The organism is Pseudomonas sp. PS01297, assembly GCF_029959305.1.
GTDB classification, from domain to species: Bacteria; Pseudomonadota; Gammaproteobacteria; order Pseudomonadales; family Pseudomonadaceae; genus Aquipseudomonas; species Aquipseudomonas helleri.
In genome coordinates this window covers 56012-112104 of the sequence record NZ_JASCPQ010000003.1, presented here as the reverse complement: position 1 = coordinate 112104, position 56093 = coordinate 56012, and the positions used below count along the sequence as shown (strand labels likewise).

General features: G+C 57.4%; 58 protein-coding genes and 2 tRNA genes (2 of these 60 running past the window's edge). 39 read left to right on the top strand and 21 right to left on the bottom strand.

All coding sequences use genetic code 11. From position 1 onward, the window contains the following. From uvrC to QMX84_RS02395, 5 genes are all read left to right on the top strand, one after another. Window positions 1-1193, top strand: the 3' portion of a protein-coding gene (gene uvrC, locus QMX84_RS02415; protein WP_262123082.1) for an excinuclease ABC subunit UvrC. Its footprint begins 631 nt before the window's first position; only the last 1193 of its 1824 coding nucleotides appear in the window; the start codon falls outside the window, past its left edge; it ends in the stop codon at window positions 1191-1193. 32 nt (window positions 1194-1225) lie between these two features. After that, window positions 1226-1783 (top strand): CDP-diacylglycerol--glycerol-3-phosphate 3-phosphatidyltransferase, encoded by a 558-nt coding sequence (gene pgsA, locus QMX84_RS02410; RefSeq protein WP_048370021.1) that lies wholly within the window; start codon window positions 1226-1228, stop codon window positions 1781-1783. Window positions 1784-1849: 66 nt separating this feature from the next. Continuing rightward, window positions 1850-1925, top strand: a tRNA-Gly gene (locus QMX84_RS02405). A gap of 276 nt (window positions 1926-2201) precedes the next feature. Next, window positions 2202-2651, top strand: a complete 450-nt coding sequence (locus QMX84_RS02400; protein WP_153391659.1) for a nuclear transport factor 2 family protein — start codon at window positions 2202-2204, stop codon at window positions 2649-2651. A 66-nt stretch (window positions 2652-2717) separates the two neighbouring features. Beyond that, complete coding sequence (locus QMX84_RS02395; RefSeq protein WP_282363013.1) at window positions 2718-3656, top strand: LysR family transcriptional regulator; 939 nt, start codon at window positions 2718-2720, stop codon at window positions 3654-3656. Between the two features lie 46 nt (window positions 3657-3702). On the opposite strand, the gene QMX84_RS02390 is transcribed toward QMX84_RS02395, so the two are convergent. After that, a complete protein-coding gene (locus QMX84_RS02390; RefSeq protein ID WP_282363012.1) occupies window positions 3703-4806 on the bottom strand; it encodes an alkene reductase in 1104 nt (367 codons plus the stop codon). Between the two features lie 321 nt (window positions 4807-5127). On the opposite strand from QMX84_RS02390, the gene QMX84_RS02385 reads away from it, so the two are divergent. The 6 genes from QMX84_RS02385 to QMX84_RS02360 all read left to right on the top strand — a co-directional run bounded on the left by QMX84_RS02385 (window position 5128) and on the right by QMX84_RS02360 (window position 11116). Next, window positions 5128-7263, top strand: coding sequence for an ATP-binding cassette domain-containing protein (locus QMX84_RS02385; protein WP_282363011.1), 2136 nt, complete (start codon window positions 5128-5130; stop codon window positions 7261-7263). Window positions 7264-7277: 14 nt separating this feature from the next. Then, window positions 7278-8327, top strand: a complete 1050-nt coding sequence (locus QMX84_RS02380) for a glycine betaine ABC transporter substrate-binding protein (RefSeq protein ID WP_262123093.1) — start codon at window positions 7278-7280, stop codon at window positions 8325-8327. Next, window positions 8324-9244, top strand: a complete 921-nt coding sequence (locus QMX84_RS02375; RefSeq protein WP_282363010.1) for a homocysteine S-methyltransferase family protein — start codon at window positions 8324-8326, stop codon at window positions 9242-9244. The genes QMX84_RS02380 and QMX84_RS02375 overlap by 4 nt, the downstream gene beginning before the upstream one ends. Next, on the top strand, window positions 9241-9708 hold the full coding sequence (gene msrA / locus QMX84_RS02370; protein WP_262123095.1) for a peptide-methionine (S)-S-oxide reductase MsrA: 468 nt from the start codon (window positions 9241-9243) through the stop codon (window positions 9706-9708). Before QMX84_RS02375 ends, msrA begins: the two co-directional genes overlap by 4 nt. 98 nt (window positions 9709-9806) lie before the next feature. Continuing rightward, entirely contained in the window at window positions 9807-10442 is a 636-nt protein-coding gene (locus QMX84_RS02365; protein ID WP_153333139.1) for a TetR/AcrR family transcriptional regulator, read from the top strand. After that, window positions 10439-11116 carry a glutathione S-transferase N-terminal domain-containing protein gene (locus QMX84_RS02360; protein ID WP_262123098.1) on the top strand — a complete coding sequence of 226 codons (678 nt, stop codon included), beginning with the start codon at window positions 10439-10441 and terminating at the stop codon, window positions 11114-11116. Before QMX84_RS02365 ends, QMX84_RS02360 begins: the two co-directional genes overlap by 4 nt. 5 nt (window positions 11117-11121) lie before the next feature. On the opposite strand, the gene QMX84_RS02355 is transcribed toward QMX84_RS02360, so the two are convergent. The 4 genes from QMX84_RS02355 to QMX84_RS02340 all read right to left on the bottom strand — a co-directional run bounded on the left by QMX84_RS02355 (window position 11122) and on the right by QMX84_RS02340 (window position 15527). Next, the gene (locus QMX84_RS02355; protein ID WP_262123100.1) at window positions 11122-12183 is read right to left on the bottom strand and encodes a GGDEF domain-containing protein; all 1062 of its coding nucleotides are present in this window, start codon (window positions 12181-12183) and stop codon (window positions 11122-11124) included. Beyond that, window positions 12170-13000 (bottom strand): alpha/beta hydrolase, encoded by an 831-nt coding sequence (locus QMX84_RS02350; protein WP_262123102.1) that lies wholly within the window; start codon window positions 12998-13000, stop codon window positions 12170-12172. The genes QMX84_RS02355 and QMX84_RS02350 overlap by 14 nt, the downstream gene beginning before the upstream one ends. 193 nt (window positions 13001-13193) lie before the next feature. Continuing rightward, window positions 13194-14534, bottom strand: a complete 1341-nt coding sequence (locus QMX84_RS02345) for an MFS transporter (protein WP_282363009.1) — start codon at window positions 14532-14534, stop codon at window positions 13194-13196. An 84-nt stretch (window positions 14535-14618) separates the two neighbouring features. Next, window positions 14619-15527, bottom strand: a complete 909-nt coding sequence (locus QMX84_RS02340; RefSeq protein WP_262123106.1) for a LysR family transcriptional regulator — start codon at window positions 15525-15527, stop codon at window positions 14619-14621. A 142-nt stretch (window positions 15528-15669) separates the two neighbouring features. Between QMX84_RS02340 and QMX84_RS02335 the strand changes: the two genes are divergently transcribed. From QMX84_RS02335 to dctM, 8 genes are all read left to right on the top strand, one after another. Then, the gene (locus tag QMX84_RS02335; RefSeq protein WP_282363008.1) at window positions 15670-16497 is read left to right on the top strand and encodes a MaoC family dehydratase N-terminal domain-containing protein; all 828 of its coding nucleotides are present in this window, start codon (window positions 15670-15672) and stop codon (window positions 16495-16497) included. Window positions 16498-16536: 39 nt separating this feature from the next. Then, window positions 16537-17700 (top strand): acyl-CoA dehydrogenase family protein, encoded by a 1164-nt coding sequence (locus tag QMX84_RS02330; RefSeq protein WP_282363007.1) that lies wholly within the window; start codon window positions 16537-16539, stop codon window positions 17698-17700. Window positions 17701-17733: 33 nt separating this feature from the next. Then, complete coding sequence (locus QMX84_RS02325) at window positions 17734-19116, top strand: MmgE/PrpD family protein (protein ID WP_282363006.1); 1383 nt, start codon at window positions 17734-17736, stop codon at window positions 19114-19116. Further along, a complete protein-coding gene (locus QMX84_RS02320) occupies window positions 19113-20318 on the top strand; it encodes a CaiB/BaiF CoA-transferase family protein (RefSeq protein WP_278937715.1) in 1206 nt (401 codons plus the stop codon). Before QMX84_RS02325 ends, QMX84_RS02320 begins: the two co-directional genes overlap by 4 nt. A 35-nt stretch (window positions 20319-20353) precedes the next feature. After that, window positions 20354-21181: a CoA ester lyase gene (locus QMX84_RS02315; RefSeq protein ID WP_282363005.1), complete on the top strand. Its 828-nt coding sequence runs from the start codon at window positions 20354-20356 to the stop codon at window positions 21179-21181. 64 nt (window positions 21182-21245) lie between these two features. Next, a complete protein-coding gene (locus QMX84_RS02310; RefSeq protein WP_153372607.1) occupies window positions 21246-22238 on the top strand; it encodes a TRAP transporter substrate-binding protein in 993 nt (330 codons plus the stop codon). A gap of 145 nt (window positions 22239-22383) precedes the next feature. Beyond that, window positions 22384-23022, top strand: a complete 639-nt coding sequence (locus tag QMX84_RS02305) for a TRAP transporter small permease (RefSeq protein WP_282363004.1) — start codon at window positions 22384-22386, stop codon at window positions 23020-23022. Then, a complete protein-coding gene (gene dctM / locus QMX84_RS02300) occupies window positions 23019-24299 on the top strand; it encodes a C4-dicarboxylate TRAP transporter large permease protein DctM (RefSeq protein WP_048370056.1) in 1281 nt (426 codons plus the stop codon). Before QMX84_RS02305 ends, dctM begins: the two co-directional genes overlap by 4 nt. Window positions 24300-24377: 78 nt before the next feature. On the opposite strand, the gene QMX84_RS02295 is transcribed toward dctM, so the two are convergent. Further along, window positions 24378-25706, bottom strand: coding sequence for an OprD family outer membrane porin (locus tag QMX84_RS02295; protein WP_082148729.1), 1329 nt, complete (start codon window positions 25704-25706; stop codon window positions 24378-24380). A gap of 291 nt (window positions 25707-25997) precedes the next feature. On the opposite strand from QMX84_RS02295, the gene QMX84_RS02290 reads away from it, so the two are divergent. The 4 genes from QMX84_RS02290 (at window position 25998) to QMX84_RS02275 (ending at window position 28407) form a co-directional block, all read left to right on the top strand. Continuing rightward, complete coding sequence (locus QMX84_RS02290; RefSeq protein WP_282363003.1) at window positions 25998-26408, top strand: NUDIX domain-containing protein; 411 nt, start codon at window positions 25998-26000, stop codon at window positions 26406-26408. An 88-nt stretch (window positions 26409-26496) separates the two neighbouring features. Further along, window positions 26497-26697 carry a hypothetical protein gene (locus QMX84_RS02285; protein ID WP_282363002.1) on the top strand — a complete coding sequence of 67 codons (201 nt, stop codon included), beginning with the start codon at window positions 26497-26499 and terminating at the stop codon, window positions 26695-26697. Between the two features lie 730 nt (window positions 26698-27427). Further along, window positions 27428-27970 (top strand): hypothetical protein, encoded by a 543-nt coding sequence (locus QMX84_RS02280; protein ID WP_282363001.1) that lies wholly within the window; start codon window positions 27428-27430, stop codon window positions 27968-27970. Continuing rightward, on the top strand, window positions 27967-28407 hold the full coding sequence (locus QMX84_RS02275; protein ID WP_262123131.1) for a hypothetical protein: 441 nt from the start codon (window positions 27967-27969) through the stop codon (window positions 28405-28407). Before QMX84_RS02280 ends, QMX84_RS02275 begins: the two co-directional genes overlap by 4 nt. Window positions 28408-28669: 262 nt before the next feature. Here the strand turns inward: QMX84_RS02275 and QMX84_RS02270 are convergent, their stop codons facing one another. Then, entirely contained in the window at window positions 28670-28867 is a 198-nt protein-coding gene (locus QMX84_RS02270) for a hypothetical protein (protein WP_282363000.1), read from the bottom strand. A gap of 229 nt (window positions 28868-29096) precedes the next feature. Next, complete coding sequence (locus QMX84_RS02265; protein ID WP_282362999.1) at window positions 29097-29567, bottom strand: hypothetical protein; 471 nt, start codon at window positions 29565-29567, stop codon at window positions 29097-29099. Window positions 29568-29716: 149 nt separating this feature from the next. On the opposite strand from QMX84_RS02265, the gene QMX84_RS02260 reads away from it, so the two are divergent. Both QMX84_RS02260 and QMX84_RS02255 read left to right on the top strand, forming a co-directional pair. Then, entirely contained in the window at window positions 29717-30004 is a 288-nt protein-coding gene (locus QMX84_RS02260) for a type II toxin-antitoxin system Phd/YefM family antitoxin (RefSeq protein ID WP_123748888.1), read from the top strand. Further along, window positions 29994-30281: a type II toxin-antitoxin system RelE/ParE family toxin gene (locus QMX84_RS02255; protein ID WP_153333109.1), complete on the top strand. Its 288-nt coding sequence runs from the start codon at window positions 29994-29996 to the stop codon at window positions 30279-30281. The genes QMX84_RS02260 and QMX84_RS02255 overlap by 11 nt, the downstream gene beginning before the upstream one ends. Before the next feature lie 219 nt (window positions 30282-30500). Here QMX84_RS02255 and QMX84_RS02250 read toward each other — a convergent pair. Next, window positions 30501-30587: transfer RNA gene (locus QMX84_RS02250), tRNA-Leu, on the bottom strand. 555 nt (window positions 30588-31142) lie between these two features. On the opposite strand from QMX84_RS02250, the gene QMX84_RS02245 reads away from it, so the two are divergent. The 3 genes from QMX84_RS02245 to QMX84_RS02235 are packed head-to-tail and all read left to right on the top strand — an operon-like array spanning window position 31143 to window position 32445. Continuing rightward, window positions 31143-31355, top strand: a complete 213-nt coding sequence (locus QMX84_RS02245; RefSeq protein ID WP_282362998.1) for a hypothetical protein — start codon at window positions 31143-31145, stop codon at window positions 31353-31355. Between the two features lie 40 nt (window positions 31356-31395). After that, a complete protein-coding gene (locus QMX84_RS02240; protein ID WP_282362997.1) occupies window positions 31396-31995 on the top strand; it encodes a disulfide bond formation protein B in 600 nt (199 codons plus the stop codon). Window positions 31996-32028: 33 nt separating this feature from the next. Continuing rightward, complete coding sequence (locus QMX84_RS02235; protein WP_282362996.1) at window positions 32029-32445, top strand: Ivy family c-type lysozyme inhibitor; 417 nt, start codon at window positions 32029-32031, stop codon at window positions 32443-32445. Window positions 32446-32519: 74 nt separating this feature from the next. Here the strand turns inward: QMX84_RS02235 and QMX84_RS02230 are convergent, their stop codons facing one another. After that, the gene (locus tag QMX84_RS02230; protein WP_282362995.1) at window positions 32520-33740 is read right to left on the bottom strand and encodes an EAL domain-containing protein; all 1221 of its coding nucleotides are present in this window, start codon (window positions 33738-33740) and stop codon (window positions 32520-32522) included. A 226-nt stretch (window positions 33741-33966) separates the two neighbouring features. Between QMX84_RS02230 and QMX84_RS02225 the strand changes: the two genes are divergently transcribed. From QMX84_RS02225 to QMX84_RS02215, 3 genes are all read left to right on the top strand, one after another. After that, window positions 33967-35013, top strand: coding sequence for a DMT family transporter (locus tag QMX84_RS02225; protein ID WP_153433052.1), 1047 nt, complete (start codon window positions 33967-33969; stop codon window positions 35011-35013). A 61-nt stretch (window positions 35014-35074) separates the two neighbouring features. Continuing rightward, window positions 35075-35662, top strand: coding sequence for a DedA family protein (locus tag QMX84_RS02220; protein WP_048370076.1), 588 nt, complete (start codon window positions 35075-35077; stop codon window positions 35660-35662). Between the two features lie 169 nt (window positions 35663-35831). Next, window positions 35832-36368: a DUF4174 domain-containing protein gene (locus QMX84_RS02215; RefSeq protein WP_282362994.1), complete on the top strand. Its 537-nt coding sequence runs from the start codon at window positions 35832-35834 to the stop codon at window positions 36366-36368. Between the two features lie 132 nt (window positions 36369-36500). Here the strand turns inward: QMX84_RS02215 and punR are convergent, their stop codons facing one another. Then, window positions 36501-37451, bottom strand: a complete 951-nt coding sequence (gene punR / locus QMX84_RS02210) for a DNA-binding transcriptional activator PunR (RefSeq protein WP_282362993.1) — start codon at window positions 37449-37451, stop codon at window positions 36501-36503. A 117-nt stretch (window positions 37452-37568) separates the two neighbouring features. Here punR and punC point away from each other — a divergent pair, with 117 nt between their 5' ends. Continuing rightward, entirely contained in the window at window positions 37569-38753 is a 1185-nt protein-coding gene (gene punC, locus QMX84_RS02205; protein ID WP_282362992.1) for a purine nucleoside transporter PunC, read from the top strand. Between the two features lie 85 nt (window positions 38754-38838). On the opposite strand, the gene QMX84_RS02200 is transcribed toward punC, so the two are convergent. Then, the gene (locus QMX84_RS02200) at window positions 38839-39534 is read right to left on the bottom strand and encodes a pirin family protein (protein WP_282362991.1); all 696 of its coding nucleotides are present in this window, start codon (window positions 39532-39534) and stop codon (window positions 38839-38841) included. A gap of 269 nt (window positions 39535-39803) precedes the next feature. On the opposite strand from QMX84_RS02200, the gene QMX84_RS02195 reads away from it, so the two are divergent. Further along, complete coding sequence (locus tag QMX84_RS02195; RefSeq protein WP_282362990.1) at window positions 39804-42278, top strand: UvrD-helicase domain-containing protein; 2475 nt, start codon at window positions 39804-39806, stop codon at window positions 42276-42278. 70 nt (window positions 42279-42348) lie between these two features. Here the strand turns inward: QMX84_RS02195 and QMX84_RS02190 are convergent, their stop codons facing one another. Next, window positions 42349-42621, bottom strand: coding sequence for a DUF1652 domain-containing protein (locus QMX84_RS02190; RefSeq protein WP_153333092.1), 273 nt, complete (start codon window positions 42619-42621; stop codon window positions 42349-42351). A 246-nt stretch (window positions 42622-42867) separates the two neighbouring features. Here QMX84_RS02190 and QMX84_RS02185 point away from each other — a divergent pair, with 246 nt between their 5' ends. From QMX84_RS02185 to QMX84_RS02170, 4 genes are read left to right on the top strand one after another with little or no spacing between them, the layout of a single operon-like run. Then, entirely contained in the window at window positions 42868-43686 is an 819-nt protein-coding gene (locus tag QMX84_RS02185; RefSeq protein ID WP_282362989.1) for a helix-turn-helix domain-containing protein, read from the top strand. Between the two features lie 49 nt (window positions 43687-43735). Next, a complete protein-coding gene (locus QMX84_RS02180) occupies window positions 43736-45142 on the top strand; it encodes an FAD-binding oxidoreductase (RefSeq protein ID WP_282362988.1) in 1407 nt (468 codons plus the stop codon). 29 nt (window positions 45143-45171) lie between these two features. Then, window positions 45172-45513, top strand: a complete 342-nt coding sequence (locus tag QMX84_RS02175; RefSeq protein WP_048370089.1) for a cupin domain-containing protein — start codon at window positions 45172-45174, stop codon at window positions 45511-45513. A 60-nt stretch (window positions 45514-45573) separates the two neighbouring features. Then, the gene (locus QMX84_RS02170) at window positions 45574-46659 is read left to right on the top strand and encodes a polyamine ABC transporter substrate-binding protein (RefSeq protein WP_174479332.1); all 1086 of its coding nucleotides are present in this window, start codon (window positions 45574-45576) and stop codon (window positions 46657-46659) included. 86 nt (window positions 46660-46745) lie between these two features. On the opposite strand, the gene QMX84_RS02165 is transcribed toward QMX84_RS02170, so the two are convergent. From QMX84_RS02165 to QMX84_RS02140, 6 genes are all read right to left on the bottom strand, one after another. After that, the gene (locus QMX84_RS02165) at window positions 46746-47720 is read right to left on the bottom strand and encodes a D-glycerate dehydrogenase (protein WP_282362987.1); all 975 of its coding nucleotides are present in this window, start codon (window positions 47718-47720) and stop codon (window positions 46746-46748) included. 5 nt (window positions 47721-47725) lie between these two features. Beyond that, window positions 47726-49021: an MFS transporter gene (locus tag QMX84_RS02160; protein ID WP_262125713.1), complete on the bottom strand. Its 1296-nt coding sequence runs from the start codon at window positions 49019-49021 to the stop codon at window positions 47726-47728. A 57-nt stretch (window positions 49022-49078) separates the two neighbouring features. Then, the gene (locus QMX84_RS02155) at window positions 49079-50023 is read right to left on the bottom strand and encodes a sugar kinase (protein WP_282362986.1); all 945 of its coding nucleotides are present in this window, start codon (window positions 50021-50023) and stop codon (window positions 49079-49081) included. Further along, window positions 50016-50798: a TIM barrel protein gene (locus QMX84_RS02150; RefSeq protein WP_282362985.1), complete on the bottom strand. Its 783-nt coding sequence runs from the start codon at window positions 50796-50798 to the stop codon at window positions 50016-50018. The genes QMX84_RS02155 and QMX84_RS02150 overlap by 8 nt, the downstream gene beginning before the upstream one ends. Before the next feature lie 83 nt (window positions 50799-50881). Further along, window positions 50882-51907: a LacI family DNA-binding transcriptional regulator gene (locus QMX84_RS02145; RefSeq protein ID WP_282362984.1), complete on the bottom strand. Its 1026-nt coding sequence runs from the start codon at window positions 51905-51907 to the stop codon at window positions 50882-50884. Window positions 51908-52217: 310 nt separating this feature from the next. Next, complete coding sequence (locus tag QMX84_RS02140; protein ID WP_282362983.1) at window positions 52218-53852, bottom strand: methyl-accepting chemotaxis protein; 1635 nt, start codon at window positions 53850-53852, stop codon at window positions 52218-52220. Between the two features lie 241 nt (window positions 53853-54093). Here QMX84_RS02140 and QMX84_RS02135 point away from each other — a divergent pair, with 241 nt between their 5' ends. Further along, a complete protein-coding gene (locus QMX84_RS02135) occupies window positions 54094-54921 on the top strand; it encodes an undecaprenyl-diphosphate phosphatase (protein WP_048370100.1) in 828 nt (275 codons plus the stop codon). Between the two features lie 59 nt (window positions 54922-54980). Beyond that, the gene (locus QMX84_RS02130; RefSeq protein ID WP_185059549.1) at window positions 54981-55355 is read left to right on the top strand and encodes a DUF1294 domain-containing protein; all 375 of its coding nucleotides are present in this window, start codon (window positions 54981-54983) and stop codon (window positions 55353-55355) included. 16 nt (window positions 55356-55371) lie between these two features. Here QMX84_RS02130 and QMX84_RS02125 read toward each other — a convergent pair whose 3' ends face one another. Continuing rightward, the gene (locus QMX84_RS02125) at window positions 55372-55716 is read right to left on the bottom strand and encodes an MmcQ/YjbR family DNA-binding protein (RefSeq protein ID WP_048390862.1); all 345 of its coding nucleotides are present in this window, start codon (window positions 55714-55716) and stop codon (window positions 55372-55374) included. Window positions 55717-55742: 26 nt separating this feature from the next. Beyond that, window positions 55743-56093 carry the 3' portion of a LysR substrate-binding domain-containing protein gene (locus QMX84_RS02120; protein WP_262125719.1) on the bottom strand. It continues 558 nt past the right edge of the window, so the window shows 351 of its 909 coding nt (coding positions 559-909); the start codon falls outside the window, past its right edge; the stop codon is at window positions 55743-55745.

Genomic DNA, 56093 nt, shown 5'->3' with positions numbered 1-56093 from the left:
ACGAGATGGAGCTGGCCGCCAGCACTCTCGATTTTGAGCGGGCAGCCGAAATACGCGATCAAATCTCGTTATTACGTCGGGTTCAGGACCAGCAAAGCATGGAAGGTGGCACCGGCGATGTGGATATCGTCGCGGCTTTCGTCAACCCTGGCGGTGCCTGCGTGCATTTGATCAATGTGCGCGGTGGTCGCGTGCTGGGCAGCAAAAACTTCTTCCCGCAGGTGGGGATCGAGGAGGAGGTGGCCGAAGTCATGGCCGCGTTCCTCGGGCAGTACTACATCAGCAGCCCCGAGCGCGATTTGCCGAGCGAGTTGATCGTTAACGTCGAACACGAGAGCTTTGCGGCTATCAGCGAAGCGATTGAAGCCCTGCGCGGGCGCGAGATGGCCATCAGTTATCGTGTGCGCGGTACCCGTGCGCGCTGGCAGCAATTGGCTGTGACCAACGCTGAGCAGGCGTTGAGCGCACGCCTGGCCAACCGCCTGCATGTTGCCGCGCGCTTTGAAGCGCTGGCGCAAGTCTTGAAGCTCGATGAAATCCCCCAGCGGTTGGAATGCTACGACATCAGCCACTCCAGCGGTGAAGCCACCGTTGCCTCTTGCGTGGTGTTTGGCCCGGAAGGCCCGATCAAATCCGACTACCGGCGTTTTAATATCGAAGGTGTGACCCCGGGCGATGACTATGCCGCCATGCATCAGGCCTTGATGCGCCGTTTTAGTCGGCTTAAGGAAGGCGAGGGCAAGCTGCCCGATATCCTCCTGGTCGACGGGGGCAAGGGGCAGCTTTCGATGGCTCGTGACGTGCTCAATGAGCTGGCCGTACCGGACCTGATTTTGCTCGGCGTGGCTAAAGGCACGACGCGCAAGGCGGGCTTTGAAACCCTGTACCTGAACGATGCAGCCCATGAATTCACCTTGAAAGGTGATTCGCCGGCGCTACATTTGATCCAGCAGATCCGCGACGAGGCCCACCGTTTTGCCATTACCGGGCACCGTGCGCGACGTGGTAAAACCCGTAACACCTCTACCCTGGAAGGGATTGCGGGGGTGGGGCCAACCCGTCGCCGTGACCTGCTGAAACATTTTGGTGGATTACAAGAGCTGTCTCGTGCCAGCATCGAAGAAATTGCCAAAGCACCCGGTATCAGTAAAAAGCTCGCTGAGTTGATTTATGCAAACCTGCACAGCGAGTAGAATGCTCCCTCACCTCGTAGCCAGTTGTGCCGATGAATATCCCTAATTTGATCACCGTTCTACGCGTTCTTCTGATTCCGTTCTTTATTCTGTTGTTTTACCTCCCGTACAGCTGGAGTTATGCCGCTGCAAGCTCTGTGTTCGCTTTTGCCGCGGCAACGGACTGGCTGGATGGTTATCTGGCCCGCCGACTGGAACAAAGCACACCGTTCGGCGCCTTTCTGGACCCGGTTGCCGACAAATTGATGGTGGCGGTCGCGCTGGTGTTGCTGGTGCAAGAACATCACAACTTCTGGCTGACCTTGCCGGCAGCGGTGATCATAGGCCGTGAAATTGTCATCTCGGCCTTGCGCGAGTGGATGGCAGAGCTGGGCGCGCGCGCCCAGGTTGCCGTGTCGAACATGGGTAAATGGAAAACAGCGGCGCAAATGCTGGCGTTGGTCATCTTGCTGGCTAACCCGTCAGACTTCAGTTTCTGGGTCCTGATTGGCTATGGGTTACTGATGGTCGCGGCGGGGTTGACGCTGTGGTCGATGGTTCAATACTTGCGGGCTGCCTGGCCGCATTTGAAGACCACCTCGACAAAATAAATAAAACTTTTTGAATCAAGGGGTTGACGCATTCTTGGAAACCTATAGAATGCGCAACACCAAAACGCGGGAATAGCTCAGTTGGTAGAGCACGACCTTGCCAAGGTCGGGGTCGCGAGTTCGAGTCTCGTTTCCCGCTCCAAATAAAGATTTACAGAGTTCAACTGAAGTCTGTGAATCGTTGAAAAAAGGACCTTCGGGTCCTTTTTTCGTTTCTGCGCACCTACTAAAACCATCGTTGTCGGGTGTGCTCTATCCTCCCTGGCCTTTGCGCCAGTACTCTATTCCATCCTTAAATTCCATAATGTTTGGAATTTATCCCGCATTATCTTTCTCCTAATCTTGACTACAGTGACCGTTCTACTGATTGGGCGTTGGCATCCAATCCCTAGGCATGCATCTTTAAGAGGTCACTGGTATGGACATTAAACTCAAGGCACTGCTGGATCGCGAAGAGATTCGCGCACTCCGCACGCTTTACGCACACCATCTGGACAGCAACAATATCGCGGCACTGGACCAGGTTTTTTCGGCAGACGCCGTGGTGCAAGTCACGGTCGGCAACATGCATGGCATCGACGCCATACGGGCTGGCCTGGCTGAGGCTTTCACGCTGTTCGATCGGGACAAGCAAGGGAGTTATCCCTTTATGCATGCCATTGTGAACCACTGGATCCAGCTGACCGGGCCCGATACGGCGCAAGGTCGCTGCTACTTGATTGATTTTGAAACGGCTTCGAAACCCGATCCAAACCCGTTGCTGTTGCTTGGCCTGTATGCCGATCAGTATCAGCGAATCGACGGGGAGTGGCGCATCACCCATACCCGCCTTGAGGTGGTCTGGCCTGAGCGTAATGCCCGTGAATAAGCCACGATCAAGCTGACAGGCGAGCGATCCCTCTCTGAAAGCAACCCCAGGCCCTGGAGCCTCTAAATGTCTGCAAACCCTTTTGACGGTATTCGCGAGTTTGTGTCTGCCGCTCAGTCACTAAGCTTCACGGCTGCCGCGCTTGAGTTGGGTGTGACCAGTTCGGCGGTGGGCAAAAGTGTCACGCGCCTTGAGGCGCGTTTAGGGGTGAAGCTGCTGCATCGCACCACCCGGCGCCTGGTGCTGACCGCTGAAGGCGAGGCGTATCTGGCCAGTTGCCTGCGGGTGATGGATGAGCTGGCCGAAACGCAGGGCTTTTTGACCACTGGCCAGCAAGCGCCTGTTGGCCGGCTGCGCATCGATCTTCCTGCAGCCTTTGGCCGTCGACATATTTTGCCGACGCTGATCGACATGGCGGTGCGTTATCAGCAGCTCGATCTGTCCGTCAGCTTCAGTGAGCGGCTGGTAGATATCGTCAACGAGGGTGTCGACCTGGTGGTCAGAATCGGTGTGTTGAAAGATGACGCCGATATAGTTGCCCGCAAGTTGGGCAGCCAAAGCCTGCTGATTTGTGCGACCCCGGCCTATCTACAAGCGCATGGCACACCCCGGGCACCCGATGATCTGCTGCATCACGATTGCATTGTCGGCTGGCGTAATGGCACCCGCAAAACCTGGATGTTGAATGACGAAAAGGGGCAAACCCATGAACATGAGGTGCGGGTCAAGCATGAGGTCGGTGATGGGGAGATGTTATTAAACTTGACCCTTGCCGGGGGCGGCCTGGCACAACTGCCCACTTGGCTGGTGCAAACGCCTGTTGAACAGGGCCTGTTGGTCCCGGTGCTTGAGGCTTATGCCGGGGCTGAAATGCCGATAAACGTGATTTGGCCACGGACGCGTTACCTGCAACCCAAGGTCCGTATGGTCGTGGATGAACTGCTGGCACTGGCACAACGTGATGCGCTGATTTTTAGACCGGATTTGGGCCCTGCTGCTGTTTAAAACAGTGATCTGAAGCGCCCCGGTCGGGCGCTTCAAGTGAGTACGGTTACTGGACTGGCGTATAAAACGGGTAGTCGACGTAGCCTTTTTCGCCGCTGTTGCCGTAGAACGTTGAGCGATCAGGCAGCGCAATCGGCCAGTCGTTTTTCATCCGTTCAACCAGGTCCGGGTTTGCTATAAAGGGGCGGCCAAATGCGACCAGATCCAGCTCACCTGACGCCAGCGCCGCCTCGGCCGATTCGCGATCAAAGCCACCGGCGGCAATCAAGGTGCCTTGGTACGAATCGCGAAAGGTCTGGGCAAAACCTTCGGGCATGCGTTCGGCGCCAATGGTCAATTGATCGCTCAGGTGAACGTAGGCAATGCGCCGATTTTGCAGTTCGCGCGCGACGGCGACCCAGGTCTCGGCCTCATCATCAAAGGGCGCCATATCAAACAGCCGGCCAAAGGGAGAAACCCGCACCCCCACCTTGCTGCGACCGATTGCATCGGCGACCGCATCCAGGGTTTCCAGTAGCAGGCGAATGCGATTTTCAATGGAGCCGCCATAGCGGTCCGTACGGTCGTTGACCGTTGGATTGATAAATTGCTCAAACAGATAGCCATTGGCGCCATGGATCTCCACCCCGTCAAAACCCGCTTCAACCGCTCTGCGGGCAGCCAGGACAAAGTCGTGCTTGAGCGCTTCGACTTCTTCGGTCGACAACGCACGGGGAGGGCTGGCTTGAATCGGTCCGGGCTGACCGTCTTGGTCGTAGGCATAGGCCAGCGAATTGGCCGCCGACTTATTGCTGGAGGACACCGGGGCGCCGCCATCGGGTTGCAAGGTGGTGTGCGATACCCGGCCCACGTGCCAAAGTTGGGCGAAGATCTTGCCGCCGTCTTCATGCACGGCGCGGGTGACGTTTTTCCAGCCTTCAACTTGCTCTTGGGTGTAAAGGCCGGGGTTGAACAAATAGCCGCGGCCCTGCACGGAAACCGGAACCCCTTCGCTGATGATCAGCCCTGCACTTGCCCGCTGGCGGTAATAGAGCACCGTCAGCGCGTCAGGCACGGTGGTCAAGGCGCGTGCGCGAGTCATGGGCGCCATCACGACACGGTTCTTCAGTTCTATGCCCGACAGCGTGTAGGGAGAAAACAGAATGCTCATTAGGGGACCTCTGAAGTGGAGCGCTCCATGGCGCTGATCAAGGCCAATATACGGCGCCAAGCCCTTCAGATAATCGTCTGCACATTCCAAACATTCAGGCGCCGGGTTCCACAATCAACTGTGGCTGCGCGATTGTCACAAACCGAAATAATTAAGAAGCTTAAGCTAATAATTAAATAGTATTTATTTTTGTTTTTTAAGATCGTTTAGCTTTATGCCTCTCTACAGCGTCGGGCATTTAGTCCGGCGCTTTTTGCATCAGGCTAACTGTTCTCAGGTCATGCGCTGACGCTCAACTTTTGCAGCCTGTGGGCGAACCAGATGCCCGTTTTCAAGCAGCGTTTGTCAGGAGCACCTGTGACAGTCATTCACCTTCCATTGGCGGCGGAGCGAACTCCATCGCCACAAAGGCCTCTTCAAGTGCCCACCGAATTCGCCAGCAAGGGCGATGTGGTGCTTGAGTTTCGGAGCGTCACCAAAACCTACTCGGGGAAAAAAGCCGCCCCTGAATTACTGGCCGTCAGCGACGTCAGCTTGCAAGTTCGGCGCGGTGAAGTCTTGTGCCTGATGGGCACTTCAGGCAGCGGCAAGTCAACGTTGTTGCGCCATATCAACCGCCTGATCGAGCCCACCAGCGGTGACGTGTTGATTGACGGTCAAGCCATCAGCGGGCTGAACGACAAAGGCTTGCGGGATTTGCGCTCGCGCCGTATTGGCATGGTCTTTCAGCACTTTGGCCTGTTACCCCATCGTACGGTGCTGGATAACGTCGCGCTGCCGCTGGAGTTGCGTGGCGAACCCGAGCCGGTTCGTCATGCCGCTGCCACCTTGCAGTTACAGGCGGTGGGGTTGCAGGGGTGGGGGGAGCACTATCCCCACGAGCTTTCCGGGGGCATGCAGCAACGGGTCGGCCTGGCCCGGGCCTTGGTGACAGAGCCAGACATCCTGCTGATGGACGAGCCTTTCAGTGCGCTGGATCCGACTATCCGCCGCGACCTGCAAAATCACTTTCTGGCGCTGGCGCACGAGCGCGGCATCACCACCTTGCTCGTCACCCATGACCCGGCAGAAGCCCTGCGCCTCGCGGATCGCATCGCCGTGCTGCGCCATGGTCGTTTAGTGCAAGTGGGGACCCCTGAGGCGTTGCTCGAACACCCCGCTGATGCCGAAGTTGCCGACTTTTTCCGTGATTCCCTGCCCGCGCCTTCGGTCGCGCAAAAGGCTGCCAGTGTCAGCCTCCAGGCGCCAGGCAATGAGCCTCAGGCGTCACCGGGTGCGCCAGGTTTGCGGGGCTGGCAAGCCCTGTTACTGGGGCCGGCAGCGCAGGCCGACCGCGGCAAAGGCGGTTTGTTCTGGCTGGCGTTTGCCGCTGAACTGGCAGCCCTGGCTACGTTCGGCCAAGGCATTCTCAGCGCATCGTGGCTTGCGGTGTTGGCGGCGGTAGTGGTGTTCGCTGCCAGCCGATTCACTGCGCTGTCTGTCAGCCGCCAACCCGTGCGGCGCAATGCGTCGGGGTGGGGGTTACCGCTGGCCGTGCTGCTGGTCAGTCAGGCGTTGGTGATCTGGCGTGTCTTTACCCCGGACACGGCCAACGCGTTGTTTGAGTTCCCGGCGAACCGGCAGCTGTTATTGCTGGCAGCCGACAGCATCGACCAATTCATTGGCTGGTCCCAGGTGGCGTTCGAAGGGGCGTTTGTCGGCGTGATCGTTGCTGTGCGCACCGTTATCGAGGGCATAGAGAACGTCTTGGGTTGGTTGCCATGGTCCGTCTCGGCACTGGCGTTGGTGTTGCTGGCCTGGCGTTCGGCGGGGTTGAGGCTGGCCCTGACCAGCAGCGTGGCGCTGCTCTACATCGGGCTGTTCGGCTTTTGGGAACGCACCATCTCCACGCTGGCGCTGGTGGGTTCATCGGTCTTGATTGCCTTGGTCATCGGCGTGCCCACCGGCATTGTGCTGGCGAAACGGGCGCGGATACGCCGTGTGGTCACACCGTTACTGGATGCCATGCAGACGCTGCCCACGTTTGTGTATCTGATTCCTGCCGTGGCGTTCTTCTCTGTGGGCAAGACGCCTGCGGTCATTGCCACGGTCATTTTTGCCCTGGCACCGATGATCCGCCTGACGTCGCTGGGTATCCAGGAAGTGCCCAAGGATGCCGTCGAGGCTGCTGTCGCCCACGGTGCCAGCCCTTGGCAAACCCTGGTCAAAGTGCAATTGCCGCTGGCACGCCGTTCGCTGCTGCTGGGGATTAACCAGACCATTGTCATGAGCTTGTCGATGGTGGTGGTCGCTGCGCTGATTGGCGCGGGCGGGCTGGGCTACGACGTGATGACGGCGCTGCGCAACATCAAGGGCGGCGAGGGCATCCTCGCGGGGGTGGCGATTGTTCTGTGTGCATTAATTCCGGATCGAATCATTCAATCGAGCTTGCGCAAGCAAGATCGCGCGCACCATTAACTGTGAGACTTATCGTGAAGACACCTCTGTTGCGTTCATTGGGAGCAGCCGCGCTGCTGGCCTCCCTGATTCTTCCGGCCAGCGCATTCGCCAAAGAAAAAATTGTCATTGGTGAGCAGAACTGGACCGGTGCCATTGCTATTCAGAATATCCTCGGCGAGGTGATCAAAAGTCGCCTCGATGGCGATGTCTCGTACCTGGCCGGTGACGTTCCGGTACTGTTCAGCGCTGCCGCCAAAGGCGATGGCTCGGTGGACGTGCTGACGGATATCTGGCTGCCGAACCAGTCGGCGGCCTGGGCCAAATATGTCACGGGCGGCACTCGCTCACTGGTGCCGAACCTCAAGCCTTATGCGGGTGAGCAAGGCTTTTATATTCCGGGGTATTTGCAGGACAAATACGGCGTTAAATCCGTCTACGACCTGAAAAAACCTGAAATCGCCAAGCTCTTCGAACCGCTGGGTGGCGGCAAGGCTCAATTGTTGGTCGGGCCGGCGGGTTGGGAGTCGACCTACATTGGTGAAATCAAGGCCAAGGATTACGGTTTTGCAGACAAGTTCGAGTCTGTGTCCACCGAAGCCTCCGTGACTTACGCCAAGCTGGCTGCGGCTTATAAGGCGGGGCGCGGCGTGGTCTTTTACGCCTACACCCCGGACTGGATCTTCTCGGCCTTTGACCTGCGCCGCCTGCAAGAGCCTGCGTTCGATGGCTATGCCCAGGACAACAAAAAGGGTGACCCGCTGTACAAAGCTGACGGCTGCTGGAAGTTCATCAGCCCGACAGTTGACCCTGACTGGCTGAACAAAAGCCAGATCACCTGCGCTTATCCGGACGCAAAAGTGCATATCCTGGCATCAACCGCCTTGCAGAAACGCGCGCCAAAAATTGCCGAGTTCCTGCGTAATGTAGCCATTGACCCGGCGCAGTTGAATGACCTGATCCTGAAGATCGAAAAGCAAAAAGTACCCGCTGACGTGGCGGCCAAGGAATGGATCAAGGCCAACCCTGCCACGGTTGATCAGTGGTTGGCAGCCCCGGCACCTACCGTGAGTGCCAACCCATGAGTCATGCCTCCTTGCGTTTGCTGGATGGTGGCATGGGCCGCGAATTGCAGCGGAACGGGGCACCGTTTCGCCAACCGGAGTGGTCAGCGCTCGCGCTGATCGAGGCACCCGAGTATGTGTTTGAGGCTCATCGCGCGTTTATTGCGGCCGGTGCCCGGATCATCACGACTAACAGTTATGCGGTTGTGCCATTTCACATCGGCGATGAGCGCTTTACCCAGCAAGGGCTAACATTGGCGGGGCGTGCGGGGGCGCTCGCCCGCCAGGCCGCATCCGCCAGTAACGAGCCGGTCACGGTGGCCGGCTCGTTGCCGCCAGCCTTGGGCTCTTATCGACCAGACTTGTTTGACCATCAGCGTTCGGTGGCGATTCATCGGCAGTTGATCGCGGGTCTTGAGGCCCATGTCGATGTCTGGCTGGCGGAAACTCAAAGCTCCATCGCTGAAGTCCGCGCGGTGGTTGAAGCTCTGGATAACAATCCGAAACCGCTTTGGCTGTCGTTTACCTTGCTGGACGAGGTCGGTGAGCCATCACGCTTGCGCTCGACTGAAGCGGTCGCCGACGCTGTACGGGCGGCCATCGAGTTGGGCGCAAAGGCGGTGCTGTTTAACTGCAGCCAGCCGGAAGTTATGGGCGCTGCGCTGGCGCAAGCGCGGGAGGTGCTTGAACAACTCGGTCAAACCCTGGAGTTGGGGGTTTACGCCAATGCCTTTCCACCTGTGAACAGCGAAGCCAAAGCCAATAGCACGCTGCTTGAAATCAGACGTGATCTTGACCCTGAGGCTTACTTGAGTTGGTCGAGAACCTGGGTGGCGGCCGGTGCCAGCATCGTGGGTGGATGCTGCGGAATAGGGCCTGAGCACATCGCGCAGTTGCATTCGAGTTTATTGCCAGAAAAAGAGAAGGGGGACGCATGACTGATTTTAATGAAGAGGCACTGGTTGAACAGGCGACCTTTGGCGCCGGTTGTTTTTGGGGGGCTGAGGCGTCGTTCCAGGCATTGCCTGGAGTGATTGACAGCCGGGTGGGCTTTGCCCGCTTTGCCGAGGATGAGTCTGCGTTGATCGAGGTGGTACAGGTCGACTTCGATGCCCAGGTGATTACCTACGATCAACTGATTGCTCACTTCTGGACCGTGCACGATCCCGCCTCTGTGGACCGCCAAGGTGCAGATGTCGGTATCAAATACCGCTCAGCGCTGTTTTTCGGGTCTGAAGAGCAGGCGAAGGTCGCATCGGTTGCCAGGCAGGCGCTTGAGGCTTCGGGAAGGTTGAACCGACCCGTCGCGACGGTGATCGTGCCGTTGGTTGAGTTCGTGCTGGCCGATGAAGAGCATCAGCGATACCTCGAAAAACATGGCGGCAGCAGCTGTTCCATCTAATGGCTGCGCTGTGGCGTGAACGTATCAGTCGCATTCTGTGGCGGCTGATACAAAACCTGTGATATCGTCCCCGGCATCTTCCTGGAGCATGTCGGTCAATGGCGCGTCCACGTACATTCGATGAAGCAAAGGTTCTCAGCGCCGTTGTCGACGCCTTCTGGGTGCGTGGCTATGAAGGCACGTCTACCCGGGATCTGGTCAGGTGTACAGGCCTCAACCAGCCCAGTCTCTATAACGCGTTTGGCGACAAACGCTGCCTGTATCGTCGCGCCCTCACGCACTATCTGGAATGCAGTGTGCGTGAGCGGATCCGGCGCCTTGAAGGGCTGCCGGATGCCGGAACGGCCATCACTCTATTCTTCACAGAAGTCCTGGATCGTACGTTGAACGATCCGCTTCACCGTGGATGCCTGCTGGTGAACTCCGCGCTTGAGGCGCATACAGACGACGCGGACTTGCGCCAGGCCATCGCAGAAGAGTTCGAGACCATTCGCCGTTTTTTCGAAAGCCGTCTGCAGGCCTTTAGCCTGCAAGGTGACGGTGTCAGGGAGATTGATGCGAAGCAGGGAGCTCACCATTTACTGAGTCTGTTACTGGGGGTACGCGTTTTAGCGCGCCTCAACCCCGACCCCGCGTGCGTCACAGACGCGGTTGACCTTGCACTTAACAGCCTTGGGCTTACGCCTTTGGCGCTTGCGACGCTCACTAAAAGCCCCTGCACGGAGTCACCATGATCAAGTTCTACTATCACCCGTCTCCCAACCCTGCCAAGGTCGCGCTGTTCCTTGAGGAATCAGGCCTCGCGTATGAACTGGTGCCTGTTGATACCCGCAAGGGTGAGCAGCACGAGCCGGCGTTTCTCAAAATCAACCCCAACGCCAAGACGCCGGCATTGGTCGACGACGACAACATTGTGTTCGACAGCAACGCCATGCTGCTTTATCTGGCCGAGAAGACGGGGCAGTTCTTGCCTGCCGATAACCTTAAAGCCCGCGGTGAAATGTTGTCCTGGTTGATGTTCGTGGCCACCGGCATTGGCCCTTACTCGGGCCAGCATGTGCATTTCAAACACTTCGCCCCGGAGCCCAAAGATTACGCGGTTACCCGCTACACCTACGAAGCCTGGCGCCACTGGCAGATTCTTAACGATCGCCTGGCCAACCAGCCTTACATGCTGGGCAATGAATACACTTTGGTGGACATGGCCGTATGGGGCTGGGCCCGCGCGGTGCCTTTCATCCTGGGGGAGGATGCGTGGGAAAAACTGCCGCACGTCAAACGCCTGCTGGACGAGATCAATGCTCGCCCGGCCGCGCAACGTGCCGAAGCCCTGAAGACACAGCACACCTACAAAACTGAAATGGACGCTGCCGCTCGTAAAGCCATGTTTCCGCAGATTGCTGAGTAAAAACGTCAGTTGATGCGGTGAATACCGGGGAGGGAAAGTGCGCTTTCTGTCAGTGCCTTTCCCTCACCTTTGTCGCTGCCCAGGCACGAAGGCTGCATTTGATCGGCAAAGCAGATGGTGCGGTTACGCCCGTGTGCCTTGGCTTCATAAACTGCTGTATCGGCCTGTGCCAGTAGATGTTCAAGCAGTACTCCGGCTTCGTGGCCGTTCTGCGTCATGCTGGAAACACCGATGCTGACGGTGATGCTCTCACCGGCCACCTGGACCCGGGAAATATGCTGGTGTACCCGCTTGGCCGCGCGTGTTGCGCCTTCAAGGTCCGAGTTGGGCAACCACAGGGCGAACTCTTCGCCACCATGGCGAATGACGCTGTCCTGCGCACGGGCACTTTCTAACAGTCGTTGGGCCACGTTGCGCAACACATTGTCGCCCTCGGCATGGCCAAACCGGTCATTGATCTGCTTGAAAAAGTCGATGTCTATCAGTAACAAACTACTGACCGATTGACTGTTTGCGGTGAGCATCCACTGTTTGACATTGCGCGTGAGGGCGCGCCTGTTGCCCAAGTTGGTCAGTGGGTCCGTCAGGCTCAGGTGGGCGAACTTGTCTGCTTTGATTCTGGCTTCTTGCGCATACTCGCTCAGTTGAGCATTGGCATACTGCAGTTCAGTGTTCACTTCAGTCAGCTGCAAGGCGGTCTCTTGGGCATGTTGGCGTGCCTTGAGCAACTCGGCTTCAAAGCGTTGTCGCTCTTTGGCCACGAAAAACAGCCAGATCACCACCCGTTCGCTCTCGGTCTGACTGATCCGCGCGTTCGTCATCACCGGTAGCAGTTGCCCATTGGTGGTCAGCAATTGCAAGTACAGCTCGCTGAATTCACCATTTTTAAGCAGCATCGGCCAGGCATAGCTGTGCAGAAAAATACGCGAGGCGGGCGGGAAGTAACTGTCCATGTAATCGCAGTTTTCAGGCGCCACCAGTTGCCTGAAGTCCCGATTGGTATGCAGTACGTGACCATTACAGTTTGTGACTACTACCGGGCAGGGCAGCCGTTCAAGGTAAAACACAACTGTCGCTCCCTGACAGATAGTGACGTATAGCCGAAGCCACCAGGTGCGGGTGACTCATGTGGGCGCAATGCCCGGTGACGTCCAGAACTTGCAGGACGCTGTGTTTCAGATGTTCGTTCAGGTACTCCCCGACGGGAAGGGGCACCAGCGTATCGCGGCGATGTTGCAGTATGAGGCTGGGTGTTGTGCAACGGCCCAGCGCTTGGCGAATGTCAGAGAAGAAAGTGGCCTGGGCGAATTGCCGCGCCATGACCGGGTCTGTTGAGCAGAAACTGCCTGCCAACTGAGCCGTGATCGGCGGATCTGCCTGTGAGCCAGCCACCACGGGGGCAAAGTACTCTGCCCAACCGATGTAGTTCTGATCCATGAGGGCCAGTAACGCTTCGAGGTCTGCTCGTTCGAAGCCGCCACTATACGCGGGTGGATCGTTCAGGAAACAGGGCGAAGGCCCCACCAGGACCATTTGTGAGAAAAGGTCAGGGCGTTGGATCGACGCCAGGATGCCGATGCTGCAACTGACGGAGTGCCCGACGAAGATCACGTCTTTGGACAGGCCCAAAGCGTCGCACACCTCGATCAGGTCTTGCGCATAACCGGCCAGCGAGCTGTACCTGAACGCATCAAATGCCCGTGCATCCGAGCTGCCGCTGCCCACATAGTCGAATAATATTTGCCGGTGGGTGGCGGCAAACTCCGGCGTGAGGAGGTGCCACATGTCCTGATTACAGCCAAATCCATGGGCGTAAAGGATGACCGGTGCATCGGGGTTAGCGTGGGGCAATTGCTTAACGTTGTTGCGCTGGATGATACCCACTTCTGCAACACCTCTGTTAAGGGGGCGGTGATCAGAGGCCACAACACAGTCCAAGGTTTGTGTCGACAAGATGGCGTCAGTAGCGCGTCAGTATAACGAGGGTGATGGCAAAACGGCATCCTTGGCAGGGGTGCCCATGAGATCAACACATCGCAGCCTGCAACTTTGCTTGCAGACTGCGTGAGGGGGCGCTCTATAAAGCGGCTGTGCGCAAGGCGTGTTTTTTCTCCGGGCCCGGCACGTCGTGCAGGGATATGCGCGAAGTTTCTGGTAGCGCCAAGCCGCCTGCCAGGGCGAGTACCGCAACGGCCATCAGGTAAAACGCTGGCGACAGGTTACTGCCAGTGGTGCTGATGAGCCAGGTGGCTACCAGCGGTGCGGTGCCGCCAAACAAGGTGTAGGCCATGTTGTAGGTGATGGCCGAGGCGGTGTAGCGGGTGCGGGTCGGGAAGGTTTCCGAGAGCAGGGCGGCGGTCACCACGCCACACAGCACCGCGCCAATCGCCAGCAGCATGACCCCGATGACAGATGCGCCGAACCCGCCGGAACTGGCCATCAGGAACGACGGGTACACGGCGACGATCAGCAGCGCGCAGGCGGTCATGACCGTGGCCCGACGCCCCACCCGGTCGGAATACAGCCCGGCCAGCGGGCAGATGGCGGCAGCGAAAATCAGGGCAATCAACGACACCAGCAAGGCCATGGCACGGCTCAGGCCGCCAGCCACTTGCAGGTAGGTGGCAAAGTAGGTGGTGAACATATAGAACGACAACGCCGTCAGCGACACAAAAGCGCCCAGGCAGCAGATGGCAGCGCCATGGTTGCGCAAGGTTTCTTTGAGTGGCGAATGGGCGACGTCGTGTTCTTCGGTGACCGCCTGGAACGCCGGGGTTTCATCCAGTTTGTTACGCATGTACAGGCCGACCAACCCCAGTGGCGCGGCAATCAGAAACGGCACGCGCCAGCCCCAACTGCTCATGGCTTCTGCCGACAACGAAGCCTCAAGGGCATAAGCCGCAACGGCCGCTGCGGCGAAGGCGGAGAACGTCGATACCGGCACAAAGCTGCCGTACCAGGCCCGTTTATGGTCCGGCGCGTGCTCCATCAAATAAGCGCACGCGCCTGCGTATTCGCCGCCCGCTGAAAAGCCCTGGGCGCAACGGATCAGCGTCAACAGAATCGGCGCCATTACCCCGATCGCCGCATAGGTGGGCAGCACGCCGATCAGGGTGGTCGCCGCGGCCATCAGCAAAATGGTCATGGCCAGGGTTCGCTTGCGGCCGATGCGGTCGCCGAGCATGCCGAAAATCACCCCGCCCAGCGGGCGAAAGGCAAAGGCAACCGCGAACACGGCAAAGGTTTTGAGCAGCGCCGCGCTGGCGTCTTCACTGGGGAAGAACTGCTGGGCGATGGTGGTTGCGAGAAAGCCATACACCGCGAAATCAAACCACTCGACAAAGTTGCCGATCGAGGCCGCGACAATCACTTTTCTCAGCGTTTTAGGGCTGACGTGCCCGGGTGTGGTGCTGGTCATATGAGCCTCGATAATGGATCCGTGATCGATCGATTATCGGGGCAGCCCTGAGGGGGGAACGCTTCAAAAGTGCCCTCGACGTATTCAGGAGCGACGCTGGTCTTTGTCAGTTTGTGTCAAAAAAATAGTGATCAAGGCGCGGATCACGGCGGGCAACGCTTCCAGATCGCGGACCAGGATGCTGCGCTCACGTACGCGCCAGGGTTCGTCGAGCTCGACGATATGCAAGCCCATGGTGTGCTGATGACGCCGGGCCGAGGATTCCGGCAGGATCGCCAGGCCGACTCCGGCTTCAACCATGCGGCACATGGCCTCGAAGCTGTAGACCTTGATGCGCATGTTCAACGTCTGGCCGCTCAGGGCGACTTGTTCATTCAAAAAGCGCAGCAGCGTGGTGCCTTCATGCAAGCCGATGTGGGGATAGGCCAAGGTCTCGGTCAATTTGACCTTTTTGCGTGTGGCCAGTGGATGGTCGAGCGGAGTGACCAGAATCAATTGGTCGGTGCTGAAATGGATGACCTGCAAGCCATCTGCCTTGATCGGGCCAGCGATGATGCCCAAATCGGTGGAGCCGTCCATCACGCCGCGCACGATGTCACGGCTGAGCCGCTCCTGAAGGTCGACGGTAACGCCCGGTCGTTCAGCGAGAAACCCGGCAAGAATTTCCGGCAAGAATTCGGTCGCAGCCGTGGTGTTGGCAAAGATCTTGATATGCCCGCTGGCTTCGGCGCCGTACTCGGTGAACTCGTTTTTCATGTAGTCCACCTGGCGCATGATCACCCGCGCATGGTGCAAAAACAGCTTGCCTGCGGGCGTCAATTCTACGCCCCGGCTGTCACGGTACAACAGGCGGCTGGCCAGGCTTTCTTCCAGGCTTTTGATGCGCGCACTGGCCGCAGCAGGGGACATGAACGCCTTGCGTGCGCCTTGGGTCATGCTGGGGGATTCGGCGATTTGAATGAACAGGCGCAGGTCGACTAAATCGAAGTGCATGGCAGATTTCCGCTGGGTGTGAGTGCTGGCCTACAACATTGGCGTTAAGCAAATCCGAACGCCCCCTTACGAAATCGCAGATTCACAGATCGCCGGGCTTTTAGCAATCTTGGCTAAAACAACAAGCCACGGGACATTACCGATGAGCGATAACGCACTGTCCACCTGGATCGGTCGTACTGAAGAGATCCACGATCACATCAGTCTCAACCTGGTCACCCGCATCGCCGCGACGTTGGGTGAGCGTGTGCCACACGCTGGCGAGCCTTTACCTGCGCTGTGGCAATGGTGCTTTTTCCAGCCTGCCGTTGAGTCGAGCGGCCTGGGCGGCGACGGGCATCCGGCCCGGGGTGGTTTTTTGCCCCCGGCGCACAATCGCAACCGCATGTGGGCGGGTGGGCGTTTTGAGTTTTACGCGCCACTGAAAGTGGGTGTCGACGCAACGCGGGTTTCCACCATCACCAACGTTCAGGAAAAACACGGCAAGACCGGTTCGCTGCTGTTTGTCACGGTCCAGCATGACTACCTGCAAGACGGTCAACTGGCGATCCGTGAAGAGCAGGACATCGTCTACCGCGAACCGACGCCGCCTAAATTGACCAGCGGTGAGCCCTTGCCTGCGGGCACTTGGCAGGAGTCTGTCGACCCTGATCCAACCCTGCTGTTCCGCTATTCCGCCGTCACCTTCAATGGTCACCGCATTCACTACGACTGGCCTTACGCGACGCAAACCGAGGGCTATCCGGGGTTGGTGGTGCATGGGCCGTTGATCGCCACGCTGGCACTGCGGGCATTTTGCCGCGCCAATCCGGATGCGCGTTTACGCGGTTTTACGTATCGCGGCCTGCGCCCATTGATCGCCCCGCAGCCCTTTGTTGTAGGCGGGCGTGTCAGCGCTCAGGGCAAGGCGCAAGTGTGGGCAGGCAATGCACAGGGCATCGCCCAGCAAGGCGAAGTGACCTTCGACTGACCGTGGCATTCAGCACAATAAATACAACAAGGACCTGAGATGAATCCGTATCTGAACGACGACTACAACGCCATTCGCGAGGGCGTGCGCGCCTTGTGCGCCGAGTTCCCGGCCGAGTACTGGCGCAAGATCGACGAAGAAAAGGGCTTTCCTGAAGCGTTTGTGGCCGCCATGACCGAGGCGGGCTGGTTGTCGGCAATGATCCCCGAAGCCTACGGCGGCTCGGGTTTGGGCCTGGCCGAAGCGTCGATCATTCTCGAAGAAGTGAACCACTGTGGCGGCAACTCCGGCACCGTGCATGGCCAGATGTACAACATGTTTACCTTGCTGCGCCATGGCAGCGAAGAGCAAAAAAGTCATTACTTGCCCAAACTGGCCAGCGGCGAGTTGCGCTTGCAGTCCATGGGTGTGACCGAGCCCACCACCGGCACCGACACCACCAAGATCAAGACCACCGCCGTGCGCCGTGGCGATAAATATGTGATCAACGGGCAGAAGGTCTGGATCTCGCGGATTCAGCACTCGGACCTGATGATCTTGCTGGCGCGCACCACGGCGCTGGCTGAGGTCGAGAGAAAGGCCGATGGCATGTCGATTTTCCTTGTCGACTTGCGCGAAGCCATCGGCAACGGCCTGACCGTGCAACCGATTGCCAACATGGTCAATCACGAAACCAACGAGCTGTTTTTCGACAACCTGGAAATCCCTGCCAGCAGCCTGATTGGCGAAGAGGGCAAAGGCTTTCGCTACATTCTCGACGGCCTTAATGCCGAACGTACGCTGATCGCCGCCGAGTGCATCGGTGATGGCCGCTGGTTCAACGAAAAGTCTGCGCAGTACGCCCGTGATCGCGTGGTGTTTGGCCGTCCGATTGGCCAGAACCAGGGTGTGCAGTTCCCGATTGCCGAAGCCCATATCGAGCTGGAAGCTGCGGACCTGATGCGCTGGCGTGCCTGCGACGAGTACGACAACGGGCGCAACGCGGGGGCGGCGGCGAACATGGCCAAGTACCTCGCGGCCAAGGCCAGTTGGGAGGCGGCCAACGCGTGCCTGCAAACCCATGGCGGCTTCGGTTTTGCCAACGAATACGACGTTGAGCGCAAGTTCCGCGAGACCCGCCTGTACCAGGTGGCGCCTATTTCGACCAACCTGATCTTGTCTTACGTGGCTGAGCATTTGCTCGAAATGCCGCGTTCATTCTGAGCACGATCTTTCGTCTTTCATGGGGAACGCTGCATGAGTCAGCACACGCAAGCGCTTACAGAATTTTTGGCCAATTTGCATCACACGCAGTTGCCTGAAGCCGTCATTGATCGCACCGAAGAATTGTTTCTCGACTGGCTGGGCTCGGCGCTGGCCAGCCAGGGCATGCACCCGATTCCGCTGTTCGAGCGCTATGCCGCAATAATGGGCCCTGCCAGCGGCCCTTCTGGCATTTTGGTCAACGGCAAAACCAGTTCTGCGTATTTCGCCGCATTGGTCAATGGCGCCAGCTCACACCTGGTTGAGCAGGATGACCTGCACAACAGTTCGGTGCTGCACCCGGCGACCGTGGTCTTCCCGGCAGTGCTGGCGGCGGCTCAGGCACTGGGTAAAACCGGGCGCGAATTGATCGTTGCGGCAGTGGCCGGGTATGAAGCGGGCATTCGCATCGGTGAGTTCCTCGGGCGCTCGCACTACCGCATCTTCCACACCACCGCCACGGTAGGCACGCTAGCGGCGGCGGTGGGTGTCGGCAAGTTGATGGACTTTACCCAGGAACAATTCACCCACGTACTCGGCACGGCCGGTACCCAGGCGGCAGGCTTGTGGGAGTTCTTGCGTGACGCCGCAGACTCCAAACAATTGCACACCGCCAAAGCCGCTGCCGATGGCCTGCTGGCTGCTTACCTGACGGCTGAAGGGCTGAGCGGCGCACAGAACATTCTGGAAGGCGAGCAGGGCATGGCGGCCGGTATGTCCAGCGATGCGCAGCCAGGCAAGTTGTCAGACGGTTTGGGCACACGCTGGGCGCTGGTAGAAACCTCGTTCAAGTTTCACGCCTCGTGCCGACATACGCACCCGGCCGCCGATGCGCTGCTGGCGCTGATGCAGCGCGAGCGACTGAGCGCTGAGGACATCGCAGGGGTCACCACGCGCGTACATCAGGGCGCCATCGATGTTCTGGGCCGCGTGCAGGTGCCGCAGACCGTGCATCAGGCCAAGTTTTCCATGGGCACGGTGCTGGGTTTGATCGCTGTGTATGGCAAGGCCGGATTGCCGGAGTTTCATCAATACGCGCTGACCGATTCGCGGGTGAGCGATGTGCGCGACAAGGTGCGCATGGTGCTGGACGAGGAAGTCGACGGGGCGTATCCGCAACGCTGGCTGGGCCGGGTCGAGGTCACCACGTTGGCCGGTCAGACCTTGTACGGGCGCATCGACGAGCCCAAGGGCGATCCGGGCAATACCCTGAGCCGCGCTGAGCTGGAAGACAAATTTCGACGCCTGCTGGCGTTCTCCGGGGCACGCACTGACGAGCAGGCGACGGGCCTGATCGGGCTGGTCTGGAACCTGCGCGAACTCGATGACTTGAGCGCGTTGACGCGAACCACAACCTTTGCCGGGAGCGCAGCATGAACGACAACACCACCAAACCCCGCCCGCTGGACGGCATTACCGTGGTCAGCCTGGAGCATGCCATCGCTGCGCCGTTCTGTACCCGACAGTTGGCCGATCTGGGCGCACGGGTGATCAAGGTTGAACGCCCTGGCTCCGGTGACTTTGCCCGCGACTATGACGAGCGCGTCAATGGCCTGGCCTCACACTTTGTCTGGACCAATCGCTCCAAAGAGAGCCTGACCCTCAACGTCAAGCAAGACGAGGCCGGGCAGGTGCTCGACAAGCTGCTGAGCACGGCTGATGTGCTGGTGCAGAACCTTGCACCGGGCGCCGCGCAACGCATGGGGCTGTCGTTTGCTGACCTGCATGAGCGCTTCCCGAGGTTGATCGTCTGCGATATTTCCGGTTACGGCGAAGGAGGGCCTTACGAGCAGAAAAAAGCCTACGACCTGCTGATCCAGAGCGAGGGCGGATTTTTATCCGTGACCGGCGGGCCGGGTGAAAACGAGATGGCCAAGGCCGGCTGTTCGATCGCTGACATTGCCGCAGGCATGTATGCCTACACCGGCGTGCTCTCGGCACTGTTGCTGCGTGACAAGACCGGCGAGGGCAGCCGCGTCGATGTGTCGATGCTGGAAAGCCTGGTGGAGTGGATGGGCTACCCGCTGTATTACGCCTACGAAGGCGCGCCGCCACCGCCCAGAGCCGGTGCCGCCCACGCGACGATTTACCCCTACGGGCCGTTCCCCACAGGGGATGGCGGTACGGTGATGCTCGGCTTGCAGAACGAGCGTGAATGGCAGCAGTTTTGCGACAAGGTGTTGCTGCGACCTGACCTTGCACGCGACTCGCGCTTTAATGCCAATGCGCGACGTTCAGAGAACCGTGCCGAGTTGCGGGCCCTCATCGTTGAGACGTTTGCCCACATGACGGCTGAACAGGTGATTACACGGCTGGACACGGCGTTGATTGCCAACGCCCATGTCAACGACATGGCCGGGGTCTGGGCGCATCCACAACTGCAGGCGCGTGATCGCTGGCGTGAAGTGGACAGCCCGTCCGGCAAGTTGGCGGCGCTGCTGCCGCCGGGTCGTAACACGGCATTCGAGCCGCGTATGGATCCGGTGCCGGGTTTGGGCGAACACACCGACAGCGTGCTGGCGGAGTTGGGTTACAAGGCGCATGACATTCAGCGCCTACACGAACAAGGAGCGGTGTGAGGCTTGCGCCTCACACCTCCTGCATGGAGCAGTTCATGGACAGAAGTACTATTCGCTCGGCACTGTTTGTGCCGGCCACCCGGCCAGAGCGCATCGACAAAGCGCTGGGCAGTGGCGCCGATGCGGTCATCGTTGACCTTGAGGACGCCGTGGCGGAACACCTCAAGGTTGAAGCGCGCAGCAATCTGCAGGCTTATCTGGAGGCCAACCCACAGGCGCGTATTCTGGTGCGTATCAATGCGCCAGCGCATGAGCAGCAGGCCGCTGATCTGGCCTTATGTGCTCGCTACCCCGGCGTGGTCGCCGTGCTGCTGCCCAAGGCCGAAAGCGCTGAGCAGGTGGAGCGGGTGGCAGCTTGCGCCAAGCCGGTCTGGCCCATCATCGAGAGCGCCAAAGGCCTGCTTGAGTTGCCGGCCATTGCCCGCGCCAACGGGGTCGAGCGCTTGAGTTTTGGAGCGCTGGATCTGGGCCTCGACCTGGGCTTGATGAGTGGCACTGCTGGCGCCCAGCGCATGCTTGATCAGGCGCGCTACGCCATCGTCTTGCACAGCACCCTGGCGCATTTGTCGCCGCCGCTGGACAGCGTTTTCCCCGACATCAAAAACACTGAAGGCATGACATGCATGGCTGCCGATGCCCGGGACATGGGCTTTGGCGGCTTGCTGTGCATCCACCCCAGCCAGGTGGCACTGATTCACGCGGCCTTTATGCCCGGCCCTGAAGAGCTGGACTGGGCGCGCCGGGTGCTGGATGCGGTGGCGGCTGGCGGCGGGGTCTATGTGGTCGATGGGCAGATGGTTGACGCGCCCGTCATCGGGCATGCCCGACAGTTAATACATCGGGCCGGCGTGACGCCTGCCTGAGTCAAAAGCATCACCACGAAAAACTAAGCACGACCAAACAATAACAACAAGAGGTACATGCCCCATGTTTAAACACACCCTCAAGGCTTTGGCCTGCGCCCTGCCACTGTATGCCGGTCTGGCAAGTGCGGCAGATCCCATCAGTATCAAATTTGCCCACGTAGTTGCCGAACACACGCCCAAGGGGCAGGGCGCCCTGATGTTTAAAAAGCTGGCCGAAGAGCGCCTGCCTGGCCAGGTCAAGGTCGAGGTGTACCCGAACTCGTCCCTGTTTGGTGACGGCAAAGAGATGGAAGCGCTGTTGCTCGGCGACGTGCAGTTGCTGGCGCCATCGCTGGCCAAGTTTGAGCATTACTCCAAGCCGATCCAGATCTTCGACTTGCCATTTCTGTTCAACGACATCAATGCACTCGACCGCTTCCAGCAGAGCCCTGAAGGCCAGGGGCTGCTCAAGTCCATGGAAAGCAAGGGCATTACCGGCCTCGGTTACTGGCATAACGGCATGAAGCAATTGTCGGCCAACAAGGCGCTGTACGAGCCCAAGGATGCACGCGGCCTGAAGTTCCGGGTGCAAGCATCGGCGGTGCTGGATGAGCAGTTCAAGGCGTTGCGCGCGGCACCACGCAAGATGAGTTTTGCCGAGGTGTACCAAGGTCTGCAAACCGGGGTGGTCAACGGCACCGAGAACACCTGGTCGAACTATGAGAGCCAGAAGGTCAACGAGGTGCAGAAGTACTTCACTGAATCTGACCATGGCGCCATCGACTACATGGTGATCACCAACACCAAGTTCTGGAACAGCCTGCCTGAAGATGTACGCACGTCACTGGATCAGATCATGACTGAGGTCACGGTCGAGGTGAACAAGCAGGCCGAGGAGCTGAACCAGGCCTCCAGAAAAACCATCGTCGATTCGGGCACCAGCGAAGTCATCACCCTCACACCTGAGCAGCGCGAAGAGTGGCGTGAAGCCATGCGCCCGGTCTGGAAAAAATTCGAAAAAGACATCGGTGTCGACCTGATCAAGGCAGCGGAGCAATCCAACCAAAGCAGTTAAGACCTGAAGTGCCGCCGGTAATCGCATATGCGCTTGCCGGCGGCAGCGTCAATGGCGAAAGCGACAGCCTGCAAGGTCTGTCGCGCCTTGGCTTCATTGGTTTTAGTCGTCGCTTTGCGACCGCTCTTTCAAGGGGAGATTACCCATGCAGGCATTTTTTCGTGTCTGGAATCGTGTGGAAGAAGTACTGGTGGCATTCCTGCTTGCAGGCATGACCCTGGTGACGTTCTCCTACGTGGTCTTCAACAACCTTTACGGTGTTTTTTATTCTTTGGGCGACTCTTTACCCTTCGCCAACGACGCGATGCTCAGCATCGGCGACGGCATTCTGTATATCGCCCAGGAGATGACCTGGAGCGTGGCGCTGACCAAGGCCATGTTCGGCTGGTTGATCTTTGTCGGGCTGGCCTGGGGCGTGCGCATTGGCGCGCACATTGGTATCGATTTGCTGGTGCGTCAGTTCAGCCCTGAGAACCAGCGGCGTGTGGCGTTGCTTGCCTTGGTGATCTGCCTTGGCTATTGCGCACTCATGGCTTACTCCAGCGAGCAGTGGGTCGCCACGCTGTACGCCGTCGGCACCAGCGCCGAAGACCTTGACCGTTTCGGTATTCGCCAATGGCAGATCGTAATGATCGTACCGCTTGGTTTTACTCTGATGTTCCTGCGCTTTTTGCAGGTGTTCGTTCGTGTTGTGCAGGGCAAACAGCAAGGGCTGGGCTTGCACAGTGAAGTGGATGAGGCCGTGAAACTGGCTGAAAACGACACCTCGGAGAACGCCAAATGACTATCAGCTTCCTATTTGTCGCTCTGTTCGTGCTGATGTTTATCGGCATTCCGGTGGCGATTTCCCTGGGCTTGTCCGGGGCCATGACCATCCTGTTCTTCAGCAACGACTCGGTTCGTTCCCTGGCGATCAAGCTGTTCGAAACCAGCGAGCACTACACGCTGCTGGCCATTCCGTTCTTCCTGCTGTCTGGCGCCTTCATGACCAGCGGCGGTGTGGCCCGTCGCTTGATCGACTTCGCCAACGCCTGCGTGGGGCATATCAAGGGTGGCCTGGCGATTGCGGCGATCATGGCCTGCATGCTGTTTGCGGCGCTCAGCGGGTCTTCACCGGCAACTGTGGCCGCTGTGGGTTCTATCGTGATTGCCGGGATGGTGCGCTCTGGCTACAAACAGGAGTTTGCCGCCGGTATCGTGTGTAACGCCGGTACGTTGGGCATTCTGATTCCGCCGTCGATTGTCATGGTGGTTTACGCCACCGCGACCGAGACCTCGGTGGGCAAGCTGTTTATGGCCGGGGTGATCCCTGGGCTGTTGCTGGGTGTGGTGTTGATGATCACCATCTACATCCTTGCACGGGTTAAAAACATGCCCGCGCTGCCGCGAGCGTCGTTCAAGGAAATCGTCACCGCAGGTCGCAAAGCAGGCTGGGGCCTGATGCTGATCGTGATCATTCTGGGCGGTATTTATTCCGGCATGTTCACCCCAACCGAAGCCGCGGCCGTAGCAGCGGTGTATGCGGCCTTTGTGGCGATCTTCATCTACAAGGACATGACCTTTCGCGAATGCCCGAAGGTGATTGTCGAGGCGGGTAAGCTCAGCGTGGTGCTGATGTTTATCATCGCCAACGCCATGCTGTTTGCGCACGTGTTGACGACCGAGCAAATCCCGCAGTCGATCACCGCCTGGGTGGTTGAGCAGGGCTTTACACCGATTGAGTTCTTGTTGGTGGTCAACGTCGTGTTGCTGGTGGCGGGCACTTTTATGGAGCCGTCCGCGATCATCCTGATCCTGGCGCCGATCCTGTTCCCGATTGCCATGCAACTGGGCATCGACCCGATCCACCTGGGCATCATCATGGTGGTGAACATGGAGATCGGACTGATCACACCGCCAACCGGGCTCAACCTGTTTGTGACCTCGGCGGTCACGGGCATGCCGCTGACCCGTGTGGTGCGTGCGGTGTCGCCGTGGCTGCTGGTGATGCTGGCGTTCTTGATACTGGTGACGTACGTGCCATTTGTATCGCTGGCACTGCCGAACTGGCTCGGGATGTAAACGCTGCGGTAAAGCTAAAGGGCCTGCACGCGATGAGCGTGCAGGCCCTTTTTTGTAGCCGCTGACGGGGTGTATCGACTACCAGAGTGGAACCACGTAGCTGACATACAGACGGTTTTCGTCTTGCACGGTCGCGCCAGTAATATCCGGGCTGGCGTGGGCATTTCGCCAGGTCACACCCAGACCTTTGAAGGTACCGGTCGGGATCTGGTAGGCGAGGGTAACGTTGCGTTCCCACTCGCTGGTGGTGCCTTGCGCGGTACGGATGTCATCACCGTGGGCATACGACGTGGCGAAGGTCAGGCCGTTGACGCCCAGCTTGCTGAAGTCATATTTGTACTGCGCCAGCCAGGTGCGTTCACCCGCATGCTGGAACTTGTTCAATTGCATGTTGGTGAGGGCCGGAGTGTCGGCGCCCGAACCTGGGCCTTGACGGTTGTCGCCGCTGTTCAGGCCGGAATCCAGGTACGGGAAGTCGCTGTCGCCGCTGTTTTTCTGGATGCCCAGGCCCACGGTGTGGCCGTCCAGGGTGTAGCTTTCGAGCAGGCTGACGGTGGACTGGTTGATACGGCCTTTGGAGGCGCCATTGTCATACAGGCCGGCAGCGGCATAGTCTTTGTCGCCATCGGCGTTGCCGCCCACACCCAGGCTGCGGTACAGACGGATGTCGGTGTCAAAGGCACCTACAGCCACCGCGTCATGGCGCTTGGCGCCGAGGAAGAACTGCTGGTAGTAATCCTCAAGGTTGGAATACCACAGGCTGACGGTGGTGCCCGGCAAGCCGGTGTAGTCGGCGCCGCCGAACAGGAAGCGATCGCTTTCTTTGGTACCGCCAGCGGTGATCATGCCCTGATCGCCGGTTTCGTTACGGATTTTGGTCTTGAGAATGTCACCTGCAGTGAAGGTGAAATCCGTCAGGTCCTTGGACACCAGTTGCACGCCGGTGTTGGTCTGCTGATACAGGCGCCCGTCAGTGTTGGCCAGGACCGGGTTGTTGCCGTACAGCGTACCCACGCGCAACTCATCTTTAGCGAAGCGCATTTTGAAGGTAGGGCTCAGAACGCCGAACTGATCGGCAGATTTGCCATCATCCAGCGGGAACATACTGCCCGGGTAACGACCCTGGTGGGACTTGTCGTTGAGGTCACCACCGGAGTCCAGCTTCAGACCATAAAACCCCTGCAAGTCCAGACCAAAACCAACCGGACCTTCGGTGTAGCCAGACTTGAAATTGAATTCAAAGCCCTGGCCCCAATCGCGAATACTGTGGGCCTTCGCGTTGCTGTTAACTACATCGCGACCCTGTTGATTGAGGTAACGGTTAAGCAGGGTTAGATCGGCGTGACTGTCATCGATAAAGTCGGCGTGTGCTGACAGCATAAAGCTCGCCATGGCGACCCCCACCATAGGGCTTACTAACTTCTTCATTGATCCCGGTCTCCGTCATTATTCTGAAATTAAAGCGTCAAACGCTTCACATAATTAGGCGATTCCTATGTGACAGTTCGGAGTCAAAAGCGGGTTTTGGCAGATGAAATTAAATTTAAGAAAGCCCGTGGATACGGGGGGTTTGCAGGTGTTTTTGAGGTTTTTGGCGAGTGCTGTGACTGCCATCTGGAGGCCGCGCGCGAGGCTGGAATTCGTCCTGAACTGCGCGCCCGACACGCCCCTGAAATTCAACAATAAAGGAGTCATTGCATGACAGCGGACAAAGCGTGCCCTGTGGTGTTACGACGGGGTCAAACGCTGGAAATCCTTGCGTTTGAACACCCTTCGGCAGGCTTGCAACTGGTCAAAGGCAGCGTTGAGCCGGGAGAGCCGACCGACGTGGCAGCCGTACGAGAATTGTTCGAAGAAGCGGGGATAACCGCCACTGCAAAACACGCTTTGGGCGAGTGGCGATCGACGTTAACGGGGCACATCTGGGCGTTTCATGAATGTCATGTTGACCAGGAGCTTCCCGAGACGTGGGCGCATTTTGCTGACGATGACGGAGGGCATGAATTCCGGTTTTTTTGGCACCCGTTGATGAGTGAGCCGTCAGACAGCTGGCATCAGATCTTCAAAGATGCTTTGGGTTTCCTCAGGCAGACCCTCGCAGACACCTAAATTTACGCTCAACTATCCGTGAGGCAGCGTGTCCAAGGAGCTTCGTCTGGTGACAGTTTTACAGCCAACGTTGACAAGGAGGGAGAGAATGAAAAAATTCATAGGCCTGGCGGCGCTGATCCTCCTGGCCGGATGCTCGGCGAATCAGCCAAAACAGTCCGAACTTAACGACACCCAAGCGTGCATGACCTACCGATCGATGATGACCGCCCCCATGGCCCCGGATGCGATGCAGCGTCTGAGAGAAGCGTGTGAACAGTCGAGGGTGCGTCATGCAGAGATCTTGTAGGAGCTGTCGAAGGCTGCGATCTCTTGACGTTCAAAATCAACAGTTGTAGCCTTCGGCAGTTCCTATATCGCATTGCGTTTCGTCAGCCGTAGCTTGACTCACCCCTCAGCACGGCGCTCGAGCGCAAATATCCAGCGTCGAAGTGGGCCCCAATACGCCAAATCAATCACATCAAAAGTAACCCATACCCGGGTCCTCACTGAAAACGCCTGAACCGCTGAGCTGGGTGAGATAGCAAGCGGATTACTGATCGATACGAGTGATTGATGCGCACTCCCGATGTAGGGCGAATTCCTGGTGTCGAGAAGACCGACCTGTAATGTTCCGCTTACGTCTGGAAGGCTCAAGGACAAGGTCTCGCCAGTTGCCAACCGACCTATACACGCGCTCTCAAAAAAGACGGCAAGTGGCGCGCTCCGGCCAAAAGCATTGTTTAGAAAACCCTTCTTTCGATGAATGGTGATGTCCATGTGCCGCCCTTCATTGACCGAGTGCACTGAGTATTGGTCAGTCTGACGATAATGGCGAATCACTCTCTAACCACAGGGGTGGATTAGTACAGGTGTGCTAATTGAAGAAGAGTGTTTTGATGTTATCGTTTTTCTTGTATTGGTAATGTTCGAAATATTCCGTGCTTTGATTAAAAAAAAAATATTTAACGTCTGCTCATTATTTTGGAAGGTTCGGTAAGTGTATGTCAGGGATATTCAGGTTGGGTGGTGTGCTAATAGTGTTGGCGTCGTTATTGACGGGGTTTAATTCGGCACTGGCTGACAGTAAAGACCCTGTTGACGACTGGTGGCTTGTTTACAGCGTCGGTACGGGGAAAAACAACATTATGTTTGTCGCCGACCTCACTTCCATGACACCACCCGTTAAAAAGGGCGGTACACAGTTTGTCGAGGTTCGCCAGATCTTCGCTGATCCATCAAAACCGCTGGTGGACGTCTATACAGTTGAAGTTCAATGCGCCAAACACAGGGCTCGTTTTGTTAAAGGCACATCGACTGATCGAGCCAGTAACGTACGTCGAGATCTGGACGTGTCCAATGAGTGGCTCACACTGGACGATAATGCACTGTTATACACGTTTGGATTTGTGTGTAATCCGCGGGATCGAGTCTTCAATGGCATGTTGTCGTTGGGGAAGTTTACTCATAAAAAGCTGCTGGAAACTATCGCGGAGTTACAAGCACCGCCGAAAACGCCGATGGAAGAGTTGGAACAGATGTTGGGTAATGATAAGCCGTACGATCCTGGTGAGATGAAATGAAAGTTTATAAATGGCTTAAAACGGTTTTGTTGATAATGCTAGTGCCCGCTTTTATGGTGACCAGCGGCTGTTCGGTGATTGCTCAGAATCGCTGGGAAGGTCGCGATGCCCAGGAGGCACTGAATTTGTTCGGCAGGCCCGATACGATGAAAGCAACGCAAGATTCTGCTGGAGAGAAACTCGTTGTGATGACGTGGTACAAAACCTCTCAGTGGACGACTACCGAAGCGGCCGGTACGTCTATGACTCATGGCGCTGGTGGTATGACTCATACGGAATACTATGAGCAAGTGGGCCATGGATCGGACTGCAAACTGGAAGCGACGGTCAATCAGGCCAAGAAAATAGTGCTGTTTAAAATTCAGGACGGAAAAATACTGCATGGCAAGTGCCAAAATATTCCTTACGTTCCCGGTTATATTCCGCCTGGTTTTTAGGGGGAACGACCAAAACTTACGCCCTGAACAGTGCATGAACGAGGCTAACGAAGCCATCGCTGCGTGAAATTTCGCGAGGGATGCTTGAGGTGGTCAGTATGATCATCACTTATGACGGCACGATCACTTTTAAATGGGAAATGGTTGCTGATGAATATTGTCAGAGCGAAGCAGACGAATTTGAGGCCGATGCAGACTCTGCACCTTTTTAAATAACACAAAAAAGCCCGCTCGACGGCGGGCTCTTTTTTCTAGCTAAGACTTACAAAGAATCATTCTTTTGTTTTTTTAGTTCAGCTGTGCATTCAGGTTTATTGTTGAAATCGTACTGCACTACGAAGTAGCCTTTGTCTCTGGAAGCTGCTCTGGCATCAATCGCAATGCTGCTGATGTCATTCTTAATTCCAGGCCCTTTCCATTCAGCCGCCAACGTTCGATCCTGCTTGTAAAGGCTGGTCATCCAGTCATTTGAGTCCTTTCAAATGCTTCCAGGCATCAAGAAGTCATAGATTTTTGGCTTTCCGTAGATTGCGGTCAGGGCATCTCTCATAGAATCGTAGCTTGATTGTAACTGATGCCCGAAGTCATTCGTTTGTATAGATTTCCCAATTGCTCTAATCACGCAAAGCCCGACCGTGGGCGAGATAACCAAACCGTATTGCTCAAAAGCATCGTTCGGCTTCGGAGCCTTATCGAGCAAATACAGATTTAAGGGTTTGCTCACTAGTCGCAATAGTTGAAAGCTTCAGTGCCAGAATAAGTCCTCCACTGTATTGCGCGGCTTCAGCCTTTGCAGAAGCGATATCCACCTTGGTTTGTGCTATTTCGGCAGCTAGTTTGCTGGCGAGTTCCTCATCCGCGTTAGAGGCAACTGTAGCTACGGTTACGCTACTTTTTGATTGGACAGCCAATATTCGTTGCTCTAACAGTGCTTGATTAGTTTTAAGAACCTCAACTCGAGTAGTAATTAGATCCTTTATCAGCCCCCCGCTATAGTTGGCTGACGACTGATTCGCTGAATCAATTTCTTGCTTCGTCTTTGATAGCTCGCTCTCCAATTGTGAGACGTAAGCCTTTTGTTCCTGAGTGAGTTCTTTCTCTGTGCAGCCTTGAAGCATGAAGACGGCCCAAAAAACCAGAAAGTATCCATATGTGCGCAATTCGCATTCCCTCCTTAGTTGAGTGGGCACTTTACCATTTGTGGCGTTCGGCCACCTTTGGCGTTGAGAGTTGAGAGAAGGTAGCGCCATTCGCTTGCCACAACTAAGCATAAAGACCAAAATAAAGACCTTTTCAGGAGGCATAATCTATGCAAAACGTTTTCGCTGACGTGGCTGTGAGCGTGTCCGAGCTCAAGAAGAACCCTTCGGCGGTGCTGAGCGGGGCAGGCGGCGCCACTGTGGCTGTCCTGAACCATAACCGCGTTATGGGTTACATGGTTCCAGCCGAAGTCTATGAGGCCATGATTGAGCGACTGGACGACCTTGAGCTAGCGCAAGTAGCCAAAGCTCGTATTGAGGCGGGCGAGGAGCCTGTCCGTGTATCGCTCGACGATCTGATTGGCGAGGCTGAGGCCGATATCGCAAATGGCCGTTGAGTACACCGTCGAATGGGACCCAAAGGCGCTGAAGGAATTACGCAAGCTGGACGGTGCTGTACGTCTTCAGTTTTTGCGAAAGCTTGAAGAGCGCCAAGGCCGCCCGCGAGTGCCTGGCGATGCGCTTCATGGCTTAAAGGACTGCTACAAGATCAAATTGCGCGGGGCAGGGTACCGATTGGTTTATCGCGTCGAGGATGAGCGGATTGTCATCCTGGTGCTGGCCATTGGCAAGCGAGAGCGCGGCTCAGTGTATGAGCAGGCAGAGAAACGCTAAGCCAGATACAAGAAGCCCGGCGCTTGGCCGGACTTATCTATGGCGCTTTCTTTTCGGTCATAGGTTGCTGCGTGGCTTGAGTGCTTTCTGCAATTGGTTTTTCCGACTTACCGGCCTGATAAAAATTTGTACTATCAGGAATTGCGGAACAGCTCTCAGAATTGCGGAACAAAAAACAAAGGGCCTGCACGCCGAAAGCGTGCAAGCCCTTGATTTGTTTGGTGCCCGAAGCCGGAATCGAACCGGCACGTCCTTTCGAACGGGGGATTTTAAGTCCCATGCGTCTACCAATTTCGCCATTCGGGCGGTAGCGCTGTAAAGCGGGTCATGCAGGAGGTGCTTTGACGTTCAAAGTACTCAGTAGCCTGCGTGACAGGTGGAGGAATATATAGACCCTGCGACGTTGAGGCAAGTTGGTTAGTGCTTTTTAAGTAAGTTTTTTTGAAATCCCCTCGATTAAAATCGTCGAAAAATCAGAGAGCTAGGGAATTAGCGGAAAGGTTTGGTCGGATTTATCGCGATTGTGTGTAGGACCGAGTGGCTGCTCGGGCTGGCGATTGCTGCGGGTTTGTTTAAAAGCGCATTGGCAGTCGAGGTTTATGGGCCAGGCACAGCCAGCATCCCCCTCACAAAAAATATGGCCTGACGGCGAATACCAGCGGCATCGAGGACTAACCTTGAAGCGGATGGTTCTCCAGGTTCGATGAAGGGTAGAGCGTGAGCACTAGGGCATCTTGCTTTTAAAAAGTGCTGGTCTACCCTGATTTCCTTGGCGTTCTTCAGTTTCGCCATTCAAAGCGAGTCGCCTCTTCGGTAAGCGCTAATGCAGTGCAAGGTTAATCAAAGGGAGTTGATGCCACCATGATGTTTGTCGTTTTTGCCGTACTTGCATTGGTGCTGGTTGTGGGGTGGTTTGGTCGCAGGAAGTGGGCGCTGATACTGCTGTTTGTGTTTTTTGCTTTGGCCATCAAGCTATTTCTCTGGGAAATATATAGCCCGGAATACGGTTACAGAATGCCTTGGATTCAGGTGAATAACGCGGGTAATGAGTTCCCGGCCAGTACACGTGCGTAATCAAGTTTTCTCGAAAACCAGCGATGGAGCGCCGGATGCCATGAATCGTTTTTCTAATAAAGTAGCGGCGGGGTGGGGTGAGTACGCGTCGCCGCTGCTCTATGTCTATTTGCTGGGGATGATGGCGGTGCTTGCGGGGATATTGACCACTGCCATGACCCTGCAATATGTCGACGGTGAGTTGCCTTGCCCGCTGTGCCTGTTGCAGCGCGCGGCCATGCTGGGTGTATGTTTCGGGATCATGCAGCAATTGCGGCATGGGTACTCCTGGTTCAATACCGGCATTTGCCTGGCGTTTTCGGTGTTGCTGCTGATTATCTCGGTTCGGCAAACCTTGCTGGATATCTACCCGCGCCCAGGGCATGCCTACGTGGGCAGTGCGGTGTTTGGCCTGCATATGCCGGTCTGGTCAGTGATTATTGCGCTCTGTCTGATTACCGCGATCGCTTTGCAACTGATCATCTGGGGCGCCAATAAGCAGGTCGCCGATAAACGCATTGGGCTTTATCCGGGCCTGAAGACTATTGCGTGGGCGCTCAGTTTTTATGTGATTGCAATCGGGGTGGTCAATTTTGTCTCGGTTGGGGTTCAGTGCAAGTTCAATCAATGTCACACCTTTAGTTATCAATTACTGGATTGAACAGTGTTGAGTGTGTCGAAAAGGAGTAAATCAGTGAAAACAGCTATTACGTTGGCTTTTGTGGGGGCCTCTTTACTGTCAGGTGTTGCCAATGCACAGACGTCACAATACTTGTTTGATGTGACGGGCAAGAGCCCGTACAAACAGGCCTACCAGGACATGCTGGCGTTCCCTGAATGGGTGCGCACCGGCCAAGGCACTTCGACGCCGCTGCAAGAAGTGGTCATCGATGGGCAGAAATACACCCTGGGCCAAATGTGCAAGCCCCATGACTGTGCGGATAATCAGCTGATTGTTATTTTCAGCCCCGACAAGAAAAAAGCATGGGGTTTGTTGGCCACACGATCGGCTGATGGTCAGTCGTTCAATACACAGCTCCTGGGTGCGCCTGAGGCGACCATCAAGGAGTATTTGAATAAAACCCTGGCCGAGAATAATCCAGAAGACTAAGCGGTTTGCCACGCAAGGCTGGGCCTGGTTCTGTTTCATTGCGCGCTCAATGAAGCAGGAACAGGCCCGTTTTGTTAGTAGGTTGTAGTGTTGTCCAGTAAAAGGGTGAGCAGTTGCTCGCCTGTCATAGGAGGATGGAAGAAATTACCCTGTGCTGCATCAACGCCTAAATGTTGAAGCTGCGCAAACTGTTTTTCTGTCTCAACTTCGTTGGCGATGACTTTTAAATGGAGTGATTTCGCCATGGTGACAATAGAGCTGATGATTTGATTCTTTTTGATGGAGCTGTTTTTTAAAGCAAAGTTTGTGTTGAGCTTTATTTGTGTGAAGGGCATGTCGGCGAGGATGTCGAAAGGTGAGTCACTGGCGCCGAAATTTCCCAGTGATAATCCAACTTGGCAGTTCATGAGTGTTGTGATGTTATCGATGTATTCGAGACTCATGGGGGTATCGACTTTGCCCGAAATTTCCAGTGCGGTTGTGTGCAGTGGAATGTCGAATATTTTCAATGCTTCCAATACGTTGCTGGCGAAATGCCTGGATTTTAACAAGGAAGCATCAATGATGTACGTATAAAGAATAGTGGGGTCGATATTCAGGGTGTGGCGGTGCAGTTGAATGGCATTGGACAACGCGCAGGAGAACAATGCCCAGTGAACGATGTGTTCAGGAGTGTCGTGCTTGAAATGGTTGGTACTTAGCCTGTCATAAGCCGGATGGCTCCAGTGCGCGATAACTTCGATGCCGGTAATCGTTTTAGTCAATGCGCAGTATTGAGGCTGGAAGTAGGCGGTTACACGGTCGGCCTGTACGTCCTGAAAAGGGGGCTGAAAGTCCATGTCCTTATGAAGTATCTGTTTCAGTGTTTCTTGCTCGACACCTGATTTGAATACGTTGTTTTTAGCGATGTCTTTTAACGTAAGTGCTTTTTTCAGCAGGCTGTGTATTTTGACTTTGCTGATGTCGTCTTCGTAGCGCCCCAAATGATGTTTTTTATAGTGTGTCACCAGGTTGCTTGCGCCCCACTTCATTGGTTTTTCAAGTTTTTCTGATTCCATGACTGAAAAAAATGAAAAGTATTCGCACAGATCCCTCAAGTAGCTGAGTTCTTTAAGTGAATTAAATGAATCGCAGATAACGACGTCCAGTTCGACAAACGGAGGTGTGAATGAAGTCGGTTCACTATCGTTCTCGGGTGCATGAATATTAATGATGCCGATCGCCTTCAGTAAACCAGTCAGGGCTTTGGTTTTTACAGGGCTTGCACAAAAAATTACAACGTTCAGGGTATTCATGACCAAACTCTCCTTGTCTATTTTTAATGTAAATAGACAAGGCTCGGGCGTCATTCAGACAATTCCTGTTTTTGTGAGCGCGCACCCGGCTATGTAGTCATTTTGTAAAGCGGGAGCACCTTGGATTTTGTCAGTGATCCTGCCATAAGTCATAACCAGTGTTAGCTGTCGTTCAGGGCAGCATGGCTAGGCTAGGATGCACTCAGGTCCTGAACGGGTTGGCATCATGAATACCAGCGTGATTTATGCATTGGCTGCGGCCGCACTGTTCGGCGCCAGCACGCCGCTGGCCAAGGTGTTAGGGGCTGAGGTGCCGCCTGTGCTGTTGGCCGGTTTGTTGTATTTAGGCAGCGGAGTGGGCCTGGTGCTGGTGCGTTGTCTACGCGATCGTGGCTGGAAACCTTCGGGGCTACCTGCTGGCGAATGGCCGTGGCTGGTCGGAGCGATTCTGTTCGGGGGGGTGTTGGGGCCGGTTGCCCTGATGTTTGGCTTGACCCGCACCAGTGGCGCCACCGCTTCGCTGATGCTCAACCTCGAACCGGTGCTGACTGCGCTGTTGGCGTGGGTAGTGTTCAAGGAAAATGCTGACCGCCGAATTGTTCTGGGCATGTTGGCGATTATCGCCGGCGGCCTTGTGTTGTCCTGGCCAGCCGGGCACACCCCGGATGTTTCGCAGTCGTGGCTGGGGCCCATTGCTGTGGCGTTCGCTTGTTTATGCTGGGCGGTGGACAACAACCTCACGCGCAAAGTATCGGCTTCTGATTCGTTGTATATCGCCGGTTCCAAAGGCTTGTTCGCAGGTTTGGTGAATTGCACGGTCGCGTTCACATTGGGCGCGCAATGGGTGCCGGTGCAGGTGTTGACGCCAACCCTGCTGATTGGTTTTTTAGGCTATGGCGTGAGTCTGGTGCTGTTTGTGCTGGCACTGCGTGGCCTGGGTGCGGCACGCACCGGGGCTTATTTTTCGACGGCGCCTTTTTTGGGCGCGGCCATTTCAATTCTGGTGTTGGGCGAGTCGGTTTCGCTGCTGTTTTGGCTGGCTGCGGCTTTTATGCTGTTCGGGGTGTGGCTGCACCTGACCGAATCCCATGCTCACCTGCATCAGCATCAACCGCTGGAGCATACGCACCGGCACACCCATGACGAGCACCATCAGCATGAACATGATGGGGATGAACCTGCGGGCATCGCCCACAGTCATACGCATCAACATGCACCGATTCAGCACAGTCACCCGCATTTTCCGGATATTCATCACCGGCACACGCACTGAACAGAGCGTCTCTTGCAGGAAGCAGTAACACTTTTTATTGGAATGGAGCGCCAGAGCGCACATGTTTGAACACATCGATCTAAACCACTTGCTGGCCACTTATGGCTATCTGGCCATCTTTATTGGTTGCCTGCTTGAAGGTGAGACCATCCTGATTTTAGGAGGGATGGCAGCGCACCAACATGTGCTCAAACTGTTGCCGGTGATCGGTTATGCCAGCGTGGCCGGGATGCTCGGCGATCAGTTGTTGTTCTGGGTCGGGCGCTATTTTGGCGAGCGATTGCTGCCCCGGTTGCACAAGCAGAAAGCCGCCATCGATCGGGTATCGCAGCTAATCAACCAGTACCCGACGGTGTCGATTTTTTCCGTGCGTTTTCTCTACGGCATGCGCCTGGTCGGGCCGATGGTAATCGGTGCGAGCAAGGTGTCGCCGTTGAAATTCACCTTTATCAACCTGTTGGGCGCAGTGGTGTGGGCAACGCTGTTCGTCAATGCGGGGTATTGGGCCGGGGAGTTTCTGCAAGGCGTTTTTGGCGACCTTAAGCCATACCGTTTGCCGATTGCGCTGTGTGTCATCGGAGTGATGGTGGGTATTGGCCTGATTCGCCATTACCGGGCCAAGCGTCGCTCTGCGGCTAAAACCAACTGATGACACAGGTATTTCAAGATATTTAGGCGTGGTTGCAATAACTAAACGTGAAAGGCAAAGTCCAAAAGCCCGGTTGCGCCTATGCTTCCTACAACAGGCTCAGCGCCGAGGGTTTCAGGGCCTTGGCGGTACATTCGCGGACCCGGTCCGATAAGAAAAGGAGATCTGGATGTTTATCCGTTTATTGATCCTCGCCAGTGTGCTGGCCACCAGCACGGTCCAGGCCATTGAGGTTCCCAGCCCACTTGAACAGGATCGCGGCAAGTCCCGCCCGTTAATCATTGTTGCCCGTACACCGGCTGACCCGACACTGACCGCACTCAAGAAGGAACTGGAAGACCCGGCGATTCAGCAGGGCTTCAAGGACCGCAGTCTGGTGCTTTATGAGGTTGTCGGTATTGCCGGTAAGCGCGATGGCAAAGACCTAGAAACGCAGTCCACGATGTCCCTGATACGCGGGCTTAAGCCCGGGATGATCATTGATAAGGCCAAGGTGATTCTGATCGGCAAGGACGGTGAGAGGAAATTTGAAGGCGAGGGCGATGCCGACCTGCCTAAATTGTTCGCCACCATCGATGCTTTGCCGGCCAGCGAGAAAGAAACCCAGGCGCCGCCAGAGGCTGTCCCCCCAGAAAAACCGGGTAAAGGCACCAAGCCTGCAAAGCCCGTAAAACCTGCCAAACCCGTTAAGGCACTGGAAGATTAAAAGCGTTTTTCGCGCGCAAAAAAAAGCCCGCTGGGGGGAGCGGGCTGAACGGGATTCACTAAAGGAGTAGGTTCAAATTAGCCCTGACGATGTGAAAGTGGTGTGAAAACCATGTCGTCAAAACGCTAACCTTTATGACCTCTCTGTTTGCGCCTCAAAATCCTGCTCCCCCACGTCCTGTTCGTTGAGCCATTCAAGGTTCAAGGTCGGCGTATCGCCCAAATACTCCAGCAGCCAGTTCATCGCGGGAGACTGATGTGTCTGGTTCCAGGCGATGCACGAAGGGCTGGAGGGGAAGGGCCGTTGCAACGGCAGGGCGACCAGACGACTGTGCGCAATCAAGGGCTGCGCCAGGTGCGCAGGCACCATGCCAACGCACAATCCATCACACAGGCACGCCAGACCCGTGGCCCAGTCGGGCACCATCATTCGTCGCTGGTTATCCAGTGTCCAGGTATCGCGCTTGGGCAGGCTGCGCGAGGTGTCGTCCATGCACAATGACGGGAAGGGACGCAGTTGCTCGTCATTCAACGGGCCCTGAAGTGACGTCAAAGGATGTGCCGGGCTGGCTACACACAGCCAGTGCAGCGAACCCATATCGCGAAAGGCAAAGCTGGCCGTGACGGGGATTGCCCGGGTCGCGCCGATGACGATATCCGTACGCCCGTCGACCAGGGCATCCCACACGCCGTTGTACACCTCGTAATGCACGAGCAATTCCACGTCGGGAAAGTGTCGGTAGAAATCCAGCAGCATTTGCTGGCAGCGGGGTTGTTTGACGATGGCGTCCACGCCGACCCGCAACTGGCCGCTCCAGCCATTGGCCACCTGCTGGCACAGACGCCGGGTGCCGAGCATTTTTTTCATCACATCGCGGGCTTCTTTGACGAACACGCGCCCGGCGGGTGTCAGCTCTACATCCCGATGACGACGGACAAACAACGGCACAGCGAGCCATTGCTCCAGCTGGCGTACGGTGTAACTGACGGCGGAGGGCACCCGATGCAGCTCTTGTGCGGCGCCACTGAAGCTCCCGTGGCGGGCGACTGCGTCAATGACATCCAGAGAGTATTCAGACCACATAGCTTGCCTTCGAAATATTTGATGCCATCAGGCAATAATTCTCGCTTCACAAGGCAATCCTCAGCCGGATAATGCGCGTCAGTCAACAAATTGTTTGATGGCAAGTTTTGGGTGCACATGAAGAATTCTTTTGGTTTTACCTGTTATCTCGCCGGGCTGAGTATGCTCGGCTATCTGGCGATGGATATGTACCTGCCCGCTTTCGGTACATTGCGCAGCGAACTGGGCCTGTCGGCCGGGGCTGTGGGCGCGAGCCTGAGTATCTTTCTGGCCGGTTTCGCTTTTGGGCAATTGCTCTGGGGCCCGCTGTCGGACCGCCTGGGACGCAAGCCGGTGCTTTTGGCGGGCCTGACCATGTTTGCCCTGGGCTGCGTGGGGATGTTGTTTGTCGACAATGCCGCGCTGTTGCTGACCCTGCGGTTTATTCAGGCCATCGGCATTTGCGCGGCGGCGGTGACCTGGCAAGCGCTGGTGATCGATCGCTATCCGTCTGACAAAGCCAACCGGGTGTTTGCCGGGATCATGCCGCTGATGGGCTTGTCACCTGCATTGGCCCCGCTGTTGGGCGCCGTGGTGCTCAACCATTTAGGCTGGCAGGCGATTTTTGCGGTGTTGCTGGGGTTGGCGTTGCTGCTGATCGTGCCGACGTTGCTGCTCCAAGAAAAAACCCGCAGCGTGGTCAGTACCCCGCAAGCAACTCAGGTCAGCTACTGGAAGTTACTGTGCTCGGCGAGTTTTAGCGGCAACGTGATGATGTTTGCGGCGTGCTCGGCGAGTTTCTTTGCCTGGCTGACCGCGTCGCCGTTCATTCTGGGAGACATGGGATATAGCCCGAGTGATATCGGCTTGAGCTACGCCTTGCCGACGCTGGCATTTATGGCCGGTGGTTATGGCTGCCGCAGTGCCTTGCAGCGCATCAAGGGCCGCACGTTGTTACCGTGGCTACTGGTGGCGTACTGCGCGAGCATGGTGGGGTTGTATTGGGTGGCGACGCAAACCGAGCCGACGCTGGCGACCTTGCTGATACCGTTTTGCCTGATGGCGCTGGTTAACGGGGCGAGCTATCCGATTGTGGTGGCCAATGCGCTGATGCCCTTTGCCGGGAACTCGGGCAAAGCGGCCGGGCTGCAAAACACCTTACAGCTTGGCTTGTGTTTTCTGAGCAGCTTGCTGGTGTCGACCTACATCAGTCAGCCGCTGCAAATCACCGTCGAAGTGATGCTGGCGACGGCACCGCTGGCGGTGTTGGGGTATGTCATCCAGCGGCGCAAGGCTAATGCCGAGGCGCTTGCAACGTCCTGACCCCTCTATCGCCCTGTAGGAGCGAGCTTGCCTCGCGATCTTTTGATCTTCGAAAAGATCGCGAGGCAAATGTGAGTCGGTGATATCAGGCGACATCCACCAGCACGATTTCGCTGTCTTCTATCGCCGTCACCCGCAACATGCTTTCGTCGACAATGGCCACGCCATCACGGGCTTGCGCTCGCAGGCCATTGACTTCAATCACGCCGGTCGCCGGCACCAAGTAAGCACGGCGGCCGCTGTCCAGGCGGTATTCGGCGCTTTCTCCGGCCTTGAGGTTGGCGGCTACCACACGGGCGTCTGCGCGGATGCTCAGGCTTTCGTGGTCGCCCTGTTTGCCGCTGGCCAATGTCACAAAGCCTTCATGCAGACCCTTCGGGAACGGTTTGGCGCCCCATGATGGTGCCTGGCCGGCTTGATCAGGAATGATCCAGATCTGGAAGATCTTGGTCGGCGTCGATTCCAGGTTGTACTCGCTGTGGGCAATGCCGGTGCCAGCGCTCATGACTTGCACGTCACCGGCTTCGGTGCGGCCTTTGTTGCCCAGGTTGTCTTCATGGCTGATCGCACCTTCACGCACGTAGGTGATGATCTCCATGTCGCGGTGCGGGTGCTGCGGGAAGCCGGTGCCGGGGGCGATGATGTCGTCGTTCCAGACGCGCAGGTTGCCCCAGTTCATCCGTTTTGGGTCGTGATAACTGGCGAACGAAAAATGGTGATGGGCATCCAGCCAACCGTGGTGTGCGCCGCCCAGGGTGTTGTAGGGTCTGAGTTCAAGCATGATTCTTCTCCTGTTCAGGTCGCCGGAAGGGTGTAAATGGTTACCCGATTGATGATGGAGCTGATTCTCCTGCATGAACATATCGATAAAAAGCGCAAAAAATGCTTAAAAGCTATCAGCTAATTTGATGTTTCAGGTTGTCTGCCTAGTGGGGTTTACCTGCACAACAACCCCTAAGCAGCTGATGCTCAAGCAATTAGCTAGAAATCTGCGCGTAATGCGGCGACCATAGCCTTTGTGCCCAGACAGCCTCACCCCATGGAGTCAGCGTGACGCAACAGACCCCCGAAGTGCCCGAGCAACTTGTCCCCCAAGCCCAGCTACCCTGGCTAAAACGCCTGGCTGCTCGCCTGTTTGGCAACGGATTAAGCCGTTTGCGTGCCCAGCATGCAGCGTCGTGGTTACAAGGGCAGGCTGACGGATTTCGCAGCGGGCACACTTCAGGCTTCGATTACGGCTTCAAGGAAGGGCACACCGAAGGGCTGGAAGAAGGGCGGCAAGTGCTGTTTATCAGCGACACGCGCCCGCAGGTACTGCGTGCGCCGGGGATTGATGACAATTTGTTCGACGATTGGCGCCTGCCCTTGAGCCCTGAGCTGAAAAAGCAGATCAAGGCCGATGTTGCGGCGTTGTTGCCCGCGCACGCACAGCCCAGCGCGGCGCAGTGGAAGATGATCTTCAGTGACACCCCGTCGACCTCCGTGGTTGCTGGCGCCGGCGCGGGCAAGTCGACGTCGCTGGTGCTGCGCATCCTGTTATTGACCCACTACCTGGGCTTTGAACTTGAGTCCATGACCGTGGTGACCTTCACCCGTGAGTCGCGCAAAGACTTCATCAGCAAGCTGCAAGAGATTTTCGCTTTGTGGGGCCGCACCCTTAGCCTTAAAGAAGCCCGCGATGTGGTGCGGACCTTTCACTCGCGGATCTTGCCGATGGTGCGCAGCTTGCCCGGCTATGGTCAGTTGCAAGCCTTCGAAACCCTGAACTCGCGCAGCCTGCTGAGTGAAGACGACGCCGACAGCAACCCGTTTGACCTGCGCATCAACGACGCTCAGCGCCAGCAGCTCAATGCCTGTTACCACGGGCTGTACACCCGCGATGAGCGTTTTCGCGAAACACTGGCGCCGTTGTGTCGGCATGCCTTGCAGCTCAAGGAGCTGGAGCGTGATCACCCGGATGTGCAAAAACGCATGGCGGTCACCGAACTGGCAGCCAAGCGTGATGAAGAACTGTGCGACACCCTCGAAGACTTGTGGTTTGCCGCCGGGGCCTGGCCGATCAAAGGGATCGAGCCGAACCGGGAAACTCTGGAGATCAACGGCTCGCAGTTCCATTGCCACGGGTATATCCCGCAATTGGATGCCTGGGTCGTGCTGGGCTTTGATCCGCGTGAAAACCCGCAAATCTCTCGCCCCGGGGCCAAACTGACGGTTCGCGCAGAATGGGCAGTCAAGCGCACACTGTTTCGAGCTTTTTGCAGTAAGCCGCTGATTTGGTTGGAAAGTTATGCAGATGCCAAGCGAGTCATTGCTTCGCTGGCAGGGGATGCCAGTGCCGGGCCTGGTTTTGATTACAAGCTCAAGGGCGAACTGACTTCAGCACCGTTGCTCGACTGTTTTGTTGCGGCCGCCAGTTTTATCGAGAACCTGGGGCTCGACGTGGCAGCGGCGGTGGGCGAGATGCGCTTTGCCAAGGATGACCCGGACCGTTTCTTCTTTGAGGCCTTGAGCCTTTACTGGCGGGCGCTGGAAGACCACCTGTTGGCGCAAACGCCGCCGGTGATGACCTACAACCGCATGTTCTCGTTGTTTGGTGAGAACACGCCGCAGAACTTCAAGCTGCTGAGCCACGAGCAACTGCGGCCGTTGTCGCATTTGATGATCGATGAGTTCCAGGACGTATCACCGCAGATCGTCTCGTGGCTGCGCGCCAGCTTGCGTGAAATCCGTAGCCGTGGCCCTGCCATGCACGTCGGGCGGGGCGCCCAGCGTTCCTCGCTGCTGTGCGTAGGCGATGACTGGCAATCGATCTATGGCTGGCGGGGCAGTTCGCCCAAGTACTTTATGGAGTTCAATAAAGAATTCCCGTCGCCCGCGACCACGCGCGTGATGCTCAGCGATAACTTCCGCAGCCATCAGCACATCATCGACGCGGCTGAACACATCGTGCGGGCGGCGCCGTCGATTGCCGGTAAACGCGCCAAGGCCAGCGGCGAGCCCAAGCAGCCCGTGCCGGTGAATGTCCTCAATCGGGACGACCAGGATTTGGCGGCCCGATTGATCGAACACTACAACGCGGGCGATCGGATCTTAATGTTGTATCGAAAAAGCAGCGATAAGCTGTTGATTGAAAAGGATATACAGTCCGTAGTTAATGTGGATTCGAGGTTGGCGCCTGAAGATCGTCGGCTCAAACAGTTGACGTATCACAGCTCCAAAGGCCTGCAGGCCGACGCTGTTTTCCTGCTGGGCGATTGCCAGCATCTGACCTCGTCACCGTATAAAAATCAGGTCTATCGCATGGCGGGCCTGGGCAAGGACGGCGAGCCGGACCCTTACGATGCGGCGCAGAAGGACGAAATCCTGCGACTGGCCTATGTCGGCATTACCCGGGCAGTGACGCATTGCTATTGGTACCTGGAAAGCCAGGACGCCCAAGGGCCGAACATGCCCAAGGCCTCGGACCGGATACCCAAGGGCAAGGCGTTTTTTGAGGACCTACGCGCTTCAAAGGTCCCTGTGTAGGAGCGAGCTTGTCTCGCGATCTTTTGATCTTTAAAAGATCGCGAGGCAAGCTCGCTCCTACAGGGGCGTTTTACGCCTGCCACGCCAAAGGGGGGACGAAGCTTTCGAGTTCGTCTTCTACGGCCTGGATGATGCGTGCCACTTCCCCGGTGCTCATGCTGGTGGCGCAGGGGATGCCGGCAATGGCAATCATGGTTTCTCCGGTGGCGCGGTCAAACAACCGGGCAACCATGCTCTTGGGCGCGTCCATGGTCGCCTCGAAGCCAATGGGGTGAAAGTGCCAGCGCATGAGTTGGCAGGCGTTGGGGAAGCTGAATTTATCGATGGAGCTGACAGTTTTCATTAAGAGCGATTCCTTTTGCTCTGACGTGATGGCGAGGCGCTAACCTCTCCTTGAGTGTTTGCGAGTCTTTCGTGTTTAACCTAGCACTCATCAGTGATGGCGATAAGCCTTTTTTTGCATTTCGTCGGTTTTATGGCGCCAGTTTTGATGTGTGTCATGCGCTGCGGCAAATTTGGCTCCGTCCAGCTGTTATTGAAGCGTGTGGGTAAACTCGGCATTCTGTGTTTTTTGCCAGTTGAGCGTTCTATGTCACTCCCCGACGACGGCCCTGAACAGACCCAAGCGACTGGCGAAACGGTCATGCGCTACCACCTGTGCTGGAAGTACCGCGATCTGGACGGAGTGATGGCGCTTTATCATCCTGACGTGCGCTACCACGACTTCTTCCAGAACCGCGTCATGGTCCTCTCTGAATTGCGCGAGTACGTGCAAAAGTCCATGCCCAGGGCGGCAGATGAGGCGCTGGAACACAGCGACCGGATTCGTCTGGACGGCAATACCGCGTTCATTCAATACCGCATGACCTTGCGCGGCAGTCAGGGGCTGGTGTCGTTTCGCGCCAGTGAAGCCATTACCGTGCGCGACGGCCTGATCTGGCGCGTCAATGAATACGCCTCGCTGGTGCATGAGGCTGCCCATGACACCGCACAACAACCGCCGCTGCGCCCGGCGGTCAGTCGCCTCGGGCTCTCAGCCCGGCAATTGAGCTTTATGGCGCAAGACCTGCAAACCTACTTCGAACGTCAGCAGCCCTATCTCGACCCCGAACTGGACCTGCAACAGGTGGCCAAGGCCTGCGGCTACACGCGCAACCAGATGTCGTATTTGCTGAACAAGGTGCTGGGCCAAAGCTTTTATCGCTATGTGAATCAAGCGCGGTTGCGGCATGTGCTGGCGGCGATGGATGCGGCGGTGGCACCGGTCAAGGTAGATGAGGTGGCGTTTTCGGCGGGGTTCAACTCGATATCGGCCTTTTACACCTGTTTTCGCCAGCACACCGGCCAGTCACCCAAGGCCTACGCCAAGCAAATTTCTTTGCGGGCACGCACGCAAGACGCTGGCTGAGCACTGACGCTAGGATCGACCCATTCTTGAACCCAAGGTGGAGTCGGTAATGCCTGCATGGCGCGCGATCAGTTTATGGATGGACCAGCTTGAGGAAACCCTGACGCCTCGGCCCTCGCTTGAGCACGACCTGGAGGTCGACGTGCTGATCATTGGCGCTGGCTACACCGGGTTGTGGACCGCGTACTACCTTAAACGCCATGCCCCCGAATTGAGCGTCGCCATTGTCGAGGCGCAGACCGCAGGTTTTGGTGCGTCGGGCCGCAATGGCGGCTGGCTGATGGGCAACCTGCTGGGCGAAGACCGCTTGCTTGCCGGGCTCTCGGCCGCACAACGACGCGCATCATTCGACTTGCTGCACGGCATCCCGGACGAAGTCAAAAGCGTGATTGATCGCGAGGGCATCGACTGCGACTACCGCAAAGGCGGCGCCTTGTACTGTGCGGCGCGTTATCCGGAGCAAGAAGCCAGCATGCGCCGATACTTGGGCAAATTGCATGCCCAAGGCTTGAGTGACGCCGACTACCGCTGGCTAAGCCCTAATGAGCTGGCGCAGCAGATCCGGGTTGCCAAACCCTACGGCGGTATCTTTACACCGCACGTGGCAACCATTCACCCGGCCAAGCTGGTGCGTGGGCTGGCCCGCGCTGTCGAGCGCATGGGCGTGCAGATATTTGAGCAAAGCCCGGTGACTGATTGGCAGCCCGGCAAGGCCCGCACGGCCAAGGCGCAGGTTCGCAGCCGCTGGGTGGTACCCGCAGTGGAAGGCTATGCCAACACCCTGGCGCCTCTGGGGCGTTATCAGTTGCCGGTGCAAAGCTTGATTGTCGCCACCGAGCCGTTGTCCGAGGCACTGTGGGACAGCATCGGCCTGTCGCACGGGCAAGCCTTTAGCGAGAGCAGCCGCCAAGTGACCTACGGCCAGCGCACGGCGGATAACCGTCTGGTGTTCGGCGCGCGCGGGGGCTACCAGTTTGGCGGGCGCCTGCGGGAAAACTTCGACCTGACTGCCAGCGAAATAGAGCTGCGCCGCTACCTGTTCGGTGAACTGTTCCCGCAATTGAAAAACGTCGAGATCAGCCATGCGTGGGGCGGAAACCTGGGGATGTCGCGGCGCTTCCAGCCGCACATGCTCTGTGACCGCCAGCAGGGCGTTGCGCTGGCCGGGGGCTACGGCGGTGAAGGCGTGGGTGCCAGTCATTTGGGCGGCCGAACCTTGGCCGACCTGATTCTGCAACGGGACACGGCAGAGGTTAAACAGCCTTGGGTGTTAACCGAAGGCGGGTTGAAAGCGCTCAAGGCCTGGGAGCCCGAACCGTGCCGCTGGTTGGGTTACAACGCGATCATTCGCAGCTTTGTGTACGAAGACAAAACCCTGGCGAATCTTAATAGCCCGCCGTGGCGTCGGCAATTTGCCAGCCGTGTGGCGGGTTTTATGGAAGGTTTCATGCAGTAACCCTTGTTGTCTTGATCAGGAAGTTTTTTATGAGCATCACGCACTTTAAAAACACCGCCCATGCTGTGCTGCAAGAGTCCTTCCCGGTGGCTGTGCCGCTGGGAACGCCAGTGTCGGTTACCTCGGTCACCTGTGTTGAGCGCACCGATGGCGTCGAAACCGGAATCTGGGAGTGCACGCCGGGGCGCTGGCGTCGGCAAATCGTCCAGCAGGAGTTTTGCCACTTTATTCAAGGCCGCTGCACTTTCACCCCCGATGGCGGTGAACCCCTGACTATAGAAGCGGGCGATGCACTGATGTTGCCTGCCAACAGCACCGGTATCTGGGACATCCAGGAAACCGTGCGCAAGACCTATGTATTGATCTTTTGATCGCTTAACACTGCCGATACCTGCCTATAAAAAAGCTGCCCAAAACATGCTAGGAATCGAATCATGAAGCGTATGACTACCCTGTTGCCCCTAATGCTGGTTGGTACGTTGTGTCAGGCCGCCGAGACGGTGAAGGTCTACAACTGGTCGGATTACATTGCGCCAGACACGATGAAGAATTTTCAACGCGACACCGGCATCGGTTTTACCTATGACCTGTTCGACAGCAACGAGACGCTGGACGGCAAGTTGATGACCGGCAACTCCGGGTATGACGTGGTGTTCCCGTCCAACCACTTCATGGCCCGGCAGATTGAAGGCGGGGCGTTGAAGAAGCTCGACAAGAGCCAATTGCCCAACTGGAAAAACCTCAACCCGGTGCTGCTCAAGGCGCTGGAAGTCAACGACCCGGGCAATGAGCATGGCTTCCCTTACTTGTGGGGCAGCACCGGGATTGGCTACAACGTGGCCAAGGTCAAAGCGGTCTTGGGTGATAACGCGCCGGTCGATTCCTGGGACTTGATCTTCAAGCCCGAGAACATGGCCAAACTCAGCAAGTGCGGCGTTGCGATTCTCGACAATGGCCCGGAAATCCTCCCGGCTGCCCTGAATTATCTGGGCTTGCCACCCCACAGCAAAAACCCGGATGACTACAAGAAAGCCGAAGATTTGCTGATGAAAGTCCGGCCTTACATCAGTTACTTCCATTCCTCGAAATACACCAGCGACCTGGCCAACGGCAATATCTGCGTGGCGGTAGGCTTCTCGGGGGACATTTTGCAGGCGGAGACCCGGGCTAAAGAAGCGAAAAATGGCATCGAGATTGGTTACTCGATTCCCAAGGAAGGGGCGGCGATCTGGTTTGACATGGTTGCCATGCCCGCCGATGCGCCAGACGAAAAAGCTGCGTACAGCTTTATGAACTACTTGCTGCGCCCGGATGTGATGGCGGGCATCAGCAACTACGTGCATTACGCCAACGGCAACCAGCAGGCGGACGCGTTGGTCAGTCCTGAGATCAAGGCCGACACCAAGGTTTACCCGACGCCAGAAATGATGGGCAAGTTGTTCGCACTCGAAGCCATGCCGCTAAAAATTGACCGGGTCCGCACCCGCGTGTGGACCAAAATCAAGGCGGGCGAGTAACTCCCTCTCTGTAGGAGCGAGCTTGTCTCGCGATCTTTTCAAAAAATCAAAAGATCGCGAGGCGAGCTCGCTCCTACAGTTTCAGCTCAATTCACCCGATTGGCAGGGCGTTCGCCGGCCAGGGCGGCCAGCAGGTTATCGACGGCGCAGCGTGCCATCGCTTCTCGGGTTTCAACGGTAGCCGAGCCGATATGCGGTGTGGCCACCACGTTGTCCAGTTGCAGCAACGGCGAGTCCACTTCCAGCGGCTCGCGTACAAACACATCCAGCCCGGCGGCGCGGATCTGGCCCTGTTGCAGGGCCTTAATCAGCGCCGCTTCATCCACTACTTTGCCCCGCGAGATATTGATAAAGATGCTCTCGGGGCGCATCAGGGCGAACTGTTCAGCACCGATCAAACCCTCGGTTTGCGCCGTCAGCGGCAAGGTCAGGCACACAAAGTCGGCTTCTTGCAGCAACTCGTTGAGGCTGCGGTAGCGCGCATTGAAGCGCGCCTCAACCGCAGGCTTTGGCGAATTGCTGTGGTAGATCACCGGCATGCCGAAACCAAAGTGACCGCGCTGGGCGAGAGCTTCACCAATGCGGCCCATGCCGATAATGCCCAGGGTTTTGCCATGCACGTCGGTGCCAAAAGATTCGGGCCCGATGTTCTTCAGCCACTGGCCATTGCGCACCTTAATTGCCAGTTCCACCACGCGCCGGGCGCTGGCCAATATCAACGCAAAACCGGTGTCTGCCGTCGTCTCGGTGAGGACATCCGGGGTATTGGTGAGGATGATGTTGCGCCGGGTCAGGTAGTCAATATCGTAGTTATCAACGCCCACGGACACGCTGGCCACGGCTTCAAGCTTGGGGGCCAGGTCGAGCAATTGCGCATCGAGTTTAAGGCTGGCGCCAAGTAAGCCGTGGGCGTAGGGCAGAGCGGCGCGCAGTTGCTCCAGCCCTTGGGCGTCGAGGCGCTTGATCAGCGTGACGTCTGTTTCGGCTTGCAGGCGCTGCATCAGCGGTTCAGACAGTTCTTTGTACAGCACGACGTGTTTTTTCAAGGGGTTCACCGACATTCAAATCAAGAGTGGGCCAAGCGCTGCGGGGCGCGGCGTTTAGGGGCAACCGGATCTTTGTGCGTTGGGGTGAGCATCAAGGTCAACAGCACCGAGATCAGCAGGGCGCCGCTCATCAGCAGGTACGACGCGCCCGGCGAGCCGGTTTCGCTGTTCAGGTAACCCACCAGATATGAGCCGCCAAATGAGCCCAAGGCGCCCATACTGTTGATCAATGCCATGGCGCCGCCTGCCACGTTAGCCGGGAGGATTTCCGGAATGATGGCGAAAAATGGGCCATACGGCGCGTACATGCAGGCCCCAGCAATCACCAGCAATGTGTAAGACCACCAAAAGTGCTCGGCGCCCAATGCGTAGGAACCGTAGAAGGCGATAGAGGCAATCAGCAGCGGTGGCCAGACAAAGCGTTTACGCTTTTGCAGTTTGTCCGAGCCCCACGACACCGCGAGCATGCCGATCACGGCTGCCAGATAGGGCAGGGCCGAGAGCCAGCCGGCTTCGATCATGTCCATGTGCGCGCCCTGTTTAAGGATCGACGGCAGCCACAGCACAAAGCCGTACACGCCGATGCTCCAGCAAAAGAACTGCAAGGCCAGCAGGATGACTTTTGGCGAGCGGAAAGCCGCCGCGTAGTTCTTCACCGGGGTCATGCCCACTTGCTCGGCATCCAGCGCGCTTTGCAGGTCTTGCTTCTCTTGCTGGCTGAGCCATTTGGCATCGCTTGGGCGGTCATCCGCCAGGCGCCACCAGATAAACGCCCAGAACACGGCAGGCAAGCCTTCAACAATAAACATCCAGCGCCAGCTGTAATGCTCCACCAGATAGCCCGACACCACCGACATCCAGAGCATGGTTACCGGGTTGCCAAGGATCAGGAAGGTATTGGCGCGCGAGCGTTCGGCACGGGTAAACCAGTGACACAAATACACCAGCATGGCGGGCATTACCGCGGCTTCAACCACGCCGAGCATGAAGCGGATGGCGATCAGGCTGTAGGCGTTGGACACCACGCCGGTCAAGGTGGCGAGCCCGCCCCAGAGAATCAGGCTGACAAAAATCAGCTTTTTGACGCTGTTGCGTTGCGCGTAGACCGCTCCGGGGACCTGGAAAAAGAAGTACCCCAGAAAGAACAGTGCTCCCAGCAACGACGACAGGCCGGGGGTGATGTTGAGGTCGGCGGCCATGCCCGAAGCGGCGGCAAAGCCATAGTTGGCGCGGTCCAGGTAGGCCAGGCTATAGGTGATGAAGACGATCGGCATGATGTACCACCACCGGCGGGTGGCGAGTTTCAGTGAGTGCATGGTGATGCTCCTGAGCTTGTTGTTTTTGTCGCAGCAGGTAACGGGTCGAGCAAAAAATCAGGCGGCGGTTGAGAACTGGTTGAGTTCAGCGCGGGTCGGCAGGCCCTCCATGTCGCCACGGCTTTGCACGGCGCGACTGCCGATCCAGTTGCCGCGTTGCACCGCTTGGGCAAGGCTGAGGTTTTCCAGCAGGGCGCTGATCACCCCCACGGCAAAGCCATCGCCCGCACCCACGGTGTCGATCACGTGGGCGACAGGCACGGCGGGCACAAATTGCTCGGTAGTGGCGGTGCGCAAGAACGCGCCTTTAGCGCCGAGTTTGATGATCACCGCCTCGGCGCCTTGGTCCAGATAGAACGCGGCAATGTCTGCAGGGGCGTCGTAGCCGGTGAGCAGGCGGCCCTCTGCAAGGCCTGGCAGCACCCAGTGCGCGTGGGCGGCAAGGGCGTTGATGTCGCGAATCATCTGTTGTTCACTGGCCCATAGCGACGGGCGCAGGTTCGGGTCAAACGACACACTTTTACCGGCGGCGCGCATCGCCCGCATCAGTTCAAAAGACAACTCATTGCAACTGGCTGAAAGCGCAGGCGGGATGCCGGTGGCATGCAAGTGTCGGGCGCTGATCAACGCGTCGCTGATCACCGAGCGGTTCAGGTGGCTGGCGGCAGAACCCCGGCGAAAGTACTCCACGTACGGGTCGCTGCCGTCATCGACGCGCGATTTAAGTTGAAAACCTGTGGGGTGCTGCGGGTCAATCGCCACATGCTGGCAGTCCAGCCCTTCGCCTTGCAGGGTGTTGAGCACAAAGCGCCCGAGGGAGTCAGCCCCTACGCGGCTCAACCAGTTCACATTGAACCCCAGACGGGCCAGGCCAATGGCCACGTTGCTGTCCGCGCCGGCGATGCGTTTGTGAAACGTCTCGACCAAGGCCAGGTCGCCGGTTTGCTCGGCCACCCACATGGCCATGGTTTCGCCAAATGACAACACATCGACGTTAGACATAGCTCGGCTCCTGTTGGGTGTGACTGAGTCGGGACAGAACCTGTACGTGTTGGCGGGTCAGCCAGGTCAGGTCGTTGCCTTGCAGCGGGTATTCGACGGCGCGGGGCAGGCCGTGGGGCATGTGACCCATGAGCTGTTGCCAGGTTTGCAGGTCGGTGGCCGTCGGCGGGGTGGCAATCAACTTGCCATCCGGTCGTCTCGCCACGCCTTTGCAATGCACATAGGTCACGTGGCGGCCCAGCAGGCGCGCGGCGGTACTGGCCGACTGGTCTTGCCACTGCCAGTTGCCAATGTCGAAGGTCATGCTGACGGGGGCTTGCAGTTGCTCGACGCTGTCGAAAAAGCGCTGCATGGGCTCGATGCGCCCGCCTTGGGAGGTTTGGTCGTTTTCCACCAGCAAGCGTACGGACTGCTGCTCAAGGCAGGCGGCCAGCTGGCGCATGTCGCAATGCTCGGTGAAGTACCCCAGTGAGACCTTCAGCCACTTGGCACCGAAGGCCTGGGCCCGTTGCAGGGTTGGCAGCAGTTGCGGGTTGGGACGTGACTGACCGGCGTCCCACAGTTCCATCGGCGATGAATACAGGCATTCCAGATCGTGCTGATGAACAGCCAGGCTAAAGCTGGCCGGGTCTTCGCCGGTGAGCAACTCTTCGCGCAGCTCGATACGTGTGGCGCCGGCTTTGGCCAGCAGCTCGATGAAACTGGCTTGGCCGCGTTCGCGAACAAGGTCGGCGCCGTAGCTCGACAGGCTGATGGAAACGGGAAATGTGTTCATTGTTATTGCTCTCTGAAACCGGTTTCATTTTTGTACAGCGTTAAGGGCTGACGACCGGATAACGGCTGTCAGCCCCTCAAGCGTCAGGGGGTAGCGTGTTGTGTTGAGCCGCGAACGATCAGGCGGGCGGCGAAGTCCAGGTTGTGCGCGGGGCCGGTGTCACCCTTGAGGCGCCTGAGCAGGCAGTCGAACGCGCTGGCGCCGATCTGTTGTGTCGGTTGGGCGAGGGCGGTGATGCCGCTGCCCACCAGCGCAAACCAGTCCAGGTCATCCAGGGCGATCAGGCCAACGTCTTCGAACAGGCGGCAGTTCAACTCGCGCAAAACCTGGGTGCACGCCAGGGCGGCCACGCCGTTGGAACAAAAGATGGCCTTGGGGCCGGGACCAGCCGCTTGCAGAAATGCCTGGATATCGGTGTTGAGTTGCGGGCCGGTTTGCACCGCTGCGCCGCTGAGCGACGGGTGTTGGGCCAAGTGCTGATTGAAGCTCTCGATACGCTCGCTGCGTGAGCTGGTGCCGTCAATCGGCTCGCTGACCAGCAGTAGATCGCGATAACCCTGCTCTTGCAGGTGCTCAAGGGCCATGCGCACGGCACCGGCGTTGTCGAGGCCGACCATGTCGCTGTGCAGTTGCTCGACTTTTCGGTCGATAAGGACGATGGGCATCTCTTGGTGCAGCGCTTGCAGCGCGTCAGGATGATGGCCAAGGGTGTTCAGAATCAGGCCTTCGATGTTGTAAGAACGTAGCGCCGCGAGGTGCTGATGCTCTTGCTCATCGTTGCGGTCGGTGTTGCACACCACCAGGTTGTAGCCGTGCTGGCGACAGGCGGTTTCAACGCCATGCATCACCGCAATCGAATAGGGGTTGCGAATATCGGCCACCAGCATGCCGATCAGCCGGGTACGGCCGCGCTTAAGGCCTCGGGCCATTTGATTGGGGCGATAGCCCAGCTCGTTGATAGCGTGTTCGATACGTTCAGCGATGGCCGCGGACAACAAGGCCCGGTCTTCACCGATAAAGCGCGACACACTGGCCTTGGAGACGCCAGCGCGCCGGGCAACATCAAGCATGGTCACGCGGGTGCGCTGGGCTGCAGAAAAACTGTTCACGGCCTGAAACCTTTTATTGGTGTTATCGCAGGCGGTTTCGATCAGAGGGCGATGAAACCGGTTTCAGGAAAACTCAAATCACCCGGTGTCGTCAAGTTTTGCGTGCACTCGATTTCAATAAACCGCTGAATGACCGTGGCGGGGATCTGGGTAGCAGTTGACGAGCTGTGCGAGGCTACGTCCGATTGCGAAGCGATCGCAAATACCCAAACCCCGATTAATCTGGCCAAACAGGTAAGGCCTTTTGCGACGACTACGTCATCGGACGTAGCCTCGCACAGCTCGTCAACTGCTACAGGTTTTGCAGGGTTTACACCTTGAACTGGCCCAATAATCCGTTGAGCTGCACGCTCAGTTCCTTGAGGTGAGCGCTGTCGGCACTCGATTGTTCGGCAGCCTTGGCGGTGTTTTGCGAAAGGCCGGCGGCCTGGGTGACGTTTTGGTTGATGTCCTCCACAACGTGCGCTTGTTGCAACGTGGCGCTGGCGATCGATGCGTTGAGCTCGTTCAGGTTGCTGAGCGCCTGGCCGATGGTGGTCAGGCTGTTGCCGGCCTGGGTGGCTTGTTCGATGGTCGCTTGCGACGCCTGGCTGCTGCTGGCAATCACATTCACGGCTGCGTCGGAGTGCTGCTGCAACGCTTCAATCATGGTCTGGATTTCAGCCGTGGATTTTTGCGTGCGCTGGGCCAGCAAGCGCACCTCGTCCGCGACCACGGCAAAGCCGCGACCCTGTTCACCGGCACGCGCCGCTTCAATGGCCGCGTTCAGGGCCAGCAAGTTGGTCTGTTCGGCAATCGAGCGGATCACTTCAAGCACGCTGCCGATGCCGCTGCTTTGCGTGGCCAGCGTGCGGATCACCTCGACCGCCTGATCAATGGTGATCGACAGTTGGTCGATCTGCTTCAGGCTGCTGTCGATGTTCTGCTGGCCCAGCTCGGCCTGGGTCTGCGCACCGCGCATTTCGCCGGCTGCGTGTTCGGCGTTTTTGGCCACCTCTTGCACGGCGTAGGTGACTTCGTTGATCGCCGTGGCGACTTGATCCATCTGCGAGGCTTGCTGCTGGCAACGTTGCTGGGCTTGCGTCGCGTCGTTGCCGATCTGCGTCGAAGACTGTTCCAGCGCCGTGGCGGTGGACTGCAAGTGGCGGATGACCGTGCGCAGCTTGGTGGTGAAGGTGTTGAAGTGCCGGGCAAGCTCGGTGACTTCATCGCGCCCGTGGGTGTCGAGGCTGCGGGTCAGGTCACTTTCGCCGCTGGCAATATTGGCCATGGCCTGCACCGCCTCTTTTAACGGGCGGGCAATGCTGCGGGCGATCAGCCTGACCAGCACGACCATGATCAGCGCAATCGTCAGGCCGGCGACACTGGCTTTCCAGACTTGCGCTTGAAACTCGGCCTGCATGTCGTCGATGTACACCCCGGAGCCAATCACCCAGCCCCATGGCTCGAACAGCTGCACATAAGAGGTTTTTGCCACCGGCTCGTCAGCGCCGGGTTTGGGCCAGCGGTATGCCAGGTTGCCTGAACCTTGGGTCTTGGCCAGTGCGACCATCTCATTGAAGATCGCAACACCGTCCGGGTCCTTGATGGCAGACAGGTCTTTGCCGTCGAGTTTGGGGTTGGTCGGGTGCATGACCATAAAGGGGCGCAGGTCATTGATCCAGAAGTAGTCGCCCTGGTCATAACGCATCTTGCCGATGACCTGCAGCGCTTGTTGTTGCGCGACATCACGGCTTAACGATCCGGCAGTTTCAAGGCCATGGTAGTAGTCCAGAACGCCACTGGCGGCTTGCACCACGTGCCGGGTTTTCTGCGCTTTGCCTTCATTCAAATCGTCATGTATCTGCTTTAGCATCAGCAAACCCAACGCCAGCAGCATGGCCATTGCCACGATCAAGATCAGCCACAGACGCTTGCTGATGGACAACGTGCGCAGGGTATTCATACAGCGGTCACTCCTTTGTTGTTCTTGTTGTCAACGCTCGCACTCAGAGCAGCGAAAGTGGAACGTGTCTGATAGGATCTCGGCCGAAATTCAGAAAGCTGAATCTTTATTGTTTTCTGACAGTTATTTCACATCCCGTCAGTGAACATGCAACACCCGCAACCACGGGTCGGCACCGGTTGCACACACTTACTTTTTGGCTAATCAGCGCGGCATGACGCCGCGCTTTAATGGGGGAATGATGGATCTTTGGACTGCCGCACAGGCGTTGATACTCGGTGTCGTTGAGGGCCTTACGGAATTCTTGCCGGTCTCAAGCACTGGCCACCAGATTATTGTGGCTGACTTGCTGAACTTCGGCGGCGAACGCGCCATGGCGTTCAACATCATTATCCAGCTGGGCGCCATTTTGGCGGTTGTCTGGGAGTTTCGCCGCAAGATCCTCGACGTTGTCGTGGGTTTGCCGACGCAACCCAGCGCGCGCCGTTTTACCGTCAACCTGATCATCGCTGTCCTGCCAGCTGTGGTGTTGGGGGTGATCTTCGCTGACATGATTCACGAATACCTGTTCAACCCGATTACCGTGGCCTCTGCCCTGGTTATCGGCGGTGTGATCATGCTCTGGGCCGAGCGCCGTACTCACGTCATTCGCGCTGAAACCGTAGACGACATGACCTGGAAAGACGCGGTCAAAATCGGTTTTGCACAATGCCTGGCGATGATCCCGGGGACCTCGCGTTCGGGCTCGACCATCATCGGCGGCCTGTTGTTCGGCCTGTCGCGTAAAGCAGCCACCGAGTTTTCGTTCTTCCTGGCGATGCCAACCATGGTCGGTGCGGCGGTGTACTCGGGTTACAAGTACCGTGAACTGTTCCAGCCTGACGACTTGCCAGTATTCGCCATCGGTTTTGTCACGGCGTTCATCTTCGCCATGATCGCGGTCCGTGCGTTGCTCAAGTTCATTTCCAACCACAGCTATGCCGCGTTCGCCTGGTACCGCATTGCCTTCGGCATGCTGATTCTGGCGACCTGGAAATTCGGCTGGATTGACTGGTCGGCGGCAGGTTGAAAACCTCGGCCAACGATCGGCGCGGCTCGGCAGGTGTGCCTGAGCAGCCAGCTGGGCCAATGCGCGGCGTGAAGCTCAAGCTGCTGGCGTTACTGCTGCTGTGCGCGATGCCGCTGGGAGGCTCGCTGAGCCTGTTGCTCACCGGCATCACCCGGGTGCCTCTGCTTGTTTATGGCGTGGCCAGTGTCGTGGCGTTCATCCTTTATGGCTATGACAAACAGCAAGCCCGGCATGGCCGCTGGCGCACCCCGGAAAAGCTCCTGCACGGTGTTGAGTTGCTGGGAGGCTGGCCGGGTGCGCTGGTAGCCCAGCAAGTGTTTCGCCACAAGACCCGCAAGGTGTCTTTTCAGGTCTGGTTCTGGTTGATCGTGGCCGTGCATCAAGCGGTCTGGGTTGACGTGCTGTTCTTGAAAATCACCTTTCTGAACCTGTAAGCGGCTGCTATGAGCGTCAGATCAATAAGCCGATCTGACGCTTTTTCGGCAGTTTGCCAACCACCAATTGGTGGGATCGGCGCAGCAAGTCTTGCAGTTCTTCAGCGCCCATCGGGTAAGGTGCCTGCATGTTGATCCAGTGGGCCCGCGCCAGATACGGCGAAGGGCGTATCCCAGGACGATCGATGTAACCCAGAAACAATTCTTTCTCGACCTTGAACGACAACCCGTTGCTGTTGAGGTTGAACAGGGCAAACATTTTGCTCTGATCGATATAGAACACTTCAACCCCGCCCCATTTCACATCCTCCTTGACCCCCGGCAGGCTGCGGCAGAACTCGGCTACCTGTTCCTTGGACATGATTTTTTGCGTGTTGGACGTGCGCGTCATAGGGTTTTTTCTCCGCAGCGTTCGAAGGTATCAGCCAAATGTTCGATCCAGGCCCGCACCGCTGGCATGACGCCACGCCGGTGCGGGTACACGGCTTGCAGCCAGCCGCCGGGCAGTGACCATTGAGGCAGGAGCTGCACCAGCTCACCGGTTTCAAGCTCTTGCTCGCAATACATCAAGGGCAGCACGGTGAAGCCTAGCCCTTGCAGGGCGCAGGCTTTGCGCACGTTAAAGTCATCAATGCCCAAGCGTGCTTCCAGCACCATGTCTGAGGCTTTGCCGTGCTCATCGAGCATGCGCAAATGCACCATGCGATCGGCCTCAAGCGCCCCCAGCACCGGGGCGTT

Bases quoted from the DNA above. Each gene is read 5' to 3' on its own strand.
- pgsA (WP_048370021.1), top strand. From the start codon at position 1,226: ATGAATATCCCTAATTTGATCACCGTTCTACGCGTTCTTCTGATTCCG.
- QMX84_RS02400 (WP_153391659.1), top strand. From the start codon at position 2,202: ATGGACATTAAACTCAAGGCACTGCTGGATCGCGAAGAGATTCGCGCA.
- QMX84_RS02395 (WP_282363013.1), top strand. From the start codon at position 2,718: ATGTCTGCAAACCCTTTTGACGGTATTCGCGAGTTTGTGTCTGCCGCT.
- QMX84_RS02390 (WP_282363012.1), bottom strand. From the start codon at position 4,806: ATGAGCATTCTGTTTTCTCCCTACACGCTGTCGGGCATAGAACTGAAG.
- QMX84_RS02385 (WP_282363011.1), top strand. From the start codon at position 5,128: ATGCCCGTTTTCAAGCAGCGTTTGTCAGGAGCACCTGTGACAGTCATT.
- QMX84_RS02375 (WP_282363010.1), top strand. From the start codon at position 8,324: ATGAGTCATGCCTCCTTGCGTTTGCTGGATGGTGGCATGGGCCGCGAA.
- msrA (WP_262123095.1), top strand. From the start codon at position 9,241: ATGACTGATTTTAATGAAGAGGCACTGGTTGAACAGGCGACCTTTGGC.
- QMX84_RS02365 (WP_153333139.1), top strand. From the start codon at position 9,807: ATGGCGCGTCCACGTACATTCGATGAAGCAAAGGTTCTCAGCGCCGTT.
- QMX84_RS02360 (WP_262123098.1), top strand. From the start codon at position 10,439: ATGATCAAGTTCTACTATCACCCGTCTCCCAACCCTGCCAAGGTCGCG.
- QMX84_RS02345 (WP_282363009.1), bottom strand. From the start codon at position 14,534: ATGACCAGCACCACACCCGGGCACGTCAGCCCTAAAACGCTGAGAAAA.
- QMX84_RS02340 (WP_262123106.1), bottom strand. From the start codon at position 15,527: ATGCACTTCGATTTAGTCGACCTGCGCCTGTTCATTCAAATCGCCGAA.
- QMX84_RS02335 (WP_282363008.1), top strand. From the start codon at position 15,670: ATGAGCGATAACGCACTGTCCACCTGGATCGGTCGTACTGAAGAGATC.
- QMX84_RS02330 (WP_282363007.1), top strand. From the start codon at position 16,537: ATGAATCCGTATCTGAACGACGACTACAACGCCATTCGCGAGGGCGTG.
- QMX84_RS02325 (WP_282363006.1), top strand. From the start codon at position 17,734: ATGAGTCAGCACACGCAAGCGCTTACAGAATTTTTGGCCAATTTGCAT.
- QMX84_RS02320 (WP_278937715.1), top strand. From the start codon at position 19,113: ATGAACGACAACACCACCAAACCCCGCCCGCTGGACGGCATTACCGTG.
- QMX84_RS02315 (WP_282363005.1), top strand. From the start codon at position 20,354: ATGGACAGAAGTACTATTCGCTCGGCACTGTTTGTGCCGGCCACCCGG.
- QMX84_RS02310 (WP_153372607.1), top strand. From the start codon at position 21,246: ATGTTTAAACACACCCTCAAGGCTTTGGCCTGCGCCCTGCCACTGTAT.
- QMX84_RS02305 (WP_282363004.1), top strand. From the start codon at position 22,384: ATGCAGGCATTTTTTCGTGTCTGGAATCGTGTGGAAGAAGTACTGGTG.
- dctM (WP_048370056.1), top strand. From the start codon at position 23,019: ATGACTATCAGCTTCCTATTTGTCGCTCTGTTCGTGCTGATGTTTATC.
- QMX84_RS02295 (WP_082148729.1), bottom strand. From the start codon at position 25,706: ATGGTGGGGGTCGCCATGGCGAGCTTTATGCTGTCAGCACACGCCGAC.
- QMX84_RS02290 (WP_282363003.1), top strand. From the start codon at position 25,998: ATGACAGCGGACAAAGCGTGCCCTGTGGTGTTACGACGGGGTCAAACG.
- QMX84_RS02285 (WP_282363002.1), top strand. From the start codon at position 26,497: ATGAAAAAATTCATAGGCCTGGCGGCGCTGATCCTCCTGGCCGGATGC.
- QMX84_RS02275 (WP_262123131.1), top strand. From the start codon at position 27,967: ATGAAAGTTTATAAATGGCTTAAAACGGTTTTGTTGATAATGCTAGTG.
- QMX84_RS02270 (WP_282363000.1), bottom strand. From the start codon at position 28,867: ATGACCAGCCTTTACAAGCAGGATCGAACGTTGGCGGCTGAATGGAAA.
- QMX84_RS02260 (WP_123748888.1), top strand. From the start codon at position 29,717: ATGCAAAACGTTTTCGCTGACGTGGCTGTGAGCGTGTCCGAGCTCAAG.
- QMX84_RS02255 (WP_153333109.1), top strand. From the start codon at position 29,994: ATGGCCGTTGAGTACACCGTCGAATGGGACCCAAAGGCGCTGAAGGAA.
- QMX84_RS02245 (WP_282362998.1), top strand. From the start codon at position 31,143: ATGATGTTTGTCGTTTTTGCCGTACTTGCATTGGTGCTGGTTGTGGGG.
- QMX84_RS02240 (WP_282362997.1), top strand. From the start codon at position 31,396: ATGAATCGTTTTTCTAATAAAGTAGCGGCGGGGTGGGGTGAGTACGCG.
- QMX84_RS02230 (WP_282362995.1), bottom strand. From the start codon at position 33,740: ATGAATACCCTGAACGTTGTAATTTTTTGTGCAAGCCCTGTAAAAACC.
- QMX84_RS02225 (WP_153433052.1), top strand. From the start codon at position 33,967: ATGAATACCAGCGTGATTTATGCATTGGCTGCGGCCGCACTGTTCGGC.
- QMX84_RS02220 (WP_048370076.1), top strand. From the start codon at position 35,075: ATGTTTGAACACATCGATCTAAACCACTTGCTGGCCACTTATGGCTAT.
- QMX84_RS02215 (WP_282362994.1), top strand. From the start codon at position 35,832: ATGTTTATCCGTTTATTGATCCTCGCCAGTGTGCTGGCCACCAGCACG.
- punR (WP_282362993.1), bottom strand. From the start codon at position 37,451: ATGTGGTCTGAATACTCTCTGGATGTCATTGACGCAGTCGCCCGCCAC.
- punC (WP_282362992.1), top strand. From the start codon at position 37,569: ATGAAGAATTCTTTTGGTTTTACCTGTTATCTCGCCGGGCTGAGTATG.
- QMX84_RS02200 (WP_282362991.1), bottom strand. From the start codon at position 39,534: ATGCTTGAACTCAGACCCTACAACACCCTGGGCGGCGCACACCACGGT.
- QMX84_RS02190 (WP_153333092.1), bottom strand. From the start codon at position 42,621: ATGAAAACTGTCAGCTCCATCGATAAATTCAGCTTCCCCAACGCCTGC.
- QMX84_RS02185 (WP_282362989.1), top strand. From the start codon at position 42,868: ATGTCACTCCCCGACGACGGCCCTGAACAGACCCAAGCGACTGGCGAA.
- QMX84_RS02180 (WP_282362988.1), top strand. From the start codon at position 43,736: ATGCCTGCATGGCGCGCGATCAGTTTATGGATGGACCAGCTTGAGGAA.
- QMX84_RS02175 (WP_048370089.1), top strand. From the start codon at position 45,172: ATGAGCATCACGCACTTTAAAAACACCGCCCATGCTGTGCTGCAAGAG.
- QMX84_RS02165 (WP_282362987.1), bottom strand. From the start codon at position 47,720: ATGTCGGTGAACCCCTTGAAAAAACACGTCGTGCTGTACAAAGAACTG.
- QMX84_RS02160 (WP_262125713.1), bottom strand. From the start codon at position 49,021: ATGCACTCACTGAAACTCGCCACCCGCCGGTGGTGGTACATCATGCCG.
- QMX84_RS02155 (WP_282362986.1), bottom strand. From the start codon at position 50,023: ATGTCTAACGTCGATGTGTTGTCATTTGGCGAAACCATGGCCATGTGG.
- QMX84_RS02150 (WP_282362985.1), bottom strand. From the start codon at position 50,798: ATGAACACATTTCCCGTTTCCATCAGCCTGTCGAGCTACGGCGCCGAC.
- QMX84_RS02140 (WP_282362983.1), bottom strand. From the start codon at position 53,852: ATGAATACCCTGCGCACGTTGTCCATCAGCAAGCGTCTGTGGCTGATC.
- QMX84_RS02135 (WP_048370100.1), top strand. From the start codon at position 54,094: ATGGATCTTTGGACTGCCGCACAGGCGTTGATACTCGGTGTCGTTGAG.
- QMX84_RS02130 (WP_185059549.1), top strand. From the start codon at position 54,981: ATGCGCGGCGTGAAGCTCAAGCTGCTGGCGTTACTGCTGCTGTGCGCG.
- QMX84_RS02125 (WP_048390862.1), bottom strand. From the start codon at position 55,716: ATGTCCAAGGAACAGGTAGCCGAGTTCTGCCGCAGCCTGCCGGGGGTC.